At 40.2% G+C, this 57,671-nt stretch carries 50 protein-coding genes (1 of these 50 cut by a window edge); 16 read left to right on the plus strand and 34 right to left on the minus strand.

All coding sequences use genetic code 11. The features are described from left to right. Positions 1 to 104 precede the first annotated feature (104 nt). On the minus strand, positions 105 to 740 hold the full coding sequence (locus A6E06_RS01350) for a bifunctional 4-hydroxy-2-oxoglutarate aldolase/2-dehydro-3-deoxy-phosphogluconate aldolase (RefSeq protein ID WP_065594472.1): 636 nt from the start codon (positions 738 to 740) through the stop codon (positions 105 to 107). A gap of 146 nt (positions 741 to 886) precedes the next feature. Here A6E06_RS01350 and A6E06_RS01355 point away from each other — a divergent pair, with 146 nt between their 5' ends. Continuing rightward, positions 887 to 1,912 (plus strand): COG3650 family protein, encoded by a 1,026-nt coding sequence (locus tag A6E06_RS01355; RefSeq protein ID WP_065594473.1) that lies wholly within the window; start codon positions 887 to 889, stop codon positions 1,910 to 1,912. 4 nt (positions 1,913 to 1,916) lie between these two features. Beyond that, positions 1,917 to 2,537, plus strand: coding sequence for a tRNA-uridine aminocarboxypropyltransferase (locus A6E06_RS01360; RefSeq protein WP_065594474.1), 621 nt, complete (start codon positions 1,917 to 1,919; stop codon positions 2,535 to 2,537). Here A6E06_RS01360 and A6E06_RS01365 read toward each other — a convergent pair. The 4 genes from A6E06_RS01365 to ftnA all read right to left on the minus strand — a co-directional run bounded on the left by A6E06_RS01365 (position 2,507) and on the right by ftnA (position 7,306). Then, on the minus strand, positions 2,507 to 4,990 hold the full coding sequence (locus tag A6E06_RS01365) for an EAL domain-containing protein (protein WP_065594475.1): 2,484 nt from the start codon (positions 4,988 to 4,990) through the stop codon (positions 2,507 to 2,509). The two genes, A6E06_RS01360 and A6E06_RS01365, sit on opposite strands and share 31 nt — an antisense overlap. Before the next feature lie 111 nt (positions 4,991 to 5,101). Continuing rightward, a complete protein-coding gene (locus A6E06_RS01370; RefSeq protein WP_065594476.1) occupies positions 5,102 to 6,286 on the minus strand; it encodes an NAD(P)/FAD-dependent oxidoreductase in 1,185 nt (394 codons plus the stop codon). Positions 6,287 to 6,336: 50 nt separating this feature from the next. Next, positions 6,337 to 6,675, minus strand: coding sequence for a universal stress protein UspB (gene uspB, locus A6E06_RS01375; RefSeq protein ID WP_065594596.1), 339 nt, complete (start codon positions 6,673 to 6,675; stop codon positions 6,337 to 6,339). Between the two features lie 103 nt (positions 6,676 to 6,778). After that, positions 6,779 to 7,306 carry a non-heme ferritin gene (gene ftnA, locus A6E06_RS01380; protein ID WP_065594477.1) on the minus strand — a complete coding sequence of 176 codons (528 nt, stop codon included), beginning with the start codon at positions 7,304 to 7,306 and terminating at the stop codon, positions 6,779 to 6,781. Positions 7,307 to 7,488: 182 nt separating this feature from the next. Between ftnA and A6E06_RS01385 the strand changes: the two genes are divergently transcribed. Next, positions 7,489 to 7,914, plus strand: a complete 426-nt coding sequence (locus tag A6E06_RS01385; protein ID WP_065594478.1) for a universal stress protein — start codon at positions 7,489 to 7,491, stop codon at positions 7,912 to 7,914. Here the strand turns inward: A6E06_RS01385 and A6E06_RS01390 are convergent. Beyond that, entirely contained in the window at positions 7,911 to 8,693 is a 783-nt protein-coding gene (locus A6E06_RS01390; RefSeq protein ID WP_065594479.1) for a class I SAM-dependent methyltransferase, read from the minus strand. The two genes, A6E06_RS01385 and A6E06_RS01390, sit on opposite strands and share 4 nt — an antisense overlap. A 203-nt stretch (positions 8,694 to 8,896) precedes the next feature. On the opposite strand from A6E06_RS01390, the gene asnC reads away from it, so the two are divergent. Further along, entirely contained in the window at positions 8,897 to 9,358 is a 462-nt protein-coding gene (gene asnC, locus A6E06_RS01395; protein WP_065594480.1) for a transcriptional regulator AsnC, read from the plus strand. Positions 9,359 to 9,607: 249 nt separating this feature from the next. Here the strand turns inward: asnC and hemN are convergent, their stop codons facing one another. From hemN to A6E06_RS01420, 5 genes are all read right to left on the minus strand, one after another. Next, entirely contained in the window at positions 9,608 to 10,981 is a 1,374-nt protein-coding gene (gene hemN / locus A6E06_RS01400) for an oxygen-independent coproporphyrinogen III oxidase (protein ID WP_065594481.1), read from the minus strand. Between the two features lie 106 nt (positions 10,982 to 11,087). Then, positions 11,088 to 11,579, minus strand: coding sequence for a DUF2489 domain-containing protein (locus tag A6E06_RS01405; RefSeq protein ID WP_065594482.1), 492 nt, complete (start codon positions 11,577 to 11,579; stop codon positions 11,088 to 11,090). A 2-nt stretch (positions 11,580 to 11,581) separates the two neighbouring features. Beyond that, positions 11,582 to 12,130: a Der GTPase-activating protein YihI gene (gene yihI / locus A6E06_RS01410; protein ID WP_065594483.1), complete on the minus strand. Its 549-nt coding sequence runs from the start codon at positions 12,128 to 12,130 to the stop codon at positions 11,582 to 11,584. Further along, complete coding sequence (locus A6E06_RS01415) at positions 12,130 to 12,771, minus strand: class I SAM-dependent methyltransferase (RefSeq protein WP_141676861.1); 642 nt, start codon at positions 12,769 to 12,771, stop codon at positions 12,130 to 12,132. The genes yihI and A6E06_RS01415 overlap by 1 nt, the downstream gene beginning before the upstream one ends. Positions 12,772 to 12,929: 158 nt before the next feature. Then, positions 12,930 to 13,547, minus strand: coding sequence for a cytochrome c (locus A6E06_RS01420; RefSeq protein ID WP_065594485.1), 618 nt, complete (start codon positions 13,545 to 13,547; stop codon positions 12,930 to 12,932). 287 nt (positions 13,548 to 13,834) lie between these two features. On the opposite strand from A6E06_RS01420, the gene yihA reads away from it, so the two are divergent. Further along, positions 13,835 to 14,482 (plus strand): ribosome biogenesis GTP-binding protein YihA/YsxC, encoded by a 648-nt coding sequence (gene yihA, locus A6E06_RS01425; protein ID WP_065594486.1) that lies wholly within the window; start codon positions 13,835 to 13,837, stop codon positions 14,480 to 14,482. A 717-nt stretch (positions 14,483 to 15,199) separates the two neighbouring features. Here yihA and polA read toward each other — a convergent pair. The 4 genes from polA to recQ form a co-directional block, all read right to left on the minus strand. Further along, a complete protein-coding gene (polA, locus tag A6E06_RS01430; protein WP_065594597.1) occupies positions 15,200 to 18,004 on the minus strand; it encodes a DNA polymerase I in 2,805 nt (934 codons plus the stop codon). 701 nt (positions 18,005 to 18,705) lie between these two features. Then, complete coding sequence (locus tag A6E06_RS01435) at positions 18,706 to 19,377, minus strand: 7-cyano-7-deazaguanine/7-aminomethyl-7-deazaguanine transporter (protein ID WP_065594487.1); 672 nt, start codon at positions 19,375 to 19,377, stop codon at positions 18,706 to 18,708. A gap of 138 nt (positions 19,378 to 19,515) precedes the next feature. Beyond that, the gene (locus tag A6E06_RS01440) at positions 19,516 to 19,806 is read right to left on the minus strand and encodes a DUF3630 family protein (RefSeq protein ID WP_065594488.1); all 291 of its coding nucleotides are present in this window, start codon (positions 19,804 to 19,806) and stop codon (positions 19,516 to 19,518) included. A 3-nt stretch (positions 19,807 to 19,809) separates the two neighbouring features. After that, positions 19,810 to 21,645 (minus strand): ATP-dependent DNA helicase RecQ, encoded by a 1,836-nt coding sequence (gene recQ, locus A6E06_RS01445; protein WP_065594489.1) that lies wholly within the window; start codon positions 21,643 to 21,645, stop codon positions 19,810 to 19,812. Positions 21,646 to 21,826: 181 nt separating this feature from the next. Between recQ and rarD the strand changes: the two genes are divergently transcribed. Then, positions 21,827 to 22,732 (plus strand): EamA family transporter RarD, encoded by a 906-nt coding sequence (gene rarD / locus A6E06_RS01450; protein WP_065594490.1) that lies wholly within the window; start codon positions 21,827 to 21,829, stop codon positions 22,730 to 22,732. A gap of 413 nt (positions 22,733 to 23,145) precedes the next feature. Here the strand turns inward: rarD and uvrD are convergent, their stop codons facing one another. Continuing rightward, the gene (gene uvrD, locus A6E06_RS01455; protein WP_065594491.1) at positions 23,146 to 25,350 is read right to left on the minus strand and encodes a DNA helicase II; all 2,205 of its coding nucleotides are present in this window, start codon (positions 25,348 to 25,350) and stop codon (positions 23,146 to 23,148) included. A 147-nt stretch (positions 25,351 to 25,497) separates the two neighbouring features. Next, positions 25,498 to 28,023: a class I adenylate cyclase gene (locus tag A6E06_RS01460; RefSeq protein WP_065594492.1), complete on the minus strand. Its 2,526-nt coding sequence runs from the start codon at positions 28,021 to 28,023 to the stop codon at positions 25,498 to 25,500. Between the two features lie 258 nt (positions 28,024 to 28,281). Here A6E06_RS01460 and hemC point away from each other — a divergent pair, with 258 nt between their 5' ends. The 4 genes from hemC to A6E06_RS01480 are packed head-to-tail and all read left to right on the plus strand — an operon-like array spanning position 28,282 to position 32,366. Further along, on the plus strand, positions 28,282 to 29,217 hold the full coding sequence (hemC, locus tag A6E06_RS01465) for a hydroxymethylbilane synthase (protein ID WP_065594493.1): 936 nt from the start codon (positions 28,282 to 28,284) through the stop codon (positions 29,215 to 29,217). A gap of 1 nt (position 29,218) precedes the next feature. Continuing rightward, a complete protein-coding gene (locus A6E06_RS01470; RefSeq protein WP_065594494.1) occupies positions 29,219 to 29,980 on the plus strand; it encodes a uroporphyrinogen-III synthase in 762 nt (253 codons plus the stop codon). Next, entirely contained in the window at positions 29,977 to 31,185 is a 1,209-nt protein-coding gene (locus tag A6E06_RS01475) for a uroporphyrinogen-III C-methyltransferase (protein ID WP_065594495.1), read from the plus strand. Before A6E06_RS01470 ends, A6E06_RS01475 begins: the two co-directional genes overlap by 4 nt. Further along, the gene (locus tag A6E06_RS01480) at positions 31,182 to 32,366 is read left to right on the plus strand and encodes a heme biosynthesis HemY N-terminal domain-containing protein (protein WP_065594496.1); all 1,185 of its coding nucleotides are present in this window, start codon (positions 31,182 to 31,184) and stop codon (positions 32,364 to 32,366) included. The genes A6E06_RS01475 and A6E06_RS01480 overlap by 4 nt, the downstream gene beginning before the upstream one ends. A gap of 77 nt (positions 32,367 to 32,443) precedes the next feature. On the opposite strand, the gene fre is transcribed toward A6E06_RS01480, so the two are convergent. From fre to trxA, 6 genes are all read right to left on the minus strand, one after another. After that, complete coding sequence (gene fre / locus A6E06_RS01485) at positions 32,444 to 33,154, minus strand: NAD(P)H-flavin reductase (protein WP_065594497.1); 711 nt, start codon at positions 33,152 to 33,154, stop codon at positions 32,444 to 32,446. Between the two features lie 98 nt (positions 33,155 to 33,252). Further along, on the minus strand, positions 33,253 to 33,516 hold the full coding sequence (locus A6E06_RS01490) for a 2Fe-2S iron-sulfur cluster-binding protein (protein WP_065594498.1): 264 nt from the start codon (positions 33,514 to 33,516) through the stop codon (positions 33,253 to 33,255). Continuing rightward, positions 33,516 to 35,381: a 4-hydroxy-3-polyprenylbenzoate decarboxylase gene (gene ubiD, locus A6E06_RS01495; protein ID WP_065594499.1), complete on the minus strand. Its 1,866-nt coding sequence runs from the start codon at positions 35,379 to 35,381 to the stop codon at positions 33,516 to 33,518. The genes A6E06_RS01490 and ubiD overlap by 1 nt, the downstream gene beginning before the upstream one ends. Positions 35,382 to 35,472: 91 nt before the next feature. After that, positions 35,473 to 36,468: a hypothetical protein gene (locus A6E06_RS01500; protein WP_065594500.1), complete on the minus strand. Its 996-nt coding sequence runs from the start codon at positions 36,466 to 36,468 to the stop codon at positions 35,473 to 35,475. 153 nt (positions 36,469 to 36,621) lie between these two features. Beyond that, positions 36,622 to 37,881: a transcription termination factor Rho gene (rho, locus tag A6E06_RS01505; RefSeq protein ID WP_065594501.1), complete on the minus strand. Its 1,260-nt coding sequence runs from the start codon at positions 37,879 to 37,881 to the stop codon at positions 36,622 to 36,624. 238 nt (positions 37,882 to 38,119) lie between these two features. Further along, entirely contained in the window at positions 38,120 to 38,446 is a 327-nt protein-coding gene (trxA, locus tag A6E06_RS01510; protein ID WP_060993417.1) for a thioredoxin TrxA, read from the minus strand. A gap of 112 nt (positions 38,447 to 38,558) precedes the next feature. On the opposite strand from trxA, the gene rhlB reads away from it, so the two are divergent. Both rhlB and gppA read left to right on the plus strand, forming a co-directional pair. Next, the gene (rhlB, locus tag A6E06_RS01515; RefSeq protein ID WP_065594502.1) at positions 38,559 to 39,866 is read left to right on the plus strand and encodes an ATP-dependent RNA helicase RhlB; all 1,308 of its coding nucleotides are present in this window, start codon (positions 38,559 to 38,561) and stop codon (positions 39,864 to 39,866) included. A gap of 33 nt (positions 39,867 to 39,899) precedes the next feature. After that, on the plus strand, positions 39,900 to 41,399 hold the full coding sequence (gppA, locus tag A6E06_RS01520) for a guanosine-5'-triphosphate,3'-diphosphate diphosphatase (RefSeq protein WP_065594503.1): 1,500 nt from the start codon (positions 39,900 to 39,902) through the stop codon (positions 41,397 to 41,399). A gap of 349 nt (positions 41,400 to 41,748) precedes the next feature. Here gppA and hemB read toward each other — a convergent pair whose 3' ends face one another. Then, positions 41,749 to 42,762, minus strand: a complete 1,014-nt coding sequence (gene hemB / locus A6E06_RS01525; RefSeq protein ID WP_065594504.1) for a porphobilinogen synthase — start codon at positions 42,760 to 42,762, stop codon at positions 41,749 to 41,751. Positions 42,763 to 42,897: 135 nt separating this feature from the next. Between hemB and A6E06_RS01530 the strand changes: the two genes are divergently transcribed. Then, complete coding sequence (locus tag A6E06_RS01530) at positions 42,898 to 43,659, plus strand: TatD family hydrolase (protein WP_065594505.1); 762 nt, start codon at positions 42,898 to 42,900, stop codon at positions 43,657 to 43,659. Positions 43,660 to 45,544: 1,885 nt separating this feature from the next. Here the strand turns inward: A6E06_RS01530 and tatC are convergent. Genes tatC through rmuC form a run of 7 tightly spaced genes read right to left on the minus strand, consistent with a single transcriptional unit; the run spans position 45,545 to position 51,594 of the window. Continuing rightward, entirely contained in the window at positions 45,545 to 46,300 is a 756-nt protein-coding gene (gene tatC, locus A6E06_RS01535; protein WP_065594506.1) for a Sec-independent protein translocase subunit TatC, read from the minus strand. A gap of 2 nt (positions 46,301 to 46,302) precedes the next feature. After that, entirely contained in the window at positions 46,303 to 46,680 is a 378-nt protein-coding gene (gene tatB, locus A6E06_RS01540; RefSeq protein WP_065594507.1) for a Sec-independent protein translocase protein TatB, read from the minus strand. A 3-nt stretch (positions 46,681 to 46,683) separates the two neighbouring features. Further along, positions 46,684 to 46,935: a Sec-independent protein translocase subunit TatA gene (gene tatA, locus A6E06_RS01545; protein WP_065594508.1), complete on the minus strand. Its 252-nt coding sequence runs from the start codon at positions 46,933 to 46,935 to the stop codon at positions 46,684 to 46,686. A gap of 51 nt (positions 46,936 to 46,986) precedes the next feature. Beyond that, the gene (gene ubiB / locus A6E06_RS01550) at positions 46,987 to 48,621 is read right to left on the minus strand and encodes a ubiquinone biosynthesis regulatory protein kinase UbiB (RefSeq protein ID WP_065594509.1); all 1,635 of its coding nucleotides are present in this window, start codon (positions 48,619 to 48,621) and stop codon (positions 46,987 to 46,989) included. After that, positions 48,618 to 49,241 carry an SCP2 domain-containing protein gene (locus A6E06_RS01555; protein ID WP_065594510.1) on the minus strand — a complete coding sequence of 208 codons (624 nt, stop codon included), beginning with the start codon at positions 49,239 to 49,241 and terminating at the stop codon, positions 48,618 to 48,620. The genes ubiB and A6E06_RS01555 overlap by 4 nt, the downstream gene beginning before the upstream one ends. Before the next feature lie 11 nt (positions 49,242 to 49,252). Next, on the minus strand, positions 49,253 to 50,017 hold the full coding sequence (gene ubiE, locus A6E06_RS01560; RefSeq protein WP_065594511.1) for a bifunctional demethylmenaquinone methyltransferase/2-methoxy-6-polyprenyl-1,4-benzoquinol methylase UbiE: 765 nt from the start codon (positions 50,015 to 50,017) through the stop codon (positions 49,253 to 49,255). Between the two features lie 56 nt (positions 50,018 to 50,073). Beyond that, positions 50,074 to 51,594, minus strand: coding sequence for a DNA recombination protein RmuC (gene rmuC / locus A6E06_RS01565; RefSeq protein ID WP_065594512.1), 1,521 nt, complete (start codon positions 51,592 to 51,594; stop codon positions 50,074 to 50,076). 127 nt (positions 51,595 to 51,721) lie between these two features. On the opposite strand from rmuC, the gene A6E06_RS01570 reads away from it, so the two are divergent. After that, a complete protein-coding gene (locus tag A6E06_RS01570; protein WP_065594513.1) occupies positions 51,722 to 52,630 on the plus strand; it encodes a DMT family transporter in 909 nt (302 codons plus the stop codon). Between the two features lie 69 nt (positions 52,631 to 52,699). On the opposite strand, the gene A6E06_RS01575 is transcribed toward A6E06_RS01570, so the two are convergent. Next, the gene (locus A6E06_RS01575; RefSeq protein ID WP_065594514.1) at positions 52,700 to 52,984 is read right to left on the minus strand and encodes a hypothetical protein; all 285 of its coding nucleotides are present in this window, start codon (positions 52,982 to 52,984) and stop codon (positions 52,700 to 52,702) included. Positions 52,985 to 53,102: 118 nt separating this feature from the next. Then, the gene (locus A6E06_RS01580) at positions 53,103 to 54,332 is read right to left on the minus strand and encodes a multidrug effflux MFS transporter (RefSeq protein WP_065594515.1); all 1,230 of its coding nucleotides are present in this window, start codon (positions 54,330 to 54,332) and stop codon (positions 53,103 to 53,105) included. Positions 54,333 to 54,429: 97 nt separating this feature from the next. Here A6E06_RS01580 and A6E06_RS01585 point away from each other — a divergent pair, with 97 nt between their 5' ends. Beyond that, positions 54,430 to 55,395: a LysR family transcriptional regulator gene (locus A6E06_RS01585; RefSeq protein ID WP_065594516.1), complete on the plus strand. Its 966-nt coding sequence runs from the start codon at positions 54,430 to 54,432 to the stop codon at positions 55,393 to 55,395. A gap of 80 nt (positions 55,396 to 55,475) precedes the next feature. Beyond that, positions 55,476 to 57,269, plus strand: coding sequence for an aminopeptidase P family protein (locus A6E06_RS01590; protein WP_065594517.1), 1,794 nt, complete (start codon positions 55,476 to 55,478; stop codon positions 57,267 to 57,269). Between the two features lie 110 nt (positions 57,270 to 57,379). Here the strand turns inward: A6E06_RS01590 and thiH are convergent, their stop codons facing one another. After that, positions 57,380 to 57,671: the 3' end of a 2-iminoacetate synthase ThiH gene (gene thiH, locus A6E06_RS01595; RefSeq protein WP_065594518.1), read on the minus strand. 821 nt of this gene lie beyond the right edge of the window; the window shows 292 of its 1,113 coding nt (coding positions 822-1,113); its start codon lies off the right edge, out of view; its stop codon occupies positions 57,380 to 57,382.

The raw sequence follows: 57,671 nt of genomic DNA on the forward strand, positions 1-57,671 counted from the left end.
AAACTAGAAACTAGAACGCTCCGCTTCTATAAGAGCAAAAGCAATGTTCTTTTGCTCTTATAGTATTTAGTTAGCGAAGCGTATAACTTCTAGTCTCTCAATTCTTACTTAATCAACTCAACCGCTTCTTTCGCAAGTCTTGTCACTTTATCCCAATCTTTTGCTGCAATTGCCTCTTTTGGTAGCATCCAAGAACCACCCACTGTCGCCACACAATCCAATGCAGTGTAGTCATTTACATTCTGTGGATTAATGCCGCCCGTAGGACAGAACTGAACTTGTGGTAACGGTGCTGCCATCGCTTTCAATACCGATGGTCCACCAAATGCACTTGCAGGGAAGAATTTTAAATGTGCATAACCAAGTTCGATTGCACGGATCACCTCAGATGGCGTTGCTACACCTGGGATCAATGGGATATCAGCCGTTTTTGCATGCGCTAATAAGCTTGGAGTAAATCCTGGTGAAATAATAAATTGAGCGCCAGCTTCAACCGCCTGATCATATTGCTGAGTACTGATCACTGTTCCTGCACCAACCAGAGCTTTTGGCATTGCTTTGCGAATGGCTGTAATCGCTTCTAAAGCAACGGTTGTTCGTAGGGTAATCTCAAATACATTAATGCCACCAGCGGCTAATGCTTGAGCCATTGGCACGGCATCTTCTAGTTGTTCAATAACCATAACTGGAACAACTGGTGATGCGCTAAATACGTCTGAAGGCGAAAGGTTCCAACTCATATTGCTCTTAGCTCTCTTTGCTTATTTAAATAACGCGAGCATTTTACGCTAATTTACTATCAATAGCTCTGATAAAGGTGAATTCCCATCTATTTTTAGTGTCCTATGGCATACTAACCTTTACGTTAACCATGCAGGAAAATAGGATGAAAAAATCATTACTTACTTTGGGCACTTTATTATTCCTATCTGGGTGTAGTCAGCAATTTTCAGAAGATACCTCTGACAGTAAATCCAAAAATAATGATGTGCATGAAGCAACAATGCCTCATACCTTTACGCTGCGTGGGACGGTTGTGATTGGACATGAATCTCAAAGTATTCAGCCTTGTAATAGTGACCAACAATATTGGATAAATTTAACACCTGAACAATGGGCTGCGGGGAATAGCATTCAATCATCCCCTTATCAGCCTATGTATGGGGAATTAATTGGTCATTTCGAAGCGCCACCAAAAGGCGGATTTGCTAACGATTATCCGGCTCGATTTGTTGTATCTCAGATTAATACCTTAGTTGCCGGCGAAGGCGTTTCTTGTAAAAAAACACGTCAACCAACAAACGCCTTTGGTAATGAACCATTTTGGAATATTCAAGTGATTAACGGATCATTAGTCGTCTCTGAAATTGGCAAATCAAAACAGGCACAAACAATCACAGACCAAGAATTCACCGTGAAGAAACGCCATTACCAAAGCGATGATTTCTCTCTAACGATGACAAAAGGGATCTGTAAAGACAGCATGATTGAGTCTATTTATGGCTGGAAATCAAACGTAGAAATCGACGGTAAAGCCTATGAAGGTTGTGCAACACTTTCAGCTAAAGATACGACGTTAGGTTCAGCAGGCAGCTACAAAGGAACAAGTACTATTGGTAACTCAAGTTTAACGATTGGATTAACACTCAATCCTGATCACTCAGCAATAACCACTTATGATTACAATACCGATGAGCCTCAATTGATTGAGACCGGTGTTTGGCAAGAAACTAACGATGATAAAATTCATGTTTTAATGAGCCGTCATCAACGTCAATATATGATATCAGAACGCACATTTTCAAAAAATAAACAGACAATATCGGCGGATAATGAAACCGTAAATGGCGTGACATACCCTATTCAATCAGGGTTAACGCTGTACTCAACATCAACAAGTTTGGATAAGTAAAATAATGGCAACAACCGTTCCATGTACGACCTGTGGTTTTATTCATAATTGCATTTGCGAACATCAACCACATCTTCAGTCACACGTTGAATTTGCACTTCTGTATCATGAAAATGAACTTAGCAAACTGACTAATACGGGTAGGTTAATATTAAATAGCCTACCTAAAGCCCAAAGCTATTTATGGCAAAGAAAAGTGCCACCAAAGGCACTGATTGATAAAATCAATCAAGAAAACACCGAAACATGGTTACTGTTTCCAAGTCATTCGCCAACGCTTAGTTCAAAATATTGCGAATATAAAAACCCAAACAAAAAGCAGCTCTTTATCCTGTTAGATGCAACATGGCAAGAGGCTAAGAAGATGGTTAATAAAAGCTCTTGGCTTAAAGACTTACCTTGCCTTGAAATTCAGGCAACGGGAGATTCTTGCTACCATTTACGTCGCAATCAAAGCCAAGGAAATTTATGTACTTGTGAAGCAGGAATTGAAGTTTTGGACATGGTAAAAGAGCCTGAGAATGCTCAAGCTCTTTTTCATTATTACGAGCAATTTCTAACTGTATTTCAAGCAGAACGCAGCGGCCATGAATATCAACCGAGTGCTTTAGGTTCCCCTAAATAATAACCTTGAAGATAATCAACGCCCATATCTTCAACAATACTACACACCTCTTTGTTGTGCACAAATTCAGCCACAACTTTGGCTTCGAGTGCATGACAAAGTTGTACCATTTGTTGAGAGATCAACCGTTGGCGTTTATCTTGATGTACATTTTTAATAATCGAACCATCAAGTTTAATCACTTGAGGTTCCAATTTCATGATCTCATCAATATTTGAATAGCCAGACCCAAAATCATCAATAATGATGCGAGCACCTAAGCGTTTAAAGTGGTTACACACTTCAATCATGCGATCGTAATCTTGAATTTGTTCCGTTTCTAACACTTCAAAACCAACTCGGAATGGATTATCTAAACGCATAATCGACGACTCCAATAAATCTAACGTTCGGTCACTCATTAAATCTTGAGGCGAAAGGTTAATTGAAAAATCCATATCATTAGACTGCATAATATCAAAGGTTCTTGTAATCATCTCTCGGCTTAAACGAGTGTAAAGATGAGTACCTTCTACTGCTGGTAAAAACTGCCCTGGTGCAAAGACTTGTCCATTATCATAAATTCGCATTAAACATTCGGTTGATACTAATTCACGAGTACCGGCTTTCAAGATAGGCTGTCCGTACACCAAAACGCCTTCTTGGGTAATTGCTCGGTTAACACTTGTTAACCAATCTAATTGGCTTTGACGTAATCGTTCTTCTTTTAATAAATCACGAGCATTACATAAATGGCGATTTCTTCGCATCGCAATACGACGGGCTTCTACCGCCTTCAAAATCAATTCTTCTACTGCAATATTGATGAAGTCTCGACGACTAATTAGCCCTCCAGAAATAGAAACGCTGAGATAGTCGACATCACTTAGTCCATAAGGCTCAAAACTAAAGTGTTCGATTTTTTCTATAAAATCAGTAATGTATTTACGAAGAACTTCACTATTGGTGTCACTATCAAAAACAACACCCCATTCAGCAATACCAATACTATAAAGCTCTACTGGGGTATGCACTGCATCCGCCAAATACGTACCTAAGTAGTGACTCACATCTTGCAGTAATTTATCACCGACTTGATAACCGTACTTCTCATTCACTTGGCTTAAATTGGTTAGCTTAAAAGAAAGTAAATGTTCCATTCGAGTGACGCTCTCAAGACGCTCTTTTAAAACGATTCGATTGAATAATCCCGTGCGCCTGTCTGTGCGATACGTATGCATCAAACGCAAAGATTGATCGCTAATCTTCTTTTCCATCGCAAGAGTCATCTGATCAACGTCTTGAATCGAATTTTTAATTAACGAAAATAAAGGGGTTAAATTATGTTCTCTCGGTGAATGAGAATAAAGGGAGTTCACCGTCTCAGGAACGGATTCTCTTAACGCTAAGTACGTTAAACTATGATGTAGAATTACTTGTTTGTGAGACCGAAAGAATTCCCCCATCCCATAAATACCTTGGCAAGAACCAATGTCTGAAAATGTCTGTAATTCAGTAGATTCAGAACTGCTTTCTATTCTTGATTCACAATTATAAATAAAGATCGACTCAGGCTGTTTTTTTGCAAGCATCATCGCCCCTTGATTTACTTGCTCCTGGGTTAACGAGGGGTGGTAATAACACAATCTCACTTCACGCCCTGTTGGGATCCTTAAAGCGAACTTAAGATAACCCTCCACTGTTATCTCTTCAACAGCATTGATGTATCGTACCGTATCTTCTTCTAACATTAAGGGGAAAGCTTGGATCTGGCTTAGAGGTATCGCTTTCGTATCAGAAAGGTATCTACAATAAAATTCATACGCGGGGATATTATCAATCGTTTTTACAACATTACCTTCTGATGACGTAATGCGAAAACGCTTACCAATAGGATTCCACTCAACAAATGCTTCAGACCATGCTTGTAATTGCTCACCATGCATCGCAACAGCAACAATTTGATCACTATAGAACTGACCATTTAAGAATACCCATGTCCCTTTTCCGGTATCTGCAGCAACACCACCAGAAACAGGCACTTGATTTTCATGTTCAGAAAAAGCGTCAAAAAGACGATAATTACTTGCTGAACCATGGCAACCAAACGCAATAATAGCCTTTGTTGTAGAGCCAATAGAAAGGCGCTTTAATAGATGGTGCCCAACTCGATGTTCATCTTGAGAATGGAATACAGAAGCAGAAGTTAGTTGAGTCACATTGAGAATAGAAATACTGATTACGGTTGAATCAGTAAAAATTGACGCATCAATACTAGAATGAATAACGCTAAGACCAATCACTTCTGAGTTTGGCAAAAAATGCTGTAAATAAGCATAATAGTCATCAACAACATCTGGTTGTTGAGAAGAAAACAGTTGAATTAAACACGCAGTTCCAAGCTCTATAGACAAGGAATCACACTTCTCTTTAAGCTGTGTAAGTCCTTGAACACTAAACGAGAGAGTTTGCATTGTTAATCTAGCCCTTATTCTTAATATATTTTAATACGTTACATAAAAAATAGAGGCTGATTTGCACCTCTATTTTCTAATTAATCAATAATGGCTTAGTTATTAACAGCCTTACACATTAATTCCAGCAACGTAACCACTTGACCATGCCCACTGGAAATTATATCCACCAAGCCAACCACTAACGTCCATGACTTCACCAACAAAATATAAACCTGCGATTTTTTTAGATTCCATTGTTTTTGACGACAATTCATCGGTATCTACCCCACCCAGCGTAACTTCAGCGGTACGATAACCTTCAGTGCCGTTTGGTAATACCTTCCATTGGTGAATCAAAGAGCATAATTGTTCCTGTTCTTTATGGTTAATTTGTTTTAGAGAACGCTCTTGAAAAACCGTATTATTTAACAGTGTTTCAACTACCCTTTTTGGTAAAAATTTTGCTAATGAATTTTTAACACTTTGATTTGGATGTGCATTACGCATTCTATCTAGTTCTTCAGACAAATCGTCATTCGGTAATAGATCTATCATTACTTTTTGACCTGCGTTCCAATATGAAGAAATTTGTAGGATAGATGGGCCAGATAAACCGCGGTGAGTGAACAATAGGTTCTCTTTAAAACTGTCACCGCTTTCTGATTCAACGACAACAGGGATCGCTATTCCTGATAATTCAGAAAAGGCTTCTTTATCTTCTTTATGCAAAGTGAATGGAACCAGACCTGCTGTAGTCGGTATCATAGATAGGCCAAACTGCTCAGCTAACTGATAGCCAAATGGGGTAGCCCCAAGTTTAGGCATTGATAAGCCCCCTGTTGCCACAACAAGGGATTCACATTCGATAGTATCCATATCTAATTTGAGGGAGAAACCAGAATCGAGTTTTGTTACGTCTGATATATCACAACGGTAGCGGTAATTAACACCGGCTAATTCACATTCTTTTAGCAACATATCGACTATTTCTTTCGCAGAATCTACGCAGAATAATTGCCCGTGGTCGCGCTCTTCAAACTCAATACCGTATTTAGAGATCAGTGAAATGAAATCCCAATTAGTATATTGAGATAACGCTGATTTCACAAAGTGTGAATTCTTACAAACGAAGTTATGAGCAGTAACATCATAATTGGTAAAGTTACAGCGGCCACCACCAGAGATCAGGATCTTTCGACCTGGTTTTTTTGCATGATCAACCACTAATACACTGCGGCCTCGTTTACCAGCTTCTGCTGCACACATTAACCCTGCAGCACCTGCACCGATAACCACTACGTCTACTTTTTTCATGTCACTCTCAACCACAAATTCAATTGGCAGGGAGTGTACTATTATCAGCGCTAGATGCCCAAACTAATTACCAAGAAAAAAACAGCAACGCTGACTAGCAGCAAAGCACTAGATAACATAAAAAGATAACGTGCTTTTTCACACTTAAATACAAAAAGGGTATCGTAATGATCTAGATATTCTTCTTGCCATAAATATTGGAAAAGTTTGGTTTGCTTTCCAATATTGCCGTGAGTCGTAAAGAAACCACGCCCATCAATTTGTTGATACAACAAAGGGTGCGCTTCTTTCATCACAAAAAGGAGGGTTTTTAGCGTGCTTAAGTAACGAATGATGTTGATACCCGTTACGGCAAATAATGCTAATAATATAAGGTCGCCACTTATCATAATCACCTCTGACATACTTGTCTTTGTGCTTAGGAAAGTAACGACCCTTACTACGTGTATGTATTAATCAAAATATACACGCTACTACATGTGGGAATGAAACTTACCCAGCAGTGCTATCCATAATAGATGTTGAACCAGATTTTGCTAATACCGCTAAATCCTTATCGATAAAGAATAGCGCTTTACCGTCTTCACCTACCAAGTCAATTTTATCTAAAATACCTTTGAATAATTTCTCTTCTTCGTGCTGCTCTGCCACATACCACTGAAGAAAATTAAACGTTGAGTAATCTTGCGAAGTAAACGCAACGTGAGCCAATTTATTGATCTCTTGTGTGATCATTTGCTCATGCTCAAATGTGGCACGAAACACATCACCTAACCCAGAAAACTCTGATGTTGGTGCTTCAATCGCACCTAAAATAGGCATTGAACCGGTCTCACTTACATACGTAAATAAACGCTGCATGTGTTCCATTTCTTCAGTTGCATGCGCTCTAAAAAATGACGCAGCACCATCAAAACCTTTATCTTCACACCAAGCACTCATTTGTAAGTATAGGTTAGATGAGAAAAATTCTAGGTTAATTTGTGCATTTAAATGATCAACCATCGTTTTAGCTAGCATATATCGATTCCTTTATGAGCTATTTATATTCAAATTTTATACAACTATAACATAACTCACCCACGACTTGATTAATCAATAATCATCAATCAGAACGAGATCTAGACGACAAAAAAAGAAAACAACGGGTGATAATCTATAGTCATAAATAAATTCAATATTGAATTCATAGGAGAAACATTATGAGTTACCAACATATTCTTGTCGCTGTCGATTTAACAGAAGAGAGTAAATCATTGGTTACTAAAGCTGCGGGTTTAGCTAAAGCGCTAGAGGCAAAAGTTTCTTTTATTCACATTGATGTGAGCTATGCAGAGCTATATACCGGCTTAATTGATATCAATCTCGCTGAAACCCAACATCAAGCGATGGAGGCTTCTAAAGAAGCGATGAAGCATTTAGTTGAGTTTGCTGAGTATCCAATCCACAAAACATTGGTCAGCAGTGGTGATTTAAGTAATGAGTTATGCGAGGCGATTGATAATCTCGATGTTGACCTTGTCGTTTGTGGTCACCACCAAGATTTCTGGAGTAAGTTGCTGTCATCAACCAGACAAGTTATCAATACTTGCCCAATTGATGTATTGGTTGTTCCATTTAAAGACTAAGACTTCATTCCGGCGTTAACATAAACATCGAAGCGGTTCTTTTTAGTTTCGATCGCCATTGACGGTTTTTGATTATCTAACCACTCAGCATAATCCGGGCGCTTAACCACAACCCGTTTAGTGGCCATCAATAATGCCGGTGCTAATAATGCATCGGCATCATTATCTGCACCCACCAATGATTGGAAGACTCTCATCTCTTTTTTCACTAATGCACTTTTCTTTTTGTTTTCAGGGTGTGGGTACATTGGGTCAAGGTACACAACATCTGGCTGAACAAAATCATCTTGTGCCATTAATTGCTCTAAAGCATCGTGACTTGACGCATGCAATAGAGACATACGTTGCGATACCCAACCACCAATATCGGCATCTTGCTTTGCTCGAGCTAAACCATCATCAAGTAAAGCGGCGACAACAGGGTGACGCTCTACCATTTGAACTTTACAACCTAAAGATGCCAGTACAAACGCATCACGACCTAGCCCTGCAGTTCCATCAAGGATAATAGGTGTCGCCCCTTTATTAAGCCCTACCGCTTTAGCAATAGATTGGCCTTTGCCACCACCAAATTTACGACGGTGCCCAACGGGGCCTGAAACTAAATCAACGAAGATCGCACCAAGTTTAGGCTCATCTCGTTTACGCAGTTCAAGCTGTTCTGTGGTTAATACCAACGCAAACACATTTTCTTGGTCATGGGCTAACCCCCAGCGAGTGGCAATAGCCTCTAACTCAAGTTGACGATTTGGGTCTTCACACAATAACGCTATTTGCACAGGGCACTCCAACAAGCTTAATCAATTAGGAACAGCAAGCGCCTATGGTAATAGATATTAATAAAAACGACTAGATAAAGTGCTCGCTGAACGCTTTATCTTAGGGTAGTTTAAATACGTTATACCAATGTCATTAATTAAATAATTAGTAGAATTGATATTTTTCACATGAAACACTTTTGGGTACAGGGATAAGACACTTCATGAACAATACCAGCAAAATCGATGATCTTGACCGAGATATTTTACAAGCATTGATGAATGACGCTCGAACGCCCTACGCTGAATTAGCTAAACGCTTTAATGTTAGCCCTGCCACTATCCATGTTCGTATTGAAAAAATGAAAGCGGCAAAAATCATTGAAGGCACAGAGGTTATCGTTGACCCTAAAAGCTTAGGCTATGATGTGTGTTGTTTTATTGGCATTAATTTATATGCAGCCCGTGACTATCATTCAGCACTCGCTAAACTAGACGCTTTAGAAGAGGTAGTAGAAGCCTATTACACTACTGGAGCTTACAATATTTTCGTCAAATTGATGTGTAAGAGTATTCAAGAACTACAGCATGTATTGATTGATAAACTACAAGCGATTGAGGAAGTGCAATCGACAGAAACGTTAATTTCGTTACAGAATCCAATTAATAGAAATGTGAAGCCGTAAAGACTATACGCTGCGCTAACTAGAACGCTTCGCTCTAGAAACTATAGAATCAAAAGCACTAACGATGTAATTAAAGACGCTTCACATCAACCGTACTGGCTCTTATAGCCTCTAGTTAGCGCAGCGTATCGTTTCTAGTTTCCAAAAAAAACCGCAGGTGCATCAACACCTACGGTTTCAAATTTTCAAACAAGTTACAACGCTTTTACTCGCCCCTCGAAGGACGAAGTCTGTTCTCGCATCTCGTCTCTAGATCACTCTAGAAAACTGCTGTTGACGCGCACGGCTTCGCAAATACTTATCAAAACACATACAGATATTACGGATCAATAAACGACCACGCAATTCAACGTCAATACGCCCTTCGTGCATCGTGACTAACTCATCGTTAATAAATGTTTGCAGTAATTTAATATCTTCAGCAAAGTACGTATCAAAGTCTAAATTAAACTCCGCTTCAATCGCTTTGGTATCTAGCGTGAAATTACAGATAAGTTGTTTAATCACTTCACGACGAATTAAATCATCTTGGTCTAGCGCAACACCACGCCACAGAGCATGACGTTTCTCGTCAACCTGAGCGTAATATTCTTTTAAGTCTTTTTTGTTCTGTGCGTAACTGTCGCCAATCATTGAGATAGCTGATACGCCCATTCCCAACAAATCACACTCACCTTGAGTGGTGTAACCTTGGAAGTTACGGTGAAGAATGCCTTCACGCTGTGCGACCGCTAGTTCATCATCAGGTAGAGCAAAGTGATCCATGCCAATGAATTGATAGCCTGCGCCTGTTAGGTTTTCGATGGTTTCTTGCAGCATGATTAATTTTTCAGCGGGCGCTGGTAAATCGGCATCTTTAATTTTACGTTGTGCAGCAAACAGCGTTGGCATGTGTGCATAGTTAAATACAGATAAACGACCCGGTTCCATTTCTAGTACACGCTTGATCGTTAATGCCAAAGATTTTGCTGATTGCTTTGGTAAGCCGTAAATCAAATCAAGGTTGGTTGAGCGGAAACCTAAGTCTTTTGCTCGTTGTACCATAGAGATAATAAAATCTTCATCTTGATCACGATTAACCAAAAGCTGAACTTCTTTATTGAAATCTTGTACACCAATACTTAAACGGTTGAACCCTTCATCACGTAAGTGATCAAGCATATCCAATTCAATTTCGCGCGGGTCAACTTCAATGCTGATCTCTGCGCCTTCTTCAAAGTTAAACTCACCACGTAATAAATTCATTAAGCGAGTGAATTGGACTTTAGTTAGGAAGGTTGGCGTACCACCACCAAAATGCAATTGCGTTACTTTACGTTCAGTAAACAGTGCTGCACGCTGACGGATCTCAAGCTCTAATGAATCTAAATAGATATCTGCTTTATGGTGGTGACGAGTGATGACTTTATTACAACCACAGAAGTAACACAGCTTATGACAAAATGGGATGTGAATATAAAGAGACAGTGGACGGTCTGGATACTGAGTACACGCCATATCGAATTCAGCAGGAGTATACGCTTCGTGAAACTCTAAAGCAGTTGGGTAAGAGGTGTAACGTGGGCCTGAGTAGTTATACTTCTCAATGATCTCTTGGTCCCATACTATTTGTTGATTTGACATGACTACTTCCATCTCTTTATATCTGCATTGACACTATTCTCTGCATCATAAAACATTTGCTCAATAAAGCCGATGACTTCAATGCGATAAGAAATAGAAGTGTCGATCAGATCATTTTAATATCAATTTTTTGATTCAGTGGTTTGATGCGATCATGTAATTGTTGGATCTCAACTTTTACAGTATCTTGCAAGCGCGCTTCGGCTTTAGTTCGAACTAAGTTATCTTTCATTCGATCTTGCTTCGCTAATTCTTGTCGCTCATCACCACGCGGCATATTTTTCACAACATGATATAACTCAGACAGCGCAGGATATTCAGCCTCGACATCAATACGATCACCTTCTTGTAGATAATCCATGATGCAATAGATACGAATAGACAATTCAGAGTAATCACATTGCTCTTGTAAACCAGCTTGGCAAAGCAGCACCACATTATCAAAAATATTGGCGTTACGCTTTTGTATCGCCAATTTTCTGTGTTGTTCTTGCAGTTCCTTCTGCTTTTTTAACTTCATCAGTAAGCTGCCAGCATAGCTAGCCAACGCAAGAATAATTGCACCACCAAGCAGCGCTAACAGGGTTACTGTAGACATAATTATTTAAAATCATCCATATTGAAGTTATCAAATTCTGCCAGTAGATCATCATCGCTTTTCGCTTTACGATCTTCAAATTCTGGGAATTCTGCAATTTCTTCTTCTGACTCTTCGTCTTCTAATAAGCCTAAACGACCCATTAAGTGCTCAATACGCGCTAATTTTTCATCGACGTATTTTTGCAGACCCATACCTAGGTTTTCACCATTATCGATACGATCTAAAAGAACCATTAGCTGTGCGTCATTTTCTAGCATCGCTAATTCTTGTTCGTTAGTCAGACGACGCTCTTGCTTACTTGTCTTCGTCTTCTCTTCAACGACAAGTTGAATTGGTTTTTTGCTGCCAATACGAGGATCTTTTTTAAGACCAAAACGGCGCGCTTGTTCTGCATTACTTTCTGCATTACGAGCACCGGCTTTTAGGCCTTTACGCTTTCTTTTACGCTTGATTTCGCGGCTGTCTACGTCACGATCAGTACGGTTACGTGTTACAACTACTGGCTCACTCGCCATTCCCGGAGTACGGGCTTTTTTAGTACGGCTCATTACTGGGTTTTCCTCAGTAAAATGACATCATCTCCAACAAATTCCATCTCAAGTTGATAGCGCTTTGCTACAAACTCAAATGTTTCTTTGCTGAAAAAGCTGACATGGGTTAAATCACTCTTGTAATGCCAAGTGGCAAACGCGCTTTCGTCCCTGGCTAGTTTCGTCATGATACCTAACCAACCACCAGGTTTTATCAAACTCAATAACAATTCCAATTCGTTTTGAGGCTGATAAAAATGCTCAATAGCTTCTGTACAACTGACGAAGTCATACTGCTTATCTAGCACGGACTTATCTGGTGTGTAATAAATATCATAGAGTTCGATATGGTGACCGGCTTCTCTCATCATATGAGCAAGCAATGGTCCAGGGCCACATCCAAAGTCTAGACCTTGCTGAGGTATCTCACCAACACGCTGCAACAAAGGCTCAGAAAATCGTGATAAGAAGGTTCGGTACCCTTCATCCTCAAGACTATTTTTATGACAATCGTAGTGAGCTTTTTCAGCTTCAGCGTCGAAACGATCCGCCTCATCCACATAAATAAGATAACATTGCTGACAGCGATAATAGCGTCGATGCTTATCTTGGTGGAATTTATCAGCGTGTGAATACTGACATAAAGGGCAAGATTGCATCATAAGCTCACTCCACTCCCTGAAAATTCTAGGGCGGGAAGTATACCCGATACTGGTGCAAAGATAATCGTTTTAACGTCTTTTTCATAAAAAAAAGCAGCTACAAGAGCTGCTTCTTCAAATTTAGTCTTAAATTAGTGCAACAATTACAATAAATATTAATGTAGACCACCAACGTACTGAGACAATGTTGTAATGTCATCATCAGTAAGTTTTTTGGCGATATCACGCATCATACCATTCATATCATTTGCACGATCAGCTGAGCGGAATTTTTCTAATTGTGCTTTTACATAGTCAGAATGTTGTCCTGATATTTTAGGAAAACCTGACAGTGACGTTCCATTACCTCGAGGTCCATGACAAGCGACACAAGCCGTAATCCCTCGTTCCATATCACCCGCTAAGTACAAAGCTTTACCAGTAGGAATTGATTCTTCTGGTGTTGTATTATCAGCCATCGGTAAAGAGGCATAATACGCAGCGATATCTTTTGCGTCTTGATCGCTTAATGGCATTGCCATTGCGCTCATCACCGGTTCCATACGACCTTGCTTACCTTGCGTTTGCATGCCCAATTTAAATTCATTGAGCTGCTTTTCAAGATAACCGGCGTGTTGACCAGCTAAATTCGGATATTGAGTCAGAGTACTATTACCCTCTTGACCATGACAAGCCGTACAAGTTACAGATTTTTGCTTCCCAGCTTCGATGTCTCCTTGAGCCCATGTTGAGCAACTAGCTAGGAGAGTTAATATCAGCGCTAATTTTTTCATGACATTCCATTTATTATTATCGTTCCCTCACAATGAGTTACCCTTTTTAACAAGGTTTCTTCGCACTGTGTTGAATATTAAGCTTCCAGTACCGCTCTAAATTGGCTACAGCATGATATAATGAGCGACCTTTACCGTTTTTGTTCTAAGTTTGTCACCAAAAAGTTAATAGTGACAACCTTGATGCGGTTATTTTACACATTTTCACAAAAAAGTAATCAGCTGACTACAATAATCCTACTTGGATCATTATCTACAGCTTGGTTTCACTCGAGACGGAGTTAACAGTGAGCAAAATCATTCACTATCAAAAGACACACTTTATTACCAGTGCACCAGATATTCGCCATCTACCTGAAGACGAAGGTATTGAAGTTGCCTTTGCTGGCCGTTCGAATGCGGGTAAATCAAGCGCATTAAACCGCTTAACAAACCAAAGAGGCTTAGCAAAAACATCTAAGACTCCTGGCCGTACGCAATTGATTAACTTATTCAAAGTCGATGAAAATTGTCACATTGTCGATTTACCAGGATACGGCTTTGCTCAAGTTCCTATTGAGATGAAGAAAAAATGGCAGAAATCTTTAGGTGAATACCTACAGAAGCGTCAGTGTTTAAAAGGTTTAGTGGTATTGATGGATATCCGTCACCCATTAAAGGACATTGACCAACAACTTGTCTTTTGGGCTGTTGACCAAAACATTCCAGTACAGATCTTGTTAACCAAAGCTGACAAACTGAAAAGCGGCGCTCGTAACACTCAAGTACTAAAAGTACGTGAAGCGGCGGCTGATTTTGGTGGTGAAGTCGTTGTTGATGCCTTTTCGTCATTGAAAGGAATTGGCGTAGAGGTTCTTCGAGCTAAGCTAGACACATGGTTTGCACCAGCGTTTGAAATTGACGAAGAATTCATTGAAAATCTAGATGCTGAGTAATCACATCTAATATCAATCAACACGTTTGATTGATAAGCAGGCTTGCCTGTAAGAAATAAAACCCCCACCTTAACGGGTGGGGAAATGGGAGAGATAAAGAGGTGTTATTATTTTTCTGTCGCGAATCATGCACCAAACCTTCTTATGAAACAAACACCACTCCCCAGCAGTTCCCCCTCTAATTACCCAAAACCTCACATCGTCTTTATTATTGTATAAAAACCAATGCAATAAACCACATTAATCCTTTAAAAACATAAAGTTAAGATAATAATATAAGTGAATTATCAATATAGCAACGTGTAGTAAAAATTACATTTTGTGGGAAAATTACAGAAAGAAGTATTTTAGAAGGAAATGATAAAATATTTTTTGAAGGCTTAGAAAGAAAAAACGCCCCAGTCAAAAAGGTTGACTGAGGCGGCTGAATTTAGCCAAATCCAATAACGTGAAACAAAAGGTCTGAAAGATAGAACATCTTTACCTCTGTACCCTACGCAGATAAATGTACAACAAACGAACAGTTTTGAAAACCTTTTTTTGTAATTTTTTTTCAGTTTCGTTCATAAAAACACAACATTCATCTGATGGAGGTCACTTTATTTTAGGTAAAAAAAAGCCAACGCGTGCGCTGGCTCATAGTTTTAGTTTTAGATGTAACTTAGTTACAATTCAGTCAGTAATAAGTTTTATCATTTTTATAACAATATCGTTAGCTTAGTGGGCTTCATCCCAGTTGTTACCAAAATCACTCTCTGCAATTAATGGCACATCTAACTCTACTGCACTTTCCATTAATGCCGTTACTTGCTTAGTCACGTCTTCTAATGCGTCTTCTTTCACTTCAAAGACCAATTCATCGTGTACTTGCATTAGTAAGTTAACTTGACCATTCCCTTCCGCTTCAATCCAGTTATCCACTAAGATCATTGCTTTCTTAATAATATCAGCCGCAGTACCTTGCATTGGCGCATTGATTGCAGCACGTTCAGCCGCTTTACGACGCATCGCATTACGAGCATTGATTTCAGGTAAATGTAAACGACGTCCGTATAAGGTTTCTACATAACCTTGCTCGGTTGCTAATAGTCGCGTTTCTTCCATGTATTGCATTACACCAGGGTAACGCTCGAAGTACACATTCATGTAATCTTGGGCTTCACCACGAGAGATACCAATTTGCTTAGCAAGACCAAATGCACTCATGCCATAGATCAAACCAAAGTTGATGGCCTTAGCACGACGACGATCTTCAGAGGTTACCTCTTCAATTGGCACGCCTTTCACTTCAGCTGCTGTTGCTGAGTGAATGTCTTTACCTGCAGAGAACGCTTCTAGTAACGCTTTATCTTGAGATAAATGCGCCATGATACGCAATTCAATTTGAGAGTAATCGACTGCTAAGATTTTCCAACCATGAGGAGCTACGAATGCCTGACGAATGCGACGACCTTCTTCGTTACGAATTGGAATATTTTGTAAGTTTGGATCGGTCGATGATAAACGACCCGTAGCGGTTACCGCTTGATGATAAGAGGTATGCACACGACCCGTCGTTGGATTGATCATCTTTGGAAGTTTATCGGTATAAGTCGACTTTAATTTTGCTAAGCCACGGTATTCTAAAATCAGCTTAGGAAGTTCATAGTCTAACGCTAGCTCTTGCAGTACTTCTTCATTGGTTGATGCTGCGCCTGATGGTGTCTTTTTAATGACTGGCAGTTCCATTTTCTCAAATAGAATAGCTTGAAGCTGCTTTGGTGAATTCATGTTGAACTCTTGCCCTGCAACTTCATACGCTGCTTTTTCTAGCTCATCAAGACGTTGACCAATCTCGAGTGATTGTGCAGAAAGTAGCATGTCATCAATATAGACGCCTTTTCTTTCCATACGAGAAAGTACAGAGATTAAAGGAAGTTCAATATCAGTAAACACGGCATTCAATTTGTCATCTGCTTTTAATTTTGCATTTAATACGTTATGCAGACGCAGCGTAATATCTGCATCTTCCGCCGCATAAGGGGCTGCTTGCTCTAATGCAATTTGGTTAAACGTAAGTTGTTTCTTACCCTTACCCGCGATCTCTTCAAATGAGATGGTGTTATGTTGCAGATAACGTAGAGCTAGGCTGTCCATGTTGTGCTTGCCTGCCACACTGTTATAAACGTATGACTCCAACATGGTATCGAACTTAATGCCTTTCATTTCGATATCATAACGAGCTAATACACTTGCATCGTATTTTAAGTTTTGACCCACTTTTGCTTTGCTATCATCTTCTAAATACGGTTTTAATTGCTCAAGAACCCAATCACGATCAAGTTGTTCTGGTGCATCAAGATAATCATGAGCAACAGGAACATAAGCGGCTTCGCCTTCTTCGATAGCAAATGACAGACCGATAAGATTAGCCACCATGTAATCTAGGCTGTCAGTTTCTGTATCAAATGCAACGATTTCTGCATTATTTAGTTTTTCTAACCAAGACAGAAATGCTTCTTTGGTTAAAATTGTTTCGTACTTTGAGCGATCAACTTGAGCTGCAACAATCACTTCATCTTGAGTTTCACCACTGTTCTCTGATGATGACTCAATTTTACGATTGGCTGATGTTTCATGTGAAACGATCTTACCGTCACTGCCATCTAGCATTTCGGTTAACCAACGCTTAAAGTTCATTTGACCAAACATTTGAATTAATTCATCTACATTTGGATCTTGTTTTACAAGCTCTTCAGGTCTTTGCTCTAATTCAACATCAAGTTTAATAGTCGCAAGTTTATAAGAAAGGTAAGCCCCTTCTTTATTCTCTTCTAGCTTCTTCGCCATGCCTTTTGAGCCACGGAAACCTAATGGCGCAATATCATCAAGATTGGCGTAAAGGGTATCTAAACCACCAACGCCTTGTAATAATGCTCTTGCTGTTTTGTCACCAATGCCAGGAACACCCGGAATGTTATCTGAGGTGTCACCCATCAATGCAAGATAATCAATAATCAGCTCTGGTGGAACGCCGAATTTTTCTTCAACACCTTCAGGTCCCATGATCACATTAGTCATGGTATTAATTAGGGTGACGTTTTCATCAACTAATTGCGCCATATCTTTATCACCGGTACTAATAAGTACAGGGATACCCGCTTTAGATGCTTGTGAAGCAAGAGTACCAATCACATCATCGGCTTCTACCCCTGAGATAGATATCAGCGGTAAACCCATTGCTTTGATCAGTTTATGCAGAGGTTCAATTTGGCAGCGTAAATCATCTGGCATTGGTGGACGATTCGCTTTGTACTCTGGATACATATCATTACGGAAGGTTTTTCCTTTCGCATCAAAAATAACCGCAACACGATCCGTTTCAAATTGTTTTAGAAGACTACGTAGCATATTGATAACGCCATACACCGCACCCGTTGGTTGGCCATCGCCATTAGTAAAATTAGGCGCTGCGTGATACGCACGGAAAAGATACGAAGAGCCATCCACTAAGATGAATGGATTATCAGGAATTCTTGCCATAGTCGGTATTATCCAGAGGTTATTATGATCAATGAGTTTCATTTTATACCCAAGCCACATCAAAATGCTGCTCTTCATTCCTTTTTTCTTCTTTTATTTATCAAAAGTTAAGATATACATCCTCATCCATCTGTGGATAACTCTGTTTGTAATTATTTTTCGCATAATTAATAACTATTTTATCAATTCAAAAAAAGTAGATTAAAAACTAAAAAATCAAAAACTTAGATCAGGTCAAATGATCAACAAAGAGATCCTTAATTGATCATGCTTTGTGGACAATAATATTAACCGCCTACTTTTCTATAAAAAAAATCCCTATTTCAAAGTGCATCATTTGTAATAAAACTTGCAAATAACTCAAAAAATAGACAAAAAAAAGCGGCGTCTTCGATAAGAAGCGCCGCTCAGCAGAAAAAGAATAATGGCAAATAGTTAACTTAGAAACCTTCACCATTAATCATCAAGCTGATTTACACTGGAAGCAATGTGAGCAATGTCGTGCCTTCTTGAAATAGTGCGGGGTAAACCACAGTGCGTTATTCCCTGAAGGCAATGTAATAATAACCATTCTCATTTAAAATGCAACATCTAAATGACATCAATTCTCAACTAATAATTAAAAACTATTATTTTCAATCAGATAGAACAAAAAAGGTCAGCTCTTTGCTGACCTTTTCATAACTGTATTATTGTTCAATCTACGGCTGAGAAGCTTGAGTCGCTAATTGATGCCCTTCAGAAGTTAATTTACGAATTAGATAATTCAATAAGATGCCATACATAGGAACAAACAGCCCTAAACTGATAACTAACTTAACGCCATAATCTACTAATGCTATCTCTGTCCAGTGTTCAGCCATAAAGGCATCTGGGCTGTGATAAAAAGCAATAGCAAAGAATGCTAAGGTATCAATCGCATTACCAAATAGAGTTGAGCACGTTGGTGCTACCCACCACTGTTTTAGCTGACGAAGACGATTAAATACATGAACATCTAATATCTGTCCGAGTAAATAAGCCATGAAGCTTGCGATCGCAATACGAGCAACAAACAAGTTAAATTCACCCAGTTGTGAAAAACCTTGATATTGACCTTCAAAGAAAATAACCGATAAGAAATAAGAGACCGCTAAGGCTGGCAACATAACAAAGAAGATAATACTTCTTGCCATCTTGGCACCAAAGATCCGAACCGTTAAATCCGTTGCTAAGAAAATGAATGGGAAGGTAAATGCACCCCATGTGGTATGAAACCCAAACAAAGTGAATGGGATCTGAACCAAATAGTTACTAGATGCAATAATTACAAGGTGGAATACCACAAGGAAAGATAAAGCGTTGCGCTGTTGCGCGGGCGTAAATGTACTCATATAAGTACCTTTTTGTCATTGGGGGCGAGGGAACCCAAATTAAACACAAAGCTAAAATCACCGTTTATTTACGTAATGACTCTAGCCAATTTTCAAGGCGGCGATTATACATTAACCACTTTTGATCACAAGAGCCGCTTAAAACAAACCTGCAATAAAAGTTAACTCGTCTTGACTCTCGGTACGAGCCAATGCTTCAAGCCATACCGAATTCGAATAATGCTCAGCGCGTAACATAAATTGTGCACCTTCAAAGTCGATTAACCACGAGTGAAGGTCTGCATCGATTTGTTGCTCAGTGATCTTCGCATCCATTGCGTTGACTAACTGCTTTCCTATCACTTCAAAAGAATCAAAATCAAATTCTGGAATAGAAAAAATAATGCGTCCCGCTTCTTTATCAAACTCAACCACTGAAAATAGGCTCATGATTTATCCTTGTCCGGTAATGTGCATTTCAATCAAATCTAAAAATGGATCAGCGTATTTTTCTAGTTTCTTCTGCCCTACTCCATTAACCGCCAACATTTCGCCATACGAGGTCGGCGTTATATCTGCCATGTCCATTAACGTGGCATCACTGAAAACCACATAAGGAGGCAAATCATCACGATCAGCAATCGATTTACGCAGTTTTCGTAACTTTGCAAACAGCTGTTTATCGTAATGACGGTTATTGAGTTTCTCTGATTTAGCCGTTTTAGCTGCGGTATCCAGTCGTGGCACAGCAAGCTCTAAAGATTCTTGGCCTTTTAAGATAGGACGTGCTTCTTCAGTTAATTGCAATGTCGAATTTCGAGTAATGTTTTGCGCTAATAACCCTTTATGGATCAGCTGTCGAATAATACTAACCCAATACTCATGGCTGTGTTCTTTACCAATACCATAAGTCGATAACTTGTCATGTCCATGCTCACGAATACGGGCGATCTTTAGCCCTCGTAATACTTCCACCACATAACCCACACCAAAGCCTTGATTCACTCGATATACGCACGATAGCGCTTTTTGAGCGGCTTCTGTACCATCAAATTGCTTTGGTGGGTCTAAACATACGTCACAATTGCCACAAGGTTTCGGGCTGTATTCCCCAAAATAATTCAACAGTACTTGGCGACGACATGTTTGCGCTTCAGCAAAAGCCGTCATTGCATTAAGCTTATGGCTTTCAACCAGTTTTTGAGGCCCTTCTGGCTTTTCTTCAACCAGTTTACGCAACCATACTATATCCGCAGGATCGTAAAGCATGACAGCTTCTGCTGGTAGGCCATCACGCCCTGCTCGTCCTGTTTCTTGGTAGTAAGATTCAATGTTCTTTGGAATATCAAAATGCGCCACAAAACGGACGTTGGATTTGTTGATCCCCATACCAAACGCAACGGTCGCGACAACGATCTGAATATCATCACGTTGAAACGCTTCTTGAACATAATTACGCTCATCCAGATCCAAACCTGCATGATAAGACGCTGCTCGGATGTGGTTATTACAAAGTTTTTCTGTCAGCATTTCTACTTTTTTACGACTGCCACAGTAGATGATGCCGCATTGATTCTTCTGCGTTGCAAGGTAATGCACAATTTGACTGACTGGTTTGTGTTTTTCTAACACGGTATAACGGATATTAGGGCGATCAAAACTGCCCAAATACTCATGAGGGTTAGGTAACGAGAGACGACTTAGAATATCTTTTCGGGTTGCCTCATCAGCCGTCGCCGTAAGTGCCATAATTGGAACGTTGGGAAAGCGCTGTTTGATTTGGCCAAGTGACGCATATTCTGGACGGAAATCATGACCCCATTGCGAGATACAATGCGCTTCATCAACGGCAATCATGCATAAATTCAGAGACTCTAAACGCTCCATAAAATCACGCATCATTACGCGCTCAGGTGAAACGTATAACATCTTAACTTGGCCTGAATTGATACGATTCCAAATCGCGACTTGCTCATCACGATCAATAGTCGAGTTCAAACATTCCGCCCTAACGCCATCGGCCTTAAGTTGATCAACTTGGTCTTTCATTAAAGAAATTAATGGCGATATAACTAACGTTAATCCATCAAATACTAATGCTGGGATTTGATAGCAAAGTGATTTACCGCCACCCGTCGGCATAATAACCAAGCTGTCTTGACCATCAAGAACAGCATTAATGACTTCTTCTTGTCCAACACGAAATTTTTGATAGCCAAACACGTCTTTTAAAACAGTGTAACTCTGTGAACCCTGTTCAATTGGCTGTTCTGCGATAATGCTGGACATAAAAAACTCATCAATACTATGGGAGGCTCATTCTACCTATGCTTATTGGTGAGGAAAAGAGCAATAGGAAAATACTAGGCACATTCGACACTGAGCTCTATACTCCATCGAACAACAATTCATACAAGGTGTGATCATAAAGACACCTTTTCTATTACATTATTTCGTTAAGAATCTATTTATGCCAACCACAGAACTCGAACAACAACGCACCCGCCAGGGTGTTTTTTTGGCTCTTAGTGCCTATACCATGTGGGGCATCGCACCTATTTATTTCAAAACTATTAGTGAGGTTTCCCCGTTAGAGATTTTAAGCCACCGTGTTATTTGGTCTTTCTTTTTTCTAGCGGGACTACTGTTTTTATCTAAAGGTTGGAAAACGGTTGCGAACACCCTAAAAGATAAAAGAAAAATGGGTTACCTAATGACAAGCAGTGTGTTGATAGGCGCTAATTGGTTAATTTTCATTTGGGCAGTCACTGCTGATCACATGTTGGATGCCAGTTTAGGTTATTTCATCAACCCCATTTTTAATGTCATGCTTGGGATGCTTTTTTTAGGCGAAAGACTAAGAAAATTGCAATGGCTTGCGGTTTGTTTTGCTGCGATTGGCGTACTTATTCAACTGTTCACTTTTGGTTCAATTCCCATCGTGGCTTTAGCATTAGCTTGTAGTTTTGGTTTCTATGGCTTATTACGAAAAAAAGTCGCTATGAATGCACAATCTGGTTTATTTATTGAAACCTTAGTTCTATTACCAATAGCAGCTACCTATTTATTGTTTATCGCGAATTCTCCAACCTCTGACTTCTCCACGAATTCAACAAACCTGAATTTATTATTGATTGCCGCCGGTATCATCACCACCGTTCCTCTGCTTTGTTTTACTGGTGCCGCGACTCGATTAAAGCTAACCACGCTAGGTTTCTTTCAGTATGTCGGTCCAAGCTTAATGTTTATTCTTGCCGTTGGCTTATATGACGAGGTATTTAGTGCAGATAAAGCCATTACGTTTGGTTTTATTTGGGGAGCATTAATCATATTTACAACTGATGCATTTATCACTAATAAAAGAAAAAATAAATAACAGCCAAAATTAAATACACCAAACAAACAAGATTGCAATATTTGCATTCTAATTTCATGAATTGTATTTCAATTTTGTTATTTCTACATGAAAATCAAAATCATTTCGTGAAATTTATTTTTCAGTATGTGACACTAAGCTAATAATAAAAATATACATAACTGATAATATTGTAAATAGGTTAGAACTATGGCTAGGTGTAAGCATTGTAAAGCGGAACTACCGCTATTACCGTCAAAAAGAAGCTTTGTAGAAAGGTATATAACACAACGTAATACAAAAAAATTTAAATGTCATGAATGTAATGAATTACAATTTATAAATCCCTTTGATTCAAATAAAAGTGGCATAACAAAATAAAAAAAAGAGAGCGAATTCGCTCTCTTTTTTTATACTGGAAATATAACGCTATATTACATTGACTCTAATTTCGCATACTGAGTCACAAGCCACTTAATCCCTTCCCCATTAAAAGCCACCTGAACTCGTCCTTGTGGCCCCGCTCCCTCAAAGTTAATGATTGTTCCTTCACCAAATTTAGGGTGCTTCACACGCTGACCTAAGCCATAACCAGTTTCATTAAAGTTATTATTCATCGCTTTCTGGCCAAATCGACTATCAGATGAACTGTCTTGAGAACCATAGCTTCCATAAGATCCTGTTCGGCTTACTTTGGCCTTCATACGTACTTCTTCAACACAGTTCGTCGGTAGTTCTTTAATAAAGCGTGATGGTTTGTGGTATTTCTCTTGGCCATACACTCGGCGCGTTTCTGCATAAATAATATACAGCTTTTCCATCGCACGCGTCATACCAACATAACAAAGACGACGCTCTTCTTCTAAGCGCCCCGCTTCTTCTGCTGACATTTGGCTTGGGAACATGCCTTCTTCAACGCCCACCATAAATACCAATGGGAATTCCAACCCTTTCGCGCTGTGTAATGTCATTAGTTGAACGGCATCTTCAAACTCATCCGCCTGACCTTCACCAGACTCTAATGCTGCGTGAGTTAAGAACGCCGTTAAATCCGTCATCTCTTCGGCTTCTTCTGGTTTATCAAACTGACGAGTCGCCGTTACTAATTCTTCCAAGTTCTCAATACGGGCTTTTGATTTTTCGCCTTTCTCTTGCTCATACATCGTAAACAGGCCTGAGTTTTTAATCACTTGGTCAGTTTGTTCATGTAAGCGACAATCACGAGTATCGTCTTCTAATGCATTAATTAGCTCGATAAAACGGCTTAATGCGCCAGCCGCACGACCTGGTAATACTTGCTCTTCAATCAAAGCAAGACTAGCTTGCCACATGGTCGCCCCGCGTTCACGCGCAGCAAAACGCACGGTTTCGAGTGTTTTATCACCAAGACCACGTGTTGGCGTATTCACTACACGCTCAAAAGCCGCATCATCATGACGATTGTTCATTAAACGTAGGTAAGACAAGGCATCTTTGATCTCTTGTCGTTCGAAGAATCGCATACCACCATAAATTCGATACGGTAATCCTGCTTGAATTAAAGCTTCTTCTAATACGCGAGATTGGGCGTTGTTACGATATAGGAATGCAGAGTCTTGCAAAGCACCACCGTTATCACGCCACTCTTTAATTTTCCCAACCGCAAAGCGAGCTTCATCCATTTCGTTATAAGCAGAGTAAATAGAGATCAGATCGCCATCTGCATCTTCAGTCCATAACTTCTTACCCATGCGCTCAGTATTGTTACTGATCAGTTCATTGGCAGCATTTAGGATATTAGCGGTTGAACGGTAATTTTGCTCTAAACGAATGGTTTTTGCACCCACAAACTCATCTAAGAATTTTTGAATATTTTCGATCTGGGCGCCACGCCAACCATAGATAGATTGATCATCATCACCCACGATCATCACTTTACAATCAGGACCCGCCATCATGCGTAACCATGCGTATTGGATGTTGTTGGTATCTTGGAATTCATCGACCAAAATATGCTTAAAGCGCGCCTGATAGTGCTCACGAATGTGTTTATTATCACGAAGAAGTTCATGAGTTCGAAGTAGGATCTCAGCAAAATCAACCAATCCAGAGCGATCACACGCGTCTTGGTATGCTCGGTATACTTTTAGCCATGTTTCAGCGATAGGATCATTAAATGAATTAATTTGATGTGGGCGTAGACCTTCGTCTTTCTTACCATTAATAAACCAAGCCGCTTGACGCGCAGGCCAGTTTTTATCATCCAAATTCTGAGCTTTGATCAACCGCTTTAATAAACGTTGCTGATCATCTGAATCAATAATTTGGAAACCTTCAGGTAGTTTTGCATCAAGATAATGCGCACGAAGAATACGGTGGCAGATACCATGGAAAGTTCCGTTCCACATTCCACCCGCACTGCCATGCATTAACTCTTCAATACGGCCACGCATTTCTGCCGCCGCTTTATTAGTAAATGTCACTGACATAATAGAGAAAGGAGACGCTTGTTCGATTTGCATTAACCATGCGATACGATGAACAAGTACTCGAGTTTTACCACTACCGGCACCCGCAAGTACAAGCATGTTTTCTAACGGAGCGGCTACGGCTTCGCGCTGTTTGTCATTAAGACCATCAAGAAGAAAAGAAACGTCCATCACATCACACTGGTTATTTATACATGTGAGTGAAGTATATACTGAAATGAAGTGAGACCCAACCTAGAGGCTAGATTTGCTTTTGAATTGAGCAAAGCTAAGACAAAATACTCGCTTAGCTTTGTTATTTTATGCTTGATTTAAAAATCACTGCACTTGTTTTGATTTACACTGTTGCTGCCCACTGCGATAAGAAAGCACTGAGGCTTCTTTTGTTTCACCGTAAACCACCTCATAAAATTGAGGTAAATTAAAGTTCACTTTATCAGGGAGATCTAAATCAATGTTATTACGGCTTGAGGTGTAGTAATGGTTAATGCTGTTTACCATGTCATCTTTACTGCCATAACATTCATGATAAATCTCAACCTTATTCTCTTCATCCAAGACATAAATATTGAATCCATCATCGTTCTTATCTGATACATCAAAGAAAAATTGAATTAATCCTTCACTTGCAAATGAATCCACGACATCTGGGATAATGACACCGCTGCTATCACCTAAAGGAATAGTCGTTGAACCAATGGCTTTATTGGTTGAAATACTTGAGTAAAATTGCACCGAATCTTCTAACTTTTGAATCGATACGCCACGACGTTCAAAGAATAGACCGTACATGGTTGAGCCAATTTTAATGCCTTTAAACCGACGGCGTTTTTCGTTATTTTCAACCGGTTTTAGGCGAAGTTCAATACACTCAGCCAATAACTGATAAATGTTATTACGAATGATGCCACGCATTTGTTTGCTATAGCAAAATACGTCAACAGATTCAGGACGAGCCGCGTCTTGGTGCATTTTACACAGTACCGTTTTTAGCGCATCAAGAATGGCCGTTTCACCACTGAAGTTAAGCGTTCTCACTTCATGCCATGAATTTCGGTAAACCAAATCAACACTTCCGATCAAATTATTTTGATTACTACCACAACTGAAAATATCTGCATCTGCTTGATTCATTCGCTCAGGCTTCATTTTCAATGTTTCAGTCGGGTCATTTTCTAAATTGATAAAAATTGAAAGTTGACGAACTTCACACGGGCTGCCTAATTCTTCTTTGGTTGGTTGCGGCATATGAACAGAAAACGTATTTCTTAAGTCGCTTACCATTTGGTAAAACTTATCAATATTCAGATCAGCTTGGCGTACAACGGCATCTAAACGTGTTGATTCAGTAAGTAATCCATTAAAGAATGCCCACGCAACCAACTTACTTAAGTATCGGTTGTGTTCTAAATACTTCGCACCCATCAATTCTTTAGCGATTAGCGGTTTTTTGTATACATACCAACCCGCGTTATTAATTCCGGTATCTTGCACTTCAATAAAGCTTAAATCACTTTCATGCAAGTCAGGTGAAATTTGCGGATTTAATAGCGTAACTTTACCAGGAAGTTCTTCAAATGCAGCGTAGAGCTTACGAGCAAGAATACTAATGTCTTCAGGGCTTATCGATGACGTTATATCGTTGTTACGTGCAAATCTGATCAAATTACGATAGCTTTGCATTAATGCTTCAAGCAAATCATTATGTGATTTTTTAACTTGCTCCACTTTCCACGAACGACGAGAATCAAGCTCAATAATTGTTGCTTGAGACCAACCCCATCGTGTGGTTAGTTCTGTTAACGCTTTACGACGCCATTCCACTGAGTCTTGCCCCTCTTTTCGAGACAATTTTTCATGTGTTTTTAAATAAAAACTACGGCGAACAAGTTCTAAACGAGCCATATCATTGGTTCGTTCAAGGTAACGAGTTACTTTTTCTAGCATTAGATAATACGCATCCATGCCATAGAGATCGGGCTCTTCAGCAAAGAAACGGCGTTTACTATCAATACTTAATAATTGAGTGTGCGGATATTCCCAAGAATAGGCTTCCAATAAGATGGCTTTTAACACCGACTTAAATGGGGAATCTATGCTTTTATAAAGTTGCCATAGACTAGAACCAAAGTATTCTTCCGCAGGGATATGATTTAGACGACCAAAATCGATCCACTCATCTTTACGAATGACACCTCTCTGACAAAGCTGATCAACATATTCATCATAGCTTTCTTCCATTTCTGGAGGAATTATCTGCCATAATAATTGCTGTCCGCCTAAACAAACTGCGGTTCTATAAAATTCATCAAGCAGCAAAAGATGCTGTGAGGACCCACAGTTATCTCCTGTCATTTCTTCAGAATACGCTTCACGGAAACGGGTTTGTTCCATTAAGAAAAAGTTAGCTTCAATATAGAATTGTGCCGCCCACTTAGTCAGAGCGTCACATTTTTTCTGTAGAAGTACTTTTTTATCAAGAGGGAGTGATTCAGGAATACATACCCAAATATCAAGATCACTGGCGACAGTTTGCCCGATAGATGAAGTACTACCCATAGAATACAAACCAAGGATGTTTTCTTGATTAGAAGTAGAAAGAGGATAGCGAAGCGTCAGTTGAGCCATCCACTCACGCTGCTTCTGATTTGCATGAAATTGCTTAATACCACTAGGTGCACCTTCAATAAACCCCGGGAGTTCCGAGTGATTGAAATGCAGTAGCAATGGCAATTGATGGAAGATCTCTTGCCCAAGTGGTTTCATTAATGCTAACGCACGCTCTATACGTTGTTCAGTAAGGCGTTGTTGTCGAGCAATTAAGGTTTCAATATAGGTTTGCAAATAGAAAGCCTAGTCCATCTTTTGTCATCAATGATGACGGTTAATATTGGATAGAACTCAGCCAATACCGACTATAAAACGTGATCAAGATAACACTTTTCATTACTGCCGTAAAGTTCACGCATTAAGTGTAATCATAGATATCCCTATAATTTTCGGTGTTGTTTTTAACCTATAATCACACTGTTGTCATCCTGTATTTTCACCTCACCCTCAAGTAGTGGTAGGATAAGGTAATTATTTTGATCGGATACTATTATGTCACAGCAATTACCAGTTCGAATTGCCACTCGTAAAAGCCCTTTAGCGCTATGGCAAGCTCATTTTGTTAAAGACGCACTGCAATCTATCCACCCTGGTTTGGAAGTCGAATTAGTTACGATGGTAACTAAAGGAGACATCATTCTAGATACCCCTTTAGCAAAAGTGGGCGGAAAGGGGCTATTCGTAAAAGAACTTGAAGTGGCAATGTTAGAAGGTCGTGCTGATCTTGCGGTTCACTCAATGAAAGATGTTCCAGTTGAGTTTCCTGAAGGGTTGGGTCTGGTGACCATTTGTGAGCGAGAAGACCCGCGTGACGCATTTGTCTCTAATACCTACAACAATATTGAAGAGCTACCGCAAGGGGCTGTCGTTGGTACTTGTAGCTTACGTCGTCAATGCCAGTTAAAAGAAGCGCGCCCTGATTTAATTATCAAAGATCTTCGTGGCAATGTCGGTACTCGTCTACAAAAATTAGACGATGGTAATTACGATGCCATTATTCTTGCTTGTGCAGGCCTTATCCGTTTAGGTTTAGAAGACAGAATCAAAAGCTCTATTGAACCAGAACAATCTCTACCTGCTGTTGGCCAGGGCGCCGTTGGTATTGAAACTCGCCTAAATGACGATCGTATCCGCGCTTTACTTGCACCACTAAATCACCCAGAAACGGCACACCGAGTACTGTGTGAACGTGCGATGAATAATCGTCTTGAAGGTGGTTGTCAGGTGCCAATCGGCAGCTACTCACTCATTGATGGCGACCAGATTTGGTTACGAGCACTGGTTGGTGAACCTGATGGCTCTATCATGGTCCGTGGTGAAATTACGGGATCGGTTTCTGATGCAGAAGCATTAGGCACCCAGTTAGCTGAACAACTGCTTAATAATGGCGCGAAAGATATTTTAGATCGCCTATACGCTGACGCTTAACATGACGATTTTGGTGACTCGCCCAGAGCAAGAGAGCCAAGCACTCTGTAATGCCCTTAATCAATTAGGGCATTCTGCTATTTCTCACTCTTTACTCACCATACATCCAGGTAGAGAACTGTCTCAACTACCGTCATTATTCTCTTCTTTATCTGATGGGGATTTCATCATATCCGTCAGTCAACATGCCGTTGAACATGCTCAACTTTTCCTTAAAAAGCAGCAAAAAGAATGGAAAAAAGGCGTTAATTACATTGCGGTTGGCCAAAAGAGCGCGCAATACCTCAAAACCTATATTTCAGATCCAGTACACTTCCCAACACCAAGCGACAGTGAACATTTACTTGCACTCCCTGTCTTAAAAAACGTGACTGGAAAAAGAGCTATAATTCTGCGAGGTAATGGCGGTCGAGATCTTATTTATCAAGCACTCGAAGATCTTGGAGCCAAAGTCACCTATTGTGAAACTTATCAGCGACAATCAACGTCGTTTGATGGTTCAATAAAAGCTAAAGAGTGGCAAGAGAAAAACGTAGATACGCTGGTGGTCACGAGCGGTGAACAACTTACTTTTTTCACCTCGCAATTTACCAATACAGATTTAGATTGGGTATTAACGTGTCGATTATTAGTACCTAGCGAACGAATTAACCAAATTGGGCAACAACTTGGTTATCAACATATTGAAACGGTTGGCGGAGCCTCTAATTCCGACTTGCTGCACTATCTCAGTGAGCATCATCATGATGGGACTTTCAAATGACAAAAAATAACAATAAGCCACAGTCTGCCGAAGAAAACGCAGCACCGGTTATCGTGCCTTCTTCGGCAACACAAGACCAAACTACGCATTCAACTTCTACGACTGCACCTAAAAAATCAGAAGAGCTTGTCGATAAAAAAGGCCGCCGTTTAGGCACTGTTGCTATCATTATTTCTATCTTATTAAGTGGCGGTGCTTTTTTAACGTCGCAACAACAAGTAACTCAGCAACAAATTCATATTGCTCAACTTGAACAGCAATTAAAAAGCGCCGACAGTACCTTTGATGCAAAATTAGTAACTGCTGAACAGCGTATTACAGATAAAGCTGATGAAATTGTTCGTAAGGCTACCGTCTTAATGCAACAACAAGACAAGAGCATTGCTAGCCTTCAATTAGCCATTGCAGATGTTAAAGGTCGCCGTCCAAATGATTGGCTACTTGCTGAAGCTGATTACCTAGTAAAAATGGCTGGCCGTAAATTATGGCTTGAGCATGATGTTGTAAGTGCCACGCGCCTAATGGAAAATGCAGACCAGCGCATCTCTGCCTTAAACGACCCAAGTTTAACACCACTACGCCGAGCAATGGCAGATGACATTGCGACATTAAAGGCCATTCCATTAATTGATCGTGATGGTTTGGTACTAAAACTGAACAGCCTAGAACAACAAATCAATAAACTTCCCCTTGCTAGCGCGGTGCTTCCTGAAGCTGAAGCGGTAGAACAGAAAAAAGTCTCAACCAACATTAATGATTGGCAATCAAACTTAATGCAGTCTCTGGATAACTTTGCTGGTCATTTTATTACTTACCGTGTACGTGAAGGTAATGTCATTCCTTTGCTTAGTCCCGAACAACATTTTTACCTAAAAGAGAACATCAAAGGTAAGCTACTGCTTGCTTCTAAGGCGTTATATCGCGAACAAAGTGAAGTGTATGCAACCTCATTAGAAAGTGCGAAGCTATGGTCTTCTCAATACTTCCAACAAGATGACCCTGCAGTTAAGAGTTTCATGGCTCAATTAGACTCACTAGCCAAATTCAAAGTTGATGTTCGCTACCCACAAAAAATGGAAACACAGGCTTTATTATCAGACTTCATTTCTGAACGTTTACGCCGAAATGTTCAAGCTGTTGGATCCACTCCAATAAAAGCAACACCAGTAAAGAAAGCGGAAACGGTTGAAGGAGATAAATCATGATCCGATTACTTCTTCTGGCAATCGTTTTAGTCGGTGGATTAATTGTAGGGACGACGTTTGCCGATCAACAAGGTTATGTCTTAATTTCGGTTGCAGATACCACAATAGAGATGAGCTTAACCACGTTAGTTCTTTTTATTGGCGCATTAATAGCAGGTCTGTTCTTACTAGAGATCCTCGTAAAACGCATCTTATCAGTCGGTAATTTTACTCGCGGTTGGTTTAGTGCTCGTCATTTACGTAAAGCTCGCTATAACACCTTTAAAGGCATGATTAAATTACATGAAGGTGAATGGAAAGAAGCTGAACGCTTAATAACTAAAGGTGGACGTCATAACGATTTTCCATTATTAAACTATCTTGCCGCAGCAGAAGCAGCACAAGGTCGTAAGCAACTTGAACAACGTGACCGTTATTTACAACTGGCTTCTGAACAATCAGACAGCACATTAGCTGTCGCATTGACCAGTGCAAAATTGCAAATTCGTGAAGGTCAATATGAGTTAGCTCTTGCGACACTACAATCAGTAAAAGTAGATTACCCGCGTAACCCTGTATTGCTAAGCTTGCTTAAAGAGTGTTATTTAGCTCTAAATGAATGGCTGCCATTAAAGAATATTATTCATCCATTAACGAAGGCTAATCTAATTTCGGAGCAGCAAGCTTTAGAATTAGAAGAAAAAGCAGAGTGTGGATTAATGGCCTTCATTGCGACAAATAAAGGCACTGCTGGGTTATTAGATCATTGGAACTCTTTACCTAAAAAGCTAAAGAAACACGTTCCTATATTAGTCTGTTTAATTAGGCAGTTACACAACCGTAAAGCGGATTCTGAAGCCTATATTATTTTACGAGATAACCTAAAAAAACGCGCAGATGATCGCTTAATAGAATTACTACCAACATTGAACCTTGCTGATTATCATCCTGCAACCCTGTTACTTGAAGACATGGTAAATTACGATGCTCGCAATCCTGTCATCCAAAGCACACTTGCACAACTTTATATGCGCACTCAAAAATGGCAACCTGCTCGTGAACATTTTGAAGCCGCATTAGAGATACGTGAAAATATGTCTGATTATGCTTATCTTGCGCGTGTTTTAGATAAACAAAACAGAAAACAAGCGGCGGCGGATCTTTCGCGTAAAGCATTAACCATGGTTGATGATAACAATTAGCTCTGATTAAACAATGTATATAAAAACGCCACCCCTTAATAGAGTGGCGTTTTTATTTGTCTATAATCCATAACAGATTAAATAAAAGCGAACGCATCACCAAATAACTGCTCTTTTTTCGCTTTTTTCTCAGTAATAAATTGATCACGAGCTGCACCCGCCATCTCAAAACGACCGGCAATATAAATATCCATCTCAGCTAACGAAGTAAAGTCTTCTTTAACCGCTTCAAGTACATTACCTGTTTTTCCAGCCCAGCCTTCTGTTTGTTCGACAACGGGTACAAACGTAATATGGTCATGTGTAGCTGCAATGGCTTCTATTTCGGCTTTTGCGTATAACTGGCACTCATCACGACCACCCCAATAAAGATAAATGGGCTTTTTAATCTTTTGGCTAATGCTGTGATCAAGAATTGAACGTACGTAGCTAAACCCTGTTCCTCCCGCGATTAAGAGCATTGAACGCTCACTGTCTTCGCGGATCCAGGCTTCTCCATGAGGAGCATCAATTTGAATATCTCCGCCATTTTCTAGTGCTGCTTTCATTGATTCGACCACTTCACCCGCATAAGCGTTATGTTCTGCTGCGCCAATATGAAGCTCAATTTCACCTTCATGGCGACAAGGGCTGCTAGCGATTGAAAATGGACGTTTGTCTTTCTCTCCCATCACAACCATTAAGTATTGACCAGCTTTGAACTCTACGGGTTGTTCTGGATGAAGTAATATTTGAAAAGTATTACAAGCCAACGGCTCGATAGACTTTACTTTGCAATTGATTGGCATGACTTTCCTTTTTCAGCTGATATCTATTTTTAAATGATATTTATACGCTGTAATTATTATGAGAATTGAGCATTAAACTCTAATTATACGGGGAGGATTTATTCTAACAACAGTACTAAATCACTTTTTGCTGTTGCCTGACACGCAAATATCCACCCTTCTTGTTGTTCTTTGTCGGTTAGAAGTGGTTCTAAATCGTATTCAATTTCCCCTTCTAACTTTTTACATAGGCACATAGCACACGCACCTACTTGGCATCGATTCGGGTAATTAATCCCCGCCTCCAATGCTGCATCTAAGATGGTTTGCCCCTCTTCAATGCTGAACTCTTTTTGTTGTGGGAGTAAGGTTATTTTTTTCATCACACTTTATCTTTTTCAGAGCTTAATGAAATACCTAATTCATCCCAAATAGAATCAATTTTAGCGACAACTTCTGGGTCTTTCTTGATTGGTGTTCCCCACTCACGAAGACATTCAGAGCCCAATTTATTGGTCGCATCTAATCCCATTTTCGAGTGTCCGTCGCCATCTTGCAAAAATAACGTATCTCTTGCAGGATCCATTCGAGTAGTTACTGCCCAAATAATGTCGTTCCAATCACTCACATCGACATCTTCATCACACACGATAACAAACTTGTTCTCACTAAATTGAGACCAAACCTCTTGCATGATTTTCTTACCATTACCGACCGCTTGCTTATTGATAGACACGACGACCATACTGGCGTTGTTGTTTTGCAAATGAATATCGATAATCTCAGGGCATGCTTTGGTTATTTCAGCTAGGCAGCCTTCAATCTGCTCACTGTCTGTCAGTGAATATTCTACATTAGGTGATAATGCTAATTCGGCATCCCATTTTTTTGTGATATCCAAACCCATCTTTGAGCCTAAACCCGCGACTGGCGAAGCAAAATCTAATGAATCGATTGGCGTGTTCTCTATCATCAAACTATCACGTGATGGGTCCATATGCTGAGACATTGCTGCTGTCACTTGTGACCAATCTCGAGCATTCACCTCTTCATCACACACCAATACAAATTTGGTGTACATGAATTGACGCAAGAAAGACCACACACCCATCATCACGCGTTTTGCATGACCAGGGTATTGCTTCTTCATCGTCACGACCGCCATGCGATACGAACAGCCTTCTGGTGGCAAGTAGAAATCAATAATTTCAGGGAATTGCTTTTGTAGAATTGGCACAAACACTTCATTTAATGCCACACCCAATACGGCAGGTTCATCTGGCGGACGACCGGTGTAGGTACTGTGATAAATGGGGTCTTTACGCATCGTAATGTGAGTAACAGTAAATACGTGGTGCTTTTCAACTTCATTATAATAACCGGTGTGATCCCCATAAGGACCTTCATCGGCAAATTCTGTTGGGTCAATATAGCCTTCAAGCACAATTTCAGCACTGGCCGGCACTTCCAAATCGTTACTAATAGATTTGGTTACTTCGGTTCTACTACCACGTAGAAGACCAGCAAATGCATATTCAGATAAGGTATCCGGTACAGGAGTGACCGCACCAAGAATTGTGGCAGGATCAGCACCAAATGCGACAGAAACAGGGAAAGGTTCACCTGGATTGGTTTCCATCCAGTCACGCAAATCCAAAGCTCCACCACGATGCGCAAGCCAGCGCATGATGACTTTGTTTTTACTCAATTTCTGTTGACGATAAATCCCCAAATTCTGACGTTTTTTATTTGGGCCTTTAGTAACGGTTAGACCCCAAGTTAATAACGGGGCAACATCATCAGCCCAACAACTCATTACTGGAATTTTATCTAAATCAACCGCATCGCCTTGCCAAACAATCTGTTGGCAGTTGGCCTTACGAATATTCTTGGTTGGCATGTTTAAAACTTGTTTAAAAACAGGCAGTTTATCTAACGCGTCTTTAAAGCCTTTTGGTGGCTCAGGCTCTTTTAAATACGCCAGTAATTTACCGACTTCACGCAGCTCAAGAACGTCTTGACGTCCCATACCAATCGCCACTCGTTCAGCAGTACCAAAGAGATTCGTTAATACGGGGATATCGTAACCGATAGGATTTTCAAACAACAATGCTGGACCACCCGCTCGTAAAGTACGATCGCTGATCTCTGTCATTTCATAATGAGGGTCAATGGGGTGTGAAATGCGTTTTAACTGTCCGATCCCTTCCAAGTGATCAAGAAAACCGCGTAAATCCTTATATTGCATCGCTATCTACATATCGTGAAGTTTGACTAGATTATACCCAACCCAATTCAAACTCACACTCTCTATTTATCTTTACCTACTTTTCTCATTATTAACGTTGTGACAGCGCTAACCTTACGTGTTGTTTTCGAACTTTATTTCGCGTTATCGGTAAACTTTCTAACCAAGATTGATGCCCATAATTTGCTAAATGCATGGCAACAGCACCACCGTCTTGAATATGATCGATTTTAGCTAATAAGAACTGCTGAACATCTTGAGGGAGAGGATGGAGTTGCGCTAGCGAAGCAAAAGCACTCTGTTTTAATGACGGATTATTGGTGGCCGACATTAATTGCTGAATCGCAAATGGATCGGGAGCAATGTTTGATAATCGACCCAATTCAGCCACGCTGTATTGATCCGTTCTCATTTTCCATAGAATTTTATACACATCAGAATTTTGAGATATTTGAGCTAAACGAACCATTACTTCTGTTGTTGGTAACCAAACAGATAATGAGCCGTCTGTAATCTGTGAGACTAAATAATTCAATGCTTCTGGCGTTAAGCTGTCCAATTCAGCTAATACAATTGATTGGCGAACGCGAACCTGATGAGGCTCACCCACTAGCCATTCAGACAGCACCAATTTATGTTCTTCCGCTGCAAGAATAAAATCTAACACTTGTTGGTCTTTCGACATTTGGTTTAATACACGAGAAGCAATACTGCTGTAATCAAACGCAAGTTTCGTCACCACATACCCATTACCTGCTTGTTTAATGGTATAGGTTGGATGAATAGCTAATTGCTCCCTTAGCCAAATAGTGCCTTTCGGATCTAAAATTAATTGTTGTTGCTCTATCTGTTTTACCAACATGAACCGAACAGCTTCCTGTTGTGGCATAGATAAACGATTGAGAGAAAAATTAAGCGTGATGATATCGCCATCAATTAAATATTGATGCAGTTCATCGACCTTCTTATTGAGTTGCTGATCAACCAATAAACTATGAACAAAATTAGGTTGAACTTCAGAGGCTGATACGTGACCAACCAGCAAACTTGCAGAGAGGAGGATCGATGCCAACAGTCCTTGTTGCATATGTAGCTCCTTAAATTAACTAAGTTTATATTACACAACCTAGTACAAATGATGATGCCGTCAAATTAACAAATAAGCAACAAAAAACGCTGCCAATTTGGCAGCGTTTTATTATTTATTGAGTTAGATATCAATAATTGAGGAGAATCTCAATTACTGGCGACGCATCGCATCAAAGAACTCATCATTCGTCTTCGTCATTGATAATTTATCAATTAAGAATTCCATCGCATCACTTTCACCCATTGGATGAACAATCTTACGTAAGATCCACATTTTCTGTAGCTCATCAGTCTTCGTAAGTAGCTCTTCACGGCGAGTACCTGAACGACTAAAGTCAATCGCTGGGAATATACGTTTTTCCGCAATTTTACGGTTTAAATGCAATTCCATGTTACCAGTACCTTTAAACTCTTCGTAGATAACTTCATCCATTTTAGAGCCAGTATCAACCAATGCCGTTGCAATGATAGTTAAACTACCACCTTCTTCAACGTTACGAGCTGCACCAAAAAAGCGTTTAGGACGGTGTAATGCGTTTGCATCAATACCACCAGTAAGAACTTTACCTGATGATGGAATAACGGTGTTGTATGCACGAGCAAGACGAGTAATTGAATCCAATAGGATAACCACGTCTTTTTTATGCTCAACAAGACGCTTCGCTTTTTCGATTACCATTTCAGCAACCTGTACGTGACGAGACGCTGGCTCATCAAACGTAGATGCAATTACTTCACCTTTAACAAGGCGTTGCATCTCAGTTACTTCTTCTGGACGTTCATCGATAAGTAGAACCATTAACTCACACTCAGGGTGGTTATGAGCAATACTTTGAGCAATGTTTTGAAGTAGCATTGTTTTACCCGCTTTTGGCGGAGCAACAATCAGACCACGTTGGCCACGGCCAATTGGAGAAGCTAAATCAAGAATACGCGCCGTAATGTCTTCTGTTGAACCATTACCACGTTCCATACGTAAACGATCGTTTGCGTGTAAAGGGGTAAGGTTTTCAAAAAGGATTTTGTTACGAGCATTGTCTGGACGGTCATAATTAACAGCGTTTACTTTAAGAAGAGCGAAATAACGTTCGCCATCTTTTGGTGGACGAATCTTTCCGCCAATCGTGTCACCAGTACGCAAATTAAAGCGACGAATTTGGCTTGGAGAGACATAGATGTCATCCGGGCCAGCCAAGTAAGAACAATCTGCTGAACGAAGGAAACCAAAGCCATCTTGAAGAATCTCAAGTACACCATCTCCAAAGATGTCTTCACCGCTTTTCGCATGTTGCTTAAGGATGGAGAAGATGATGTCTTGTTTTCTTAGACGAGCTAGGTTTTCTAGGCCTAATGATTCGCCAAGAGCAACAAGGTCAGACACTGGTCTGTTTTTAAGTTCAGTAAGATTCATAGTGGTAGGTAGTTGTTTAGTCAAAATCAGATTCTATCTTTAGTTGATTTAAGAATGGATGACCTTCGAGCTCGGTCAAGAAATGAAATCGTATGAAATACGCCCAATAAATTATCACTTATTTGCATTTTAGTCTAGGGCTTGGCCCTGATTTCTAAGCTTAGCTTAGCTCAGAAAAACAAAACCGCACATAATTTTTCATTACATGCGGTTCTATCTGACTTAATTGCACCCTATATTATAGGTTTGCATCAAGAAACTCTTTAAGCTGAGTTTTTGAAAGTGCACCCACTTTCGTTGCAGCTACGCCGCCATCTTTAAACAAAAGTAGCGTCGGAATGCCACGGATACCAAACTTTGGTGGTGTTCCTGCATTCTGATCAATATTTAATTTACCAATCGTTAATTTGCCTTCGTACTCATCTGCGATTTCATCCAGAATAGGTGCGATCATTTTACATGGTCCACACCATTCTGCCCAGAAATCTACTAGTACTGGGCCTGCTGCATTGATCACACTTTCTTCAAAACCGCTATCTGTAAGCTGCAAAATTTTGTCGCTCATCGTCAACTCCAACGTTAAATTTAAAGGCTGATTTGATGATAACCAGCAAATTGATGCCCTATTTGAATGGAATACGTTTCGTATTGCAAGCTTTAACTGATATTCTATAGCAATGAAAAAGACGCACATCACAGAGCAAAAGTTTGCCGACCTAGGTTTAGAACCTCAGGTCCTTGATGGTTTGAATGCAAAAGGGTTCATTAATTGTACTCCTATTCAAGCTAAGGCATTGCCGGTACTGCTCGCCGGCCAAGACATTGCAGGCCAAGCCCAAACGGGCACTGGTAAGACGCTCGCGTTCCTTGCTGCTACTTTTAATCACCTATTAACGACGCCTGCTCCTGAAGGTCGTAAAATCACGCAACCACGAGCTATTATTATGGCTCCTACGCGTGAGTTAGCGATTCAAATTCATAACGATGCTGAATCTCTAATCGCAAGTACTGGCTTAAAAGCGGCACTTGCTTACGGTGGCGAACGTTATGAAAAACAACAGAAAGTTATCGAAGCTGGTGTTGATATCCTAATCGGAACAACTGGCCGTATTATAGATTTCTACAAGCAAGGTCAAATTGACTTTAAGATGATTCAAGTCGTTGTTCTTGATGAAGCCGATCGTATGTTCGATTTAGGTTTCATTAAAGATATTCGCTTTATCTTCCGTCGTATGCCTGCGCCAACAGAACGTCTAAATATGCTGTTCTCAGCAACGTTATCTTATCGTGTACAAGAACTTGCATTTGAACACATGCAAGAACCTGAGCACGTAGTCGTTGAACCGGATCAAAAAACAGGTCATCTTATTACGGAAGAATTATTCTATCCTTCAAATGACCATAAAATGGCACTTCTTCAAACGTTAATCGAAGAAGAATGGCCTGATCGTGCAATTATTTTCGCCAATACTAAACACAAATGTGAATTAGTTTGGGGTCACCTAGCTGCCGATAAACACCGCGTAGGTCTCCTTACTGGTGATGTTCCACAGAAAAAACGTGAACGCATCCTAGAAGAATTCACTAAAGGTGACGTAGATATTCTTGTTGCTACCGACGTAGCGGCTCGTGGTCTACACATTCCACAAGTAACACACGTATTTAACTTTGATTTACCAAATGAAGCCGAAGACTATGTTCACCGTATTGGTCGTACAGGTCGTGCTGGTGAAAGCGGTAACTCGATTAGTTTTGCTTGTGAAGAATATGCAATTAACCTTCCTGCAATTGAAGAATACATTGAACATTCAATCCCACAATCGGATTATGATTCTTCAGCTCTATTGGAAGAGTTACCTGCACCAATCAGACTTCAACGCCGTCCGCAACAAAATCGTCGTAACGGCAGCAATAATAATGGTCAACGTCCAGGCGGAAATCGTAAATATTCACGCCCTCGTCAACCTCGTAGCCCTCAAGCGTAATTGAGAACTATGGAAAAACAGTAAAAGGATGTTATGAAAAGTTCAACAATATCACCGATGTATGCCGCCATTGATTTAGGCTCCAATAGCTTCCATATGCTTGTTGTGCGTCATATAAATGGTAGTGTGCAAACCATGGCTAAAATCAAACGTAAAGTACGTTTAGCTGCGGGATTAGATGAAAATAACACACTCAGCCATGAAGCTATGCAGCGTGGGTGGGATTGTTTGAGCTTATTTGCAGAACGTCTGCAAGATATCCCAGTAGAAAATATTCGCATTGTCGGTACTGCAACACTGCGTGTGGCGACCAATGTGGATATCTTCTTAGAAAAAGCCAATAAAATCTTAGGTCATGATATTAATGTGATCGAAGGAGAGGAAGAAGCTTGTACTATTTACCAAGGAGTTGCACACACTTCCGGAGGTAATGGCCGTCGACTCGTTGTCGATATTGGCGGAGCAAGTACTGAACTTATCATTGGTGAAGGTTTTGAAGCTCAAGCACTCACAAGCCTAAAAATGGGCTGTGTCACTTGGCTTGAAGGCTACTTTAAAGACCGTGCATTAACTCAAAAAAACTTTGATGCTGCGATTACTGGCGCAAAAGAGACTTTAGCTCCTATTTTAAAACAGTACACTGACCTTGGTTGGCAAACCTGTGTTGGAGCTAGTGGCACGGTACAAGCATTGCAAGAAATTATGTTGGCGCAAGGCATGGATGAGGTTATCACCTTAGCCAAGCTTAAGCGCCTTCAAAAACAAGCAATGCAATATGAACATTTAGAAGAATTAGATATTGATGGATTGACCCTTGAGCGCGCCTTAGTGTTCCCAAGTGGTTTATCCATCCTTATCGCTATATTTGAATTACTCAATATTGATTCAATGACATTGGCTGGTGGTGCTCTACGTGAAGGCTTATGCTACGGCATGATTGAAGTCCTTCAGCATGATGAAGTATGCCAACGTACAATTTGTAGCGTACAAAAACGCTATCAACTAGACTTCGATTACGCTCAACAAGCAACTAATTTAGCAGAACAGCTTGTTATGCAATGTGGTTCTGAATGGTTAATTGAACCTCAAGCGTTACCGTTATTAAAAACAGCAACTCAACTGCACGAACTGGGAATGTGTATTGATTATAAAAAAGCGGGCGAACACTCTGCTTACTTAATTAATGCCTTAGATTTACCCGGTTACACGCGCGCGCAAAAGCACCTATTAGGTGAATTACTTCGCCGATACCGTGAGCAGTTCTCTGCAATGCCCACTCAACACGCTGTTTCTGATTTATCAGCCCAGCGTATGTTACGAATCCTGCGTTTATCCCTCATTTTAACGCATCGTCGCGATGTCTCTTTAGCTCCATCTGTCACCCTTTCTGAAAAAGACGATGTTTTATCGTTGTCGATTGATAAGAAATGGTTAGCGGAGAATCCGCTGACAAGAGCTGAGTTAGAAATTGAAGCGGATAAACAGACGAATATTGGGTGGGATTTGGTTATCGATGCTAGGACTAGTATTTAGGGGCGAGTAAGAACCTATACGCTGCGCTAACTAGAGGCTAGAACGCTTTGCTTCTATAAGAGCAAGTGCAGAGTTCAGATCGCTTCGCTTGCAGAATTCAGAGGCGATTGCAGTTAGATTTCTAAATCAATTTAACAACGAACCTGTTGTTAGAAGGCACAAAAACGAAAAGCATGATGATTAACTAAAATCATCATGCTTTTTTGTTTTTTGGGATTAAAGAACTTACAACATTCAAGATTCTCGCTCTTATAGCCTCTAGTTAGCGCAGCGTATAGTCTCTAGTTAACACCAAAGCTCACCACACTCACCTCTGAAACCTTTAAGCCAAGCGATCTAAACCCTGCTCTTATTTCTCTTCCGCCAACCACTCAGCGACATCTTTCGCAAAGTAAGTCAGAATGCCATCAGCACCTGCACGCTTAAAGCACAACAGAGATTCCATCACCGTATCACGCTCACTCAACCAACCATTCATAATAGCGGCTTTGTGCATCGCGTATTCACCCGATACCTGATAAGCAAACGTAGGCACTTGAAGTTCAGTTTTAACACGACGAACGATGTCCAAGTAAGGCATGCCTGGTTTCACCATTACCATGTCAGCACCTTCATTGATGTCCATTGCTACTTCGTGAATAGCTTCATCGCTGTTAGCAGGATCCATCTGGTAGTTCTTTTTATTACCACCTTTTAAGTTAGACGATGAACCGACTGCATCACGGAACGGACCATAGTAACAAGACGCATATTTTGCAGAATACGCCATAATTTGCGTATGAACATAACCCGCTTTCTCTAGCGCTTTACGGATCTCACCAATACGGCCATCCATCATATCTGACGGAGCCACCACATCAGCACCGGCTTCAGCATGCGATAATGCCTGCTTAATCAGAACTTCTGTCGTTACGTCATTCATCACGTAACCATCTTCATCAATAATGCCATCTTGCCCGTGAGTCGTGAATGGGTCTAATGCGACATCAGTGATAACACCTAACTCAGGAACATGTGCTTTTAACTCTTTCACAGCACGCTGAACTAAACCTTCTGGATTGTGAGCTTCTGCTGCACATAAGCTTTTCGCATCTTGAGACACTACTGGGAATAAAGCAATCGCAGGAATACCTAAGTCATATAAACGTTGTGCTTCTTCAAGTAATAAATCAATCGATAAACGCTCAACACCCGGCATTGAATCTACCGCTTCACGACGGTCTTTACCCATAAGCACAAACATTGGATAGATTAAGTCATTGACGGTTAATTGGTTCTCAGCCATTAGACGGCGGCTAAATTCATGCTTACGCATACGACGCATACGACGGTTTGGAAACGTACCTTGAATGGATACAGACACACTGAGCTCCTTTTGTATTTATGATGCGTTCAATATATACCCATCGCCTTTTGAATCCAAATTTTCTTAGGGATCTGATTTTTACGATTAACTTGGTATGATAGAAAACATAACTTGAATAAAAGATCCTTAATTATGATTGATACCCACGCTCACATATATGCGAAAGAATTTGATGAAGACCGAGATTTGGTTGTTCAACGTGCCTTATCACAAGGTATCGATCAGATCTTATTGCCTAACATTGATTTAGACTCTATCGAACCAATGTTAAAAACCGAGGCGACTTACCCTGATATTTGTCGCTCAATGATGGGACTACACCCATGCTATGTGAATGCTGATGTTAAGCAAACCTTAGCGACAATCCACTCTTGGTTTGAGAAACACAACTTCATTGCGGTAGGTGAAATAGGTATTGACCTATACTGGGACAAAACCTTTAAAGCTGAACAAGAGATGGCTTTTATCACTCAGTTAAACTGGGCAAAAGAGATGAAACTGCCTGTTGTTATTCATACTCGTGATTCTATTGAAGAGACATTAAGTCTGCTTAAACAGGAGCAAGATGGCTCGTTATCAGGCACTTTCCACTGCTTTGGTGGCTCTGTTGATGAAGCCAAAGCGATCAATGATTTAGGCTTTCACTTAGGTATTGGTGGGGTTTCTACTTTTAAAAATGGCGGTATGGATAAAATCATTCCACACCTTAATATGGACTACTTAATCTTAGAGACCGATTGCCCATATTTAGCACCAGTACCTCACCGTGGTAAGCGTAATGAGCCAGCGTATACGCAGTTAATTGCTCAGCGTGTGGCTGATTTACGTGAGATGAGTCTGGCGGATGTTGATGCGATTACGACAGAGAATGCGAAAAGACTTTTTAAAATTTAAGAGTAGAAGATAGAGTTCAGATCGATTCGTTTCAGGAAGAGCCTATACGCTACGCTAACTAGAGGCTAGACCGCTTCGCTTCTATAAGAGAAAAAGCTGATTCTTTAACGCTGCTATTCCAACGTCACAACACTCGCTCTTATAGTATCTAGTTAGCGCAGCGTATAGTTCCTAGCTAGTTCCCCTGAAACCTTTAGGGAGCTTGCGACCGATCTGAACCCTGCTCTTTTACTTTGCCCCAAACAAGAAAAACCCCGCTAGACTCTCGTCCAACGGGGTTATAACTTTACTCGCAGCAATCCGGCTACTAATGGTGCTCCATGCATCAAATCCTTGATAGTATGCTGATTCCTTCAGCTTATTCCTTTCTCGCCATCCTAGCGGTGTCCTTGATCTTATCCTGATCCGTTAACAATCCGTAGTTAACTCTCTTCACTTGTTCCTTGAGCGGTGTCCCTTACATCATCCTGATGTGCAATCCATTTTCCTCAATCCTAGAGGTGTCCATTGTCTTTCCTTAGTAGTAACCATCCTAGCTACTATTGCGTCCATTCAATGTCCATTTCGCTATCCATGCCGATTACTAATCCTAAGTAACCGAGTGCCTCATCCTGAAGCGTACCAAATCCTTGGCTAGTTCCTGTTCCGTGTCAGCATCCTTCCGACACCAATAAGATTACGCTTTTCATTATTTTCAGCAATAGACTAAATTCAAACTTTTGCAAAAATAATTATCGCCCTTTTGTTGAAATACACAAAGGCGTTAAATATCAATAATTTAAATTATCACTGGTTATCTTTATCCATAAATAAAGCGAAAAAGCGCACTTGTTTGTGAGAGATCTCGCACACGGGTCATGGTGTTTTGGGAGTAAGGATTCAGATCGCTTCGCTAGAGGTTTCAGGAAGAATCTATACGCTACGCTAACTAGAGGCTAGACCGCTTCGCTTCTATAAGAGAAAAAGCTGATTCTTTAACGCTGTTATTCCAACGTCACAATAGTCGCTCTTATAGTATCTAGTTAGCGCAGCGTATAGTTTCTAGCGAATATAGATAAACTAATCACACATCCCCCTGAAACCTTAAAGGGAGCTTGCGACCGATCTGAACCCTGCTCTTTTACTTTGTTCCAAACAAGAAAAACCCCGCTAGACTCTCGTCTAACGGGGTTATAACTTTACTCGCAGCAATCCGGCTACTAATGGTGCTCCATGCATCAAATCCTTGATAGTATGCTGATTCCTTCAGCTTATTCCTTTCTCGCCATCCTAGCGGTGTCCTTGATCTTATCCTGATCCGTTAACAATCCGTAGTTAACTCTCTTCGCTTGTTCCTTGAGCGGTGTCCCTTACATCATCCTGATGTGCAATCCTTTTACCTCAATCCTAGAGGTGTCCATCGTCTTTCCTTAGTAGCAACCATCCTAGTTACTATTGCGTCCATTCAATGTCCATTTTGCTATCCGTGCCGATTACTAATCCTAAGTAACCGAGTGCTTCATCCTGAAGCTTACCAAATCCTTGGCTAGTTCCTGTTCCGTGTCAGCATCCTTCCGACACCATTGAGATTACGCTTTTCATCTATTTCGGCAATAGACTAAATCCTATTTTTTGCAAAAAAATATATACAAAATTAACCACAAAAGAAAAAGAACTTATTTTACATAGATTTAGATTAAAATAATGTATTTATGATTACAAATAAAACGATAAATCTCACTCATTTGTAAGAGATCTCGCACACGGCTATTCCACTTTGTCCCAAACCTCTATAAAGAGTATGCGTGAGCAAGATCACTATATAAAAGACGTTAGCTAAATTGACCCCATAAAAAAAGCGCTGACATAACATCAACGCTTTTCATATTACCCAATTTATCAAGCGTTACGCTTCATCTTGTTCCATATCATCTTCGTCTTTCTCTCTCACATAGAAACGAGAAAAGAACAGTCCAAACTCAAATAGAATACACATAGGCACTGCAAGTAAAGTTTGAGAAATAATATCTGGCGGTGTTAGCATCATACCGACAACAAAAGCACCCACGACAATGTATGGACGTTTTTGCTTTAACGTTTCCGGCGTTGTCGCTCCCGTCCAACATAATAAAATGATGGCAACAGGAATTTCAAACGCAATACCAAACGCTAAAAACAATGCTAATACAAAATCAAGATAACTGGCAATATCAGTCGCTACTTGAACACCTTCCGGAGCAATGTTTGTAAAAAAACTAAACACTAATGGGAAGACGATAAAATAAGCGAAAGAAACGCCGGCATAAAACAGCATTGAGCTTGAGAACAATAATGGCATGACGAGTTTCTTTTCATGCTTATACAATCCAGGAGCGACAAATGCCCACACTTGATAAAGAATCACTGGAACAGCGACAAATATCGATGCCACCAAAGTCAGCTTTATGGGCGTGAAAAATGGTGACGCGACATCAGTTGCTATCATCGTTGCACCTGCAGGCAGTCTTTCTACCAAAGGCGCTGATAAGAACTCATAAATGTCATTAGCAAACCAGACTAGACCTAAAAACACCACTATGACGGCAATTAATGCCTTTAGTAATCGATTCCTTAGCTCTAATAGGTGAGTTAACAACGGCTGAGAGTGTTCAACTGATGACATAATTACTCTGCTTTTGTTTTAGAAGTTGAATCAGACGCAACCGGAATCTCTGTATCTACTTTTGGTGTATCTACAGTTTCTTCTGGTTTGGCATATGGACGAGTGACATCAGCTGCCGCTTGTTTTAACTCTTCTACTGACTTTTTAAGTTCAGGCGATAAGTCATCCATATTCATCTGTTCTGCTTTACGCAAATTATCTTGTAACTCTTGTATTTTCAGTTCCTGTGTCAGCTCATCTTTGACGTTATTCGCCATGCTTTTTGCTGCCCCAACAAACTGCGCTACAGAGCGAATCGCTTTTGGTAAGCGCTCCGGCCCTAATACAACGAGTCCAACAACAGAGATTAGTATCAGTTCCCAAAAACCGATATCAAACACGTGTTATGCCTGCTCTTTGTCGTTTTGCTTTTGTTTTTCTACTGTCTCTGCTTCTTTTTTCTCTAAGTTTTGAGGAGCAGTAAAATCAGCGTCTTTTTTCGCATCTTTTGCTGTATCTTCTTCACTTATTGCTTTTTTAAAGCCTTTAACTGCAGAACCCAAATCACTGCCTACACCGCGTAATTTTTTCGTACCAAATAACAGAACGATAATTACTGCAATAATAAGAAGTTGCCAAATACTAATACCACCCATGCTTGTTTCCTCAGCGTGTTAGGGTTAAAAAATTGCTAATAAGAATAACGCTTATCGACGATATGCTCGCCAGCTTAATAGCCAAAACGTGATTCCTGTAGCAGCACTAATTGATGCTAACGCAGTAATGTTACTGGTTAATAACACCGCAGAACAAATCAACAGAGTTGCTCCAGCATTAAATAGAAATTGTCCTTTCGCTTGTTGACGCTTACTTTGACGATAACCTGCGTAGAGTTTATCCATTCGTTGATTGAGAACTTTGCCCTGGCGCAAACTGTCATAAACTAACTCTGGTAGCTCTGGCAATTTTTCAGCCCAAAATGGCGCTTTCTCACTCAAAGCAGTCAGGAAGGCTGCCGGTCCAACTTGTTTTGCCATCCACGTTTCTAAAAACGGTTTGGCGGTTGCCCATAGATCCAATTGAGGGTATAGCTGTCGCCCTAATCCTTCTACGTACAATAATGTTTTTTGCAATAAAACCAATTGCGGTTGCACTTCCATATTAAAACGTCGTGCTGTATTGAATAAATTCAACAGCACATGACCAAAGGATATCTCACCTAATGGCTTCGCAAATATAGGTTCACACACCATGCGGATCGCAAATTCAAATTCTTCGACATTAGTGTCTGCCGGAACCCAACCTGAATCAACATGCAATTGTGCGACTTTACGATAATCACTATTAAAGAAACCTAATAGGTTTTCCGCTAAATAACGCTTATCTTCTTTATTGAGAGTTCCAACAATACCACAGTCTAATCCAATCCATTGTGGATTATCTGGATTATCTGGATTTACGAAGACATTCCCTGGGTGCATATCCGCATGAAAAAAGCTGTCTCTAAACACTTGAGTAAAGAAAACTGACACACCACGTTCTGCTAACAGCTTCATGTTGGTGTTATTTCTTTCTAATTGTTCAATATCAGAAACTTGAATACCATAGATACGCTCAGACACCATCAAATTTTCAGAACTTAAATCTAAAATAACTTCTGGTACATACAACTCTTCACTACCTTCAAAGTTACGGCGCAGCTGCATTGCATTACTGGCCTCTCTTCTTAAGTCTAGTTCATCGATTAAAGTTTTCTCATATTCTTCGATAACCTCAACCGGTTTAAGACGACGGGCTTCCGGAATGTGCTGCTCAACTAACCCAGCCATGCGGTACATCAATCGAATATCCGCTTCAATCACTGGGCGAATATCAGGACGAATAATCTTGAGAACTATTTCACGACCTGACTCTTTTAGTTTTGCAGTATGCACTTGAGCGATAGAGGCAGACGCTAATGGAATAATATCAAACTCAGTAAACCAATTTTCTAGTGGTCCACCAAGTGCAATCTCCATTTGGTCTTTAGCTAATTGGCCATCAAACGGAGCAACTTGATCTTGCAGTAACGCCAGTTGATCAGCTAAATGAGGCGGAAAAAGGTCACGACGCGTCGACATCATTTGACCAAATTTAATCCATACCGGCCCCAATTCTTGCAGCGCTAAACGTAAACGTTCACCCAACGGTTTTTCTGGATGTTTATTTTTAATCCAAAAAAGGCCTCGACGTAAACGTTTCGGTAATTGAGTTAATGCATGATCAGGCAGCAGTTCATCTAATCCATACTCAAGTTGTACCTTGGTAATATGATATAGGCGTTTTAGCTCTGATGGGGTCATGCGCTCTCCACTGAATTACGATTTAATAGTCGAGTTAAACGAGCATCAAGCTCGGCAAGTTGAGCTTCAACATCAGACACTTGGTCACAAAAATGTGCAATTTCTAACGGCGCAGGTGCAATCTTCCACTCTTCGGTTAACACTTCTGCCGCGTGACGTGTTTGGCGAGAAATTTGTGTTTTTACCCAACACGCACTGTTTTTTACGCCACTCACTAACGTATGAGCCACGATATCACCGGTGTATTGAGAGAGTTTTTCTTCCACATCTGGTTTCAACTCTGTTAATAATGCAGAAAATTGTTGAGCGAGGTTAAGATCACCTTCAAGCACCAACTTATCTTGTTTTATTAATTGAGTAATATTATTTTGCTCACGCAATTGAGGCAAGACAGAAAGATTTAAAGCAAGATAGCAATCTACCTCACCTTCAAACTTGGACAGAATGTCCACTTGCTGTTGGCTAAAGATGAAATACAGATCTTTATTCACTTCGTTTAAATGAACATGAATGATTTTACCTTTTAAGCGCAGCAAAGCAGCTTTACTGTCCGGTGATTCTTTCAACAGAGTATTTAACCCCGTTTCCATCACGCCAGTTACAAACGGTTCTAATGGCATCGTTTTATCCTTTAAAACTTATAACCACGGTGCAATGCAACAATACCACCAGTAAGGTTGTAATAGTTTGCTTGCTCAAAACCTGCGTCTTCCATCATGCTTTTTAGTGTTTCTTGATCTGGGTGCATACGAATAGATTCCGCTAAATAACGATAGCTTTCAGCATCATTCGCGATCAATTCACCCATTTTAGGAAGTAAATGGAAAGAGTACGCATCATAGATTTTAGATAATGGTTCAATGATTGGTTTTGAGAACTCCAAGACCAATAGACGACCGCCAGGCTTTAATACACGAAACATCGAACGTAAGGCTTTATCTTTATCCGTGACGTTTCGTAGGCCAAAGCTAATAGTAATACAATCAAAGAAATCATCTGGGAAGGGTAATTCTTCAGCATTTGCTTGTACGTAATTTACGTTACCAACAATGCCCATATCGCGCAGTTTATCTCGACCAACATTCAACATTGAGTTGTTGATGTCCGCTAAAATAACTTGGCCCGTGTCACCAACGATACGTGAAAATTTAGCCGTAAGGTCTCCAGTACCGCCCGCTAAATCAAGAACTTTATGACCAGGACGTACGCCACTGCAATCAATCGTGAATCGTTTCCAAACACGGTGAACACCACCAGACATAAGGTCATTCATGATGTCGTATTTTGCTGCTACAGAGTGAAATACTTCTGCAACTTTCGCGACTTTCTCATCTTTCGCGACTGTGGTGAAGCCAAAGTGCGTTGTTTCTTCAGCAATGTTCATCTTGTCCGTCATTTTTCGTCCTCTAGAGATTGTTCGCTGAATCCCTACACTCTGAATTCAACAGCACTCTAGTCTACTTTATCCAAGCCGTTATCTCCAAGCGTTTGAATCGTATCTGCGTCAAAAGATTGCTCAATAAATTTACGATTTATGTCTCGCTTTACTTCGACACCTAGCTCTTTAAAGCTTTCAGCCTGACGAATAATATTGCCTCGTCCACTTGCCAATTTATTCATCGCACCTTGGTAGCTTTGATTCGCTTTATCTAACGAACTGCCTACCGCTTCCATATCATCGACAAACAAACGCATTTTGTCGTATAACTTACTGGCACGATCGGCGATGATTTTTGCGTTCTGATTTTGTCTTTCGTTTCGCCATAAATTACTGATGGTTCTTAATGCCACCAACAAGGTTGTTGGACTAACGATAATAATGTTCTGCTCCATTGCATCTGATATCAACGAGGGATCCGCTTCAATTGCCACTTGGAATGCTGGCTCTACGGGAATAAACATCAAGACATAATCTAAGCTGCGTAAGCCATTTAACTTATGGTAATCCTTTTTACTGAGCCCTCGTAAATGTGCACGAATTGCCATTAAGTGCTCATCAAGCGCTTGCTCTTTTTGGTTAAAGTCATCACTGTTAAAAAATCGCTCGTAGGCAACCAAGGTCATTTTTGAATCGACCACGACATCTTTCTCGTCAGGTAAGTGAACAATTACATCGGGATAAAAACGCTTACCGTCTTCATCATCCATACTGACTTGGGTATCGTACTCATGGCCTTCTCGTAACCCTGATTCTTTTAGCACTCGGGCAAGGACGACTTCACCCCAATTACCTTGCTGTTTGTTGTCACCTTTTAGTGCATTGGTCAGGTTTACCGCTTCCTGTGTCATTCGTTCATTCAACTGTTGTAAGCTACGAATTTCATGCACTAAAGTATGTCGCTCTTTGGCTTCAAAACCAAAACTGTCGTTAACCTGTCTTTTAAATCCTTCTAACTGCTCTTTTAATGGTGACAACAAGCCCTCTAAACTGACTTTATTTTGCTCATCAACGGTTTTGGTTTTTTGTTCAAATAACTGATTCGCTAAGTTTTCAAATTGCTGCTTTAAGCGCAACTCTGCACGCTCTAGCATCTCAAGTTTTTCTTGGCTCGATTTACGCTCTTCTTCATGACGCGCTTCTTGCTCTCGCAGTTCCGCTTCTACATTAGAATTCGCTTGGCGTGAAAACTCTAATTGTTGAGTTAAAAATTCTTTCTCTTTTTGGATGGCTTCAAAATAACGCAGCTTTTCCATGGCGGCCATTAAACGACCATGAGATTGTTTTTGTTCTTGGGCAAGCTTATCTCTTTCGAGATCCAGTTCATCCAACTCATTCTGCTGTTTCTCTAATTGCAGATTGAGTTGGTTTAATTGAGTTGATGCGAGTTTTTTTTCTGATTCTAATTCATGCTCTAATAAGGCTAATTCTTGTTGATTACGACTTTTTGCTAAGACATGTGCTACGGCATAAGCAATGCTTGCTCCCGCAAAACCAAACAATAAGTGCCCACCAAATTGATTAAAAAATTCCATAACTTACTCAATACAAAAACTTATTCTTATAGGATATTTTGATACTGGATAAATGTCCAGTTAACACTATTTATCAAGCGCAGGTACACTCCTGATCTAAATGGATTTCTAACTGAGAATAATAACAATGAACGAACGTCGTGCTTTAGGATTTGGTATCGCAGCGGTTCTATTATGGTCCACTGTTGCTACCGCGTTTAAAATTACTTTAGAACACTTTACACCAATTCAAATGCTCACCATTGCCAGTGCCGTTTCTATTCTTGCTTTGATTGGTGTTGCTGCTTATCAAAAAACTTTATCGCAATTAGTGAATACCTTCGTTGCCAACCCTTTGTACTACATTTTACTTGGCGCAATTAACCCTCTGGCTTATTACTTAGTTCTATTTAAATCTTACGACCTATTACCGGCTTCGCAAGCCCAACCAATAAACTACAGTTGGGCGATAACCTTAACGTTAATGGCCGCTGTTTTTCTTGGTCAAAAAATCAGAAAACAAGATTGGATTGCTTGCGTGTTGGGTTATTTTGGTGTGATCGTAATTGCAACTAAAGGCAATATTTTAGCACTAGAGTTTGATAGTCCATTAGGTGTTGGTTTAGCGCTATTTTCAACATTATTATGGGCGAGCTATTGGATCTTAAATGCGAAAAATAAAGCAGACCCAATTTTAGGATTACTACTTGGTTTCTTAGTCGCACTTCCTGTTGCGATTGGGTTGAGTATCTATGAAGGCGCACCTTGGGCACAAATCCCAATGAGTGGTTGGTTAGCGGTGTCTTATGTCGGTTTGTTTGAGATGGGCATAACGTTTGTATTGTGGTTATCTGCGTTGCGTTTAACTCAAAATACAGCACGTATCAGTAACCTAATTTTTGCGTCTCCGTTTATCTCTTTATTGCTTCTAGCAAATATCATTGGTGAAGAGATCCACCCATCAACATTGATTGGCTTGCTTATGATTGTGTGCGGATTATTAGTACAACAATTTTATGGTAAGAAAAAAGAGAAAGAAATTACCGGTAAAATTTAGTCGGCAACCTTTTATTTGATATAAAAAAAGCAGCGACTAATCGCTGCTTTTTATGTTTACTCAAGCTATTTATTTACTTGCCAAATAAGCTTGGAAGTCTTCTAAAGAGACACCTTCTTTTGCCATCTCTTCAGCTAATTTCTTAGTCGTTTCGCCTTTGCGCTCTTCTATTACCACTTGAAATTGGTAAATAAGATCACGCAATGTTGGAACTGACACTTGTCTCGCAGCGCTTCGCACGCGCTCTTGGCTTTGGTTTCCTAACTCAGATAGAAGTTTACCAAACATTAGTTTTTCTGGTGACTCTTCCATCTGCTCTAGAACACGAGCCATTTCAATAATAGACATCGACATTGCGCGTTTTGCCTTTCAGTTGTCAATATTAGTAATAATGCTGAATATACACTGAAAGTCACATTAACTGAATATATTACGAACCAAAATCGTTCTTTTTCTGTTCAATTTATAGGAATTACTTCTCAGTAATGCCTGAATGCCAGCGTTGGCCTGTTTTAGTCAATAGGATCAGCAAGCCTGGGATAAGAAGCCACATCATTATCGTTAAGAGTTGTGCAGAAGGGAGTGCTAATCTTTGCATTGTGCCAACAATGACGCCCGCACCACTCATTTGAAATAACCCTAACAATGCAGCAGCAGTACCCGCTCTATCACCAAAAGGTGCTAATGCTTTACCTGCCGCCGAACCCAGTACCCATGCGAAGCCTACTGACGAGAAAAAGATCGGGACCATAAACGCCCAAGCTTGCTGAATATGTTGAAAACCAAGCATTAAACCACCAGCAATAACAAGTATGCTTAGGCCGAATAATAAGGCGTTTTTCGTTCCGAATCTGACCATGAATTTAGGTGCAGCAAAACACGCCGCGATATTTAATACCGCATTTACCGCAAACCAATTAGTAAATTCTTGCATTGTCAGTCCAAGCTTATCAATCAGAAATACTGGCGCTGAAGTAACATAAGCTAAGATAACTCCCATCGCTAACATACATAAGGTTGCGTGGAATAAGAAGGTTGGGTGCTGTAGTACCGACCAATAACGAGATGGACTGATTAAGCGCCCTGTTTGTACTGTGTCTTTCGGTTTTGTTTCTTTGTAATTAATCGCGATCAACGCTAGAGCGACAAGTGCAAATCCAGCCATAAAACTGAAGTTTGAACGCCAGCCAAAATGAATGGTTAAGTAACTGCCTAAAATAGGTGCTAATGCCGGAATAAAGCAGATTGCGCCATTAAGGTAACTGATCATTCGACCACTTTTCTCTGCACCAAATGAATCTCGCACTGAAGCAAATGCAGCAACTGACGTAGCGCAAGCACCAAAGCCTTGTAATAAACGGGCAATTAATAGCATTTCCATTTCTTGAGCTGAATAAGCTAATGCTGCACTCAAACCATAAATAACAATACCCGTTAATGCAATTGGGCGACGGCCATAACGGTCAGCTAATGGGCCTGCGAATAGTTGCCCAAGACCCATACTAAACATAAACCACGTAATCGTATCTTGACCTAGGGTTGAAGGCACTTGAAATTCACTTACCATCATAGGTAAAGCAGGAAGATAAATATCAATCGCTAACGGGCTAAATAAAACCAAGATGACCATGAGAGTAATGATTTTTTTATCTGATTGTTGCGTAAACGGTGTTGCTGGTTGAGCGGAAACTGGCGTGTGCATGTGTAACTCCTAAAATAGTTCGAGGAGTGTACTCAATTAGAGATATGAACAGAAATGGTTTATATTCAGATCTAACATTCTCATTTGGAATATCTCTATGTTCTTCGAAAAGTTAGCTAAGATTGATCTCAACCTCCTTTTAACTCTGCATTTATTATTAGAGGAAAAAAGCGTAACACGCGCATCTCAACGCCTATGTTTGAGTCAATCCGCGGTCAGTAAAAACTTAGCTAAATTACGAGATCAATTTAATGACCCCCTTTTTACTCGTACCGCTTATGGCCTTCAACCCACAGCAAAAGCCCGCAATCTACAAGCACAACTGCATACCTTATTAAGTCATTTAGAGACCATCACAGAAGCATCGAGTTTTGAACCTCGGCACAGCCATTATCGATTTCGATTAGGACTAGTAGAAAGCACCTATCCGTTGTTACTGCCACACTTCATGTCTTACATTTTAAATAAAGCGCCTAATGTCATGTTAGACACTCATCCTTGGGATATGACCACCTTAAAGAAATTGCAATCAGGAGAGATGGACATTGGAATTACAGGGAAAGATTTAGATCCAAAATACGCCAATATCACCATGCAAATGCCAGCGGATATACGAGGAAAAGAGATTTATCGAGACAGTCAAATGTGCTTAGTTAGACCAAACCATCCCGTATTAACACAAGAATGGACGTTAGATACTTATCTTCAGCAGCGTCACGTTCAAGTTCGCTGTGATGGTAAAGACCAATGGCTACTCGATTACAAATTGGCAGACCGAGGTCTTGAGCGAAGCATTGGTATTATTGTCCCTGATTTTAATAGTGCAGCAAGTTTATGTACCCATACAGACTTAATATTTACGGCCCCTAGCCACTTTATTAAGCTGATTGCAAAACAACTTAATTTAGTCGTATTGCCTTTACCTACCGAATTACCTCAAATGGCCTATACACTTTTCTGGCATCAACAAAAAGAGAATGATGCTGCAAATTGCTGGCTGCGTAATACCATTATTAATCGCTGTAAAGATTTATCAGCATCAACAATTGCAGATGCGCTATAAAAGCGCTAGGTTATAACTCGAATAATAATCCCGCTTTCTGCCTCGCCATATACGGACAGAACACCAATAAGGATACTCAGATGCACCCACAGACTTCTCAACGCATTGAGCAACTTCGCTCATGGCTTGTTAAACAAGATTTTGACGCACTTATCATTCCACATGAAGATGAGTTTTTAGGCGAGTACATTCCTGAACATAATGAACGTTTATTATGGGCAACAGGATTTACAGGCTCTGCTGGTGCAGCGGTGATCACCAAAGATAAAGCTGCGATTTTTGTTGATGGTCGCTATACCGTTCAAGTTCGTAAACAAGTGCCTGCGGATGTGTTTGAGTACCGTCACTTACATGAAGAACCATTATTAGAATGGATTAAGGAAACACTTGCTACTCATTCAAAAGTCGCTGTAGACCCTAGAATGCATACTGCACAATGGTTAAAAAATGCCACGATAACGGTTGATGGTTTTGTTTCCTTAGAAACGATCACAACGAACCCTATTGACCTTTGTTGGGCAGAACGTCCAGAAGTAAAAGTGTCAGATGTTCGTTTAATGCCTATTGATCTAGTTGGTCAATCAAGCACCGATAAGCGCAATGAGATAGCAAAAGAAGTTGCAAAGAAAAATGCGGATGCCGCACTATTGACGCAATTAGATTCTATTTGTTGGTTACTGAACGTTCGTGGTTTAGACGTATCTCGTTTGCCAGTGCTATTATCTCACGCCATTATTCATGCCGATGAAACCGTCGATTTTTTCTTAGATCCAGCTCGCCTACCTTCTGACTTTAGTCAACATGTTGGTCAAGGCGTTAGAGTACATAAACCTGAAGAACTACAATCAATTCTAGAATCACTTACAGGTAAAAAAGTATTAGTAGATTCTGCAACCTCAAATGCATGGATGTCACTTGTACTTTCAGCTGCTGGTGCCACTATCATAGAGGCATCTGACCCATGTTTATTGCCAAAAGCCGCTAAAAATAACACTGAAAAAGCAGGCATGAAAGCGTGTCACGTTCGTGATGGCGCAGCAATGGTGAAATTTTTAACGTGGTTTGATGCAGAAATCGAAGCGGGTAATTTACATGACGAAGCGGTGCTTGCTGATAAACTTCAAGGCTTCCGTGAAGAAGATGAAACATTAGCTGATTTAAGTTTTGATACTATCTCAGCGGCTGCAGGCAACGCCGCAATGTGCCACTATAATCATGAAAACCAACCTGAACCAGGCAAGCTACAAATGAATAGCTTGTACCTTGTTGATTCAGGCGGTCAGTATCCAGATGGGACAACAGACATTACTCGTACACTGCCAGTTGGTACACCAAGTGATGAAATCAAACAGCAATTTACCTTGGTACTAAAAGGTCATATTGGTTTGGCTTCAGCTCGCTTCCCTAAAGGTACATGTGGTCATCAATTAGATATTCTTGCTCGTCAACATTTATGGGCTCAAGGCTATGATTATGATCATGGTACTGGTCATGGTGTTGGTCACTTCTTAAGTGTTCACGAAGGCCCACAACGCATTGCTAAAGTCGTCAATAATACAGCTTTGCTTCCTGGTATGGTGTTATCAAACGAACCAGGTTACTACCGTGCAGACGAGTTTGGTATTCGTATTGAAAACTTAGAGTTGGTTGTTGAAATTGAAACTAAAGGTGATTTTTCAGTGCTTGGCTTTGAATCGTTAACTCGTTGCCCTATTGATAAACGCTTAATCAATATCGATATGCTAAACCGTCCAGAACTTGCTTGGTTAAACAATTACCATCAAAAAGTATGGAATGACGTCAGCCCATTAGTTGATGGCAAAGTGAAAGAATGGCTAAGAAAAGCAACGGCTGAATTAAGCTACGAAAGTTAATCAACGTAAACTAATTATTAAAAATTAAAATGCCACGAATTAACGTGGCATTTTTGTATTCATTTTTTAAATAGGTTTCACGTGAAACACTCAATTGTCATGAGAGCTAACTATCCCGAATAACTTCGCTCCCAATCTTTCCATACCGGTTCAAAACCCCTCGCCTTAACCGCTTGTGCAACCGCAGACGCTGAACGCTCATCACTAATAGCAAATTGCTCTAATGCCTCTTCGTTATTTGCATAACCTCCAGGTTGAGTTTTTGATGCTGCAGAAACAGAAGTAATTCCAAGCGATAATACATTATCTCTAAAGTATTCAGACTCACGAGTAGACAGTGACAATTCAACTTCCGAATTTAATAAACGGTATGCACAGATTAACTGCACAAGCTGTTTATCA

It is taken from the genome of Aliivibrio sp. 1S175 (genome assembly GCF_001690985.1).
GTDB lineage: Bacteria > Pseudomonadota > Gammaproteobacteria > Enterobacterales > Vibrionaceae > Aliivibrio.

Coding starts and splice junctions, on each gene's coding strand:
- A6E06_RS01350 (WP_065594472.1), bottom strand. CDS start 740: ATGAGTTGGAACCTTTCGCCTTCAGACGTATTTAGCGCATCACCAGTT.
- A6E06_RS01355 (WP_065594473.1), top strand. CDS start 887: ATGAAAAAATCATTACTTACTTTGGGCACTTTATTATTCCTATCTGGG.
- A6E06_RS01360 (WP_065594474.1), top strand. CDS start 1,917: ATGGCAACAACCGTTCCATGTACGACCTGTGGTTTTATTCATAATTGC.
- A6E06_RS01365 (WP_065594475.1), bottom strand. CDS start 4,990: ATGCAAACTCTCTCGTTTAGTGTTCAAGGACTTACACAGCTTAAAGAG.
- A6E06_RS01370 (WP_065594476.1), bottom strand. CDS start 6,286: ATGAAAAAAGTAGACGTAGTGGTTATCGGTGCAGGTGCTGCAGGGTTA.
- uspB (WP_065594596.1), bottom strand. CDS start 6,675: ATGATAAGTGGCGACCTTATATTATTAGCATTATTTGCCGTAACGGGT.
- ftnA (WP_065594477.1), bottom strand. CDS start 7,306: ATGCTAGCTAAAACGATGGTTGATCATTTAAATGCACAAATTAACCTA.
- A6E06_RS01385 (WP_065594478.1), top strand. CDS start 7,489: ATGAGTTACCAACATATTCTTGTCGCTGTCGATTTAACAGAAGAGAGT.
- asnC (WP_065594480.1), top strand. CDS start 8,897: ATGAACAATACCAGCAAAATCGATGATCTTGACCGAGATATTTTACAA.
- hemN (WP_065594481.1), bottom strand. CDS start 10,981: ATGTCAAATCAACAAATAGTATGGGACCAAGAGATCATTGAGAAGTAT.
- A6E06_RS01405 (WP_065594482.1), bottom strand. CDS start 11,579: ATGTCTACAGTAACCCTGTTAGCGCTGCTTGGTGGTGCAATTATTCTT.
- yihI (WP_065594483.1), bottom strand. CDS start 12,130: ATGAGCCGTACTAAAAAAGCCCGTACTCCGGGAATGGCGAGTGAGCCA.
- A6E06_RS01415 (WP_141676861.1), bottom strand. CDS start 12,771: ATGCAATCTTGCCCTTTATGTCAGTATTCACACGCTGATAAATTCCAC.
- A6E06_RS01420 (WP_065594485.1), bottom strand. CDS start 13,547: ATGAAAAAATTAGCGCTGATATTAACTCTCCTAGCTAGTTGCTCAACA.
- polA (WP_065594597.1), bottom strand. CDS start 18,004: ATGGCAAGAATTCCTGATAATCCATTCATCTTAGTGGATGGCTCTTCG.
- A6E06_RS01435 (WP_065594487.1), bottom strand. CDS start 19,377: ATGAGTACATTTACGCCCGCGCAACAGCGCAACGCTTTATCTTTCCTT.
- A6E06_RS01440 (WP_065594488.1), bottom strand. CDS start 19,806: ATGAGCCTATTTTCAGTGGTTGAGTTTGATAAAGAAGCGGGACGCATT.
- recQ (WP_065594489.1), bottom strand. CDS start 21,645: ATGTCCAGCATTATCGCAGAACAGCCAATTGAACAGGGTTCACAGAGT.
- rarD (WP_065594490.1), top strand. CDS start 21,827: ATGCCAACCACAGAACTCGAACAACAACGCACCCGCCAGGGTGTTTTT.
- uvrD (WP_065594491.1), bottom strand. CDS start 25,350: ATGGACGTTTCTTTTCTTCTTGATGGTCTTAATGACAAACAGCGCGAA.
- hemC (WP_065594493.1), top strand. CDS start 28,282: ATGTCACAGCAATTACCAGTTCGAATTGCCACTCGTAAAAGCCCTTTA.
- A6E06_RS01470 (WP_065594494.1), top strand. CDS start 29,219: ATGACGATTTTGGTGACTCGCCCAGAGCAAGAGAGCCAAGCACTCTGT.
- A6E06_RS01475 (WP_065594495.1), top strand. CDS start 29,977: ATGACAAAAAATAACAATAAGCCACAGTCTGCCGAAGAAAACGCAGCA.
- A6E06_RS01480 (WP_065594496.1), top strand. CDS start 31,182: ATGATCCGATTACTTCTTCTGGCAATCGTTTTAGTCGGTGGATTAATT.
- fre (WP_065594497.1), bottom strand. CDS start 33,154: ATGCCAATCAATTGCAAAGTAAAGTCTATCGAGCCGTTGGCTTGTAAT.
- A6E06_RS01490 (WP_065594498.1), bottom strand. CDS start 33,516: ATGAAAAAAATAACCTTACTCCCACAACAAAAAGAGTTCAGCATTGAA.
- ubiD (WP_065594499.1), bottom strand. CDS start 35,381: ATGCAATATAAGGATTTACGCGGTTTTCTTGATCACTTGGAAGGGATC.
- A6E06_RS01500 (WP_065594500.1), bottom strand. CDS start 36,468: ATGCAACAAGGACTGTTGGCATCGATCCTCCTCTCTGCAAGTTTGCTG.
- rho (WP_065594501.1), bottom strand. CDS start 37,881: ATGAATCTTACTGAACTTAAAAACAGACCAGTGTCTGACCTTGTTGCT.
- trxA (WP_060993417.1), bottom strand. CDS start 38,446: ATGAGCGACAAAATTTTGCAGCTTACAGATAGCGGTTTTGAAGAAAGT.
- rhlB (WP_065594502.1), top strand. CDS start 38,559: ATGAAAAAGACGCACATCACAGAGCAAAAGTTTGCCGACCTAGGTTTA.
- gppA (WP_065594503.1), top strand. CDS start 39,900: ATGAAAAGTTCAACAATATCACCGATGTATGCCGCCATTGATTTAGGC.
- A6E06_RS01530 (WP_065594505.1), top strand. CDS start 42,898: ATGATTGATACCCACGCTCACATATATGCGAAAGAATTTGATGAAGAC.
- tatC (WP_065594506.1), bottom strand. CDS start 46,300: ATGTCATCAGTTGAACACTCTCAGCCGTTGTTAACTCACCTATTAGAG.
- tatA (WP_065594508.1), bottom strand. CDS start 46,935: ATGGGTGGTATTAGTATTTGGCAACTTCTTATTATTGCAGTAATTATC.
- ubiB (WP_065594509.1), bottom strand. CDS start 48,621: ATGACCCCATCAGAGCTAAAACGCCTATATCATATTACCAAGGTACAA.
- A6E06_RS01555 (WP_065594510.1), bottom strand. CDS start 49,241: ATGCCATTAGAACCGTTTGTAACTGGCGTGATGGAAACGGGGTTAAAT.
- ubiE (WP_065594511.1), bottom strand. CDS start 50,017: ATGACGGACAAGATGAACATTGCTGAAGAAACAACGCACTTTGGCTTC.
- rmuC (WP_065594512.1), bottom strand. CDS start 51,594: ATGGAATTTTTTAATCAATTTGGTGGGCACTTATTGTTTGGTTTTGCG.
- A6E06_RS01570 (WP_065594513.1), top strand. CDS start 51,722: ATGAACGAACGTCGTGCTTTAGGATTTGGTATCGCAGCGGTTCTATTA.
- A6E06_RS01575 (WP_065594514.1), bottom strand. CDS start 52,984: ATGTCGATGTCTATTATTGAAATGGCTCGTGTTCTAGAGCAGATGGAA.
- A6E06_RS01580 (WP_065594515.1), bottom strand. CDS start 54,332: ATGCACACGCCAGTTTCCGCTCAACCAGCAACACCGTTTACGCAACAA.
- A6E06_RS01585 (WP_065594516.1), top strand. CDS start 54,430: ATGTTCTTCGAAAAGTTAGCTAAGATTGATCTCAACCTCCTTTTAACT.
- A6E06_RS01590 (WP_065594517.1), top strand. CDS start 55,476: ATGCACCCACAGACTTCTCAACGCATTGAGCAACTTCGCTCATGGCTT.